General features: G+C 57.0%; 34 protein-coding genes. 16 read left to right on the top strand and 18 right to left on the bottom strand.

What is annotated here, in order from left to right; genetic code table 11:
• The 8 genes from IE156_RS16330 to IE156_RS16365 form a co-directional block, all read right to left on the bottom strand.
• A partial coding sequence (locus tag IE156_RS16330) for a TonB-dependent siderophore receptor (protein WP_189393705.1) occupies positions 1-2,487 on the bottom strand: 2,487 nt, incomplete at its 3' end.
• Between the two features lie 221 nt (positions 2,488-2,708).
• Positions 2,709-3,713, bottom strand: coding sequence for a FecR domain-containing protein (locus IE156_RS16335; protein WP_189393706.1), 1,005 nt, complete (start codon positions 3,711-3,713; stop codon positions 2,709-2,711).
• A gap of 23 nt (positions 3,714-3,736) precedes the next feature.
• Positions 3,737-4,300 carry a sigma-70 family RNA polymerase sigma factor gene (locus IE156_RS16340; protein WP_189393707.1) on the bottom strand — a complete coding sequence of 188 codons (564 nt, stop codon included), beginning with the start codon at positions 4,298-4,300 and terminating at the stop codon, positions 3,737-3,739.
• Positions 4,301-4,441: 141 nt separating this feature from the next.
• Entirely contained in the window at positions 4,442-5,446 is a 1,005-nt protein-coding gene (locus IE156_RS16345; RefSeq protein ID WP_189393708.1) for an ABC transporter ATP-binding protein, read from the bottom strand.
• A complete protein-coding gene (locus IE156_RS16350) occupies positions 5,443-6,417 on the bottom strand; it encodes an ABC transporter ATP-binding protein (protein ID WP_189393709.1) in 975 nt (324 codons plus the stop codon). The genes IE156_RS16345 and IE156_RS16350 overlap by 4 nt, the downstream gene beginning before the upstream one ends.
• A 3-nt stretch (positions 6,418-6,420) precedes the next feature.
• Entirely contained in the window at positions 6,421-7,335 is a 915-nt protein-coding gene (locus tag IE156_RS16355) for an ABC transporter permease (RefSeq protein ID WP_189393710.1), read from the bottom strand.
• Position 7,336: 1 nt separating this feature from the next.
• Entirely contained in the window at positions 7,337-8,323 is a 987-nt protein-coding gene (locus IE156_RS16360) for an ABC transporter permease (RefSeq protein ID WP_189393711.1), read from the bottom strand.
• 153 nt (positions 8,324-8,476) lie between these two features.
• A complete protein-coding gene (locus IE156_RS16365; RefSeq protein WP_189393712.1) occupies positions 8,477-10,048 on the bottom strand; it encodes an ABC transporter substrate-binding protein in 1,572 nt (523 codons plus the stop codon).
• A 177-nt stretch (positions 10,049-10,225) separates the two neighbouring features.
• Between IE156_RS16365 and dinB the strand changes: the two genes are divergently transcribed.
• The 12 genes from dinB (at position 10,226) to IE156_RS16425 (ending at position 24,093) form a co-directional block, all read left to right on the top strand.
• The gene (gene dinB / locus IE156_RS16370) at positions 10,226-11,431 is read left to right on the top strand and encodes a DNA polymerase IV (RefSeq protein ID WP_189393713.1); all 1,206 of its coding nucleotides are present in this window, start codon (positions 10,226-10,228) and stop codon (positions 11,429-11,431) included.
• Positions 11,432-11,710: 279 nt separating this feature from the next.
• Entirely contained in the window at positions 11,711-12,901 is a 1,191-nt protein-coding gene (locus IE156_RS16375; RefSeq protein ID WP_189393714.1) for an acetylornithine transaminase, read from the top strand.
• Positions 12,902-13,215: 314 nt separating this feature from the next.
• Positions 13,216-14,043: a MetQ/NlpA family ABC transporter substrate-binding protein gene (locus IE156_RS16380; protein ID WP_189393715.1), complete on the top strand. Its 828-nt coding sequence runs from the start codon at positions 13,216-13,218 to the stop codon at positions 14,041-14,043.
• Positions 14,043-14,885 carry a MetQ/NlpA family ABC transporter substrate-binding protein gene (locus IE156_RS16385; protein ID WP_189393716.1) on the top strand — a complete coding sequence of 281 codons (843 nt, stop codon included), beginning with the start codon at positions 14,043-14,045 and terminating at the stop codon, positions 14,883-14,885. Before IE156_RS16380 ends, IE156_RS16385 begins: the two co-directional genes overlap by 1 nt.
• Before the next feature lies 1 nt (position 14,886).
• Positions 14,887-16,092 carry a methionine ABC transporter ATP-binding protein gene (locus tag IE156_RS16390; RefSeq protein WP_189393717.1) on the top strand — a complete coding sequence of 402 codons (1,206 nt, stop codon included), beginning with the start codon at positions 14,887-14,889 and terminating at the stop codon, positions 16,090-16,092.
• Positions 16,064-16,726: a methionine ABC transporter permease gene (locus IE156_RS16395; RefSeq protein ID WP_189393718.1), complete on the top strand. Its 663-nt coding sequence runs from the start codon at positions 16,064-16,066 to the stop codon at positions 16,724-16,726. Before IE156_RS16390 ends, IE156_RS16395 begins: the two co-directional genes overlap by 29 nt.
• Positions 16,727-16,793: 67 nt before the next feature.
• On the top strand, positions 16,794-18,059 hold the full coding sequence (locus IE156_RS16400) for an SfnB family sulfur acquisition oxidoreductase (protein WP_189393719.1): 1,266 nt from the start codon (positions 16,794-16,796) through the stop codon (positions 18,057-18,059).
• A 4-nt stretch (positions 18,060-18,063) separates the two neighbouring features.
• Complete coding sequence (locus tag IE156_RS16405; RefSeq protein ID WP_189393720.1) at positions 18,064-19,263, top strand: SfnB family sulfur acquisition oxidoreductase; 1,200 nt, start codon at positions 18,064-18,066, stop codon at positions 19,261-19,263.
• Positions 19,264-19,398: 135 nt separating this feature from the next.
• Positions 19,399-20,223 (top strand): MetQ/NlpA family ABC transporter substrate-binding protein, encoded by an 825-nt coding sequence (locus tag IE156_RS16410; protein WP_189393721.1) that lies wholly within the window; start codon positions 19,399-19,401, stop codon positions 20,221-20,223.
• Positions 20,224-20,238: 15 nt separating this feature from the next.
• The gene (locus IE156_RS16415) at positions 20,239-21,672 is read left to right on the top strand and encodes an LLM class flavin-dependent oxidoreductase (protein ID WP_189393722.1); all 1,434 of its coding nucleotides are present in this window, start codon (positions 20,239-20,241) and stop codon (positions 21,670-21,672) included.
• Between the two features lie 73 nt (positions 21,673-21,745).
• Positions 21,746-22,591 (top strand): MetQ/NlpA family ABC transporter substrate-binding protein, encoded by an 846-nt coding sequence (locus tag IE156_RS16420; protein WP_189393723.1) that lies wholly within the window; start codon positions 21,746-21,748, stop codon positions 22,589-22,591.
• A 164-nt stretch (positions 22,592-22,755) separates the two neighbouring features.
• Positions 22,756-24,093: an acyl-CoA dehydrogenase family protein gene (locus IE156_RS16425; RefSeq protein WP_189393724.1), complete on the top strand. Its 1,338-nt coding sequence runs from the start codon at positions 22,756-22,758 to the stop codon at positions 24,091-24,093.
• A 266-nt stretch (positions 24,094-24,359) separates the two neighbouring features.
• Here IE156_RS16425 and IE156_RS16430 read toward each other — a convergent pair whose 3' ends face one another.
• Genes IE156_RS16430 through msuE form a run of 3 tightly spaced genes read right to left on the bottom strand, consistent with a single transcriptional unit; the run spans position 24,360 to position 26,958 of the window.
• On the bottom strand, positions 24,360-25,217 hold the full coding sequence (locus tag IE156_RS16430) for an amidohydrolase family protein (RefSeq protein ID WP_189393725.1): 858 nt from the start codon (positions 25,215-25,217) through the stop codon (positions 24,360-24,362).
• The gene (ssuD, locus tag IE156_RS16435) at positions 25,214-26,374 is read right to left on the bottom strand and encodes an FMNH2-dependent alkanesulfonate monooxygenase (RefSeq protein WP_189393726.1); all 1,161 of its coding nucleotides are present in this window, start codon (positions 26,372-26,374) and stop codon (positions 25,214-25,216) included. The genes IE156_RS16430 and ssuD overlap by 4 nt, the downstream gene beginning before the upstream one ends.
• The gene (gene msuE / locus IE156_RS16440; protein WP_189393727.1) at positions 26,371-26,958 is read right to left on the bottom strand and encodes an FMN reductase; all 588 of its coding nucleotides are present in this window, start codon (positions 26,956-26,958) and stop codon (positions 26,371-26,373) included. The genes ssuD and msuE overlap by 4 nt, the downstream gene beginning before the upstream one ends.
• A 409-nt stretch (positions 26,959-27,367) precedes the next feature.
• Between msuE and IE156_RS16445 the strand changes: the two genes are divergently transcribed.
• Entirely contained in the window at positions 27,368-27,880 is a 513-nt protein-coding gene (locus IE156_RS16445) for a 2,4'-dihydroxyacetophenone dioxygenase family protein (protein ID WP_189393728.1), read from the top strand.
• On the opposite strand, the gene IE156_RS16450 is transcribed toward IE156_RS16445, so the two are convergent.
• Both IE156_RS16450 and IE156_RS16455 read right to left on the bottom strand, forming a co-directional pair.
• Positions 27,877-28,884, bottom strand: a complete 1,008-nt coding sequence (locus IE156_RS16450; protein WP_189393729.1) for an AraC family transcriptional regulator — start codon at positions 28,882-28,884, stop codon at positions 27,877-27,879. The two genes, IE156_RS16445 and IE156_RS16450, sit on opposite strands and share 4 nt — an antisense overlap.
• A 303-nt stretch (positions 28,885-29,187) precedes the next feature.
• Complete coding sequence (locus IE156_RS16455; protein WP_189393730.1) at positions 29,188-29,934, bottom strand: sulfite exporter TauE/SafE family protein; 747 nt, start codon at positions 29,932-29,934, stop codon at positions 29,188-29,190.
• Between the two features lie 89 nt (positions 29,935-30,023).
• Here IE156_RS16455 and IE156_RS16460 point away from each other — a divergent pair, with 89 nt between their 5' ends.
• Positions 30,024-30,917: a LysR family transcriptional regulator gene (locus IE156_RS16460; RefSeq protein ID WP_189393731.1), complete on the top strand. Its 894-nt coding sequence runs from the start codon at positions 30,024-30,026 to the stop codon at positions 30,915-30,917.
• 130 nt (positions 30,918-31,047) lie between these two features.
• Here IE156_RS16460 and modD read toward each other — a convergent pair whose 3' ends face one another.
• The 5 genes from modD to IE156_RS16485 all read right to left on the bottom strand — a co-directional run bounded on the left by modD (position 31,048) and on the right by IE156_RS16485 (position 36,890).
• Complete coding sequence (modD, locus tag IE156_RS16465; RefSeq protein ID WP_189393732.1) at positions 31,048-31,950, bottom strand: ModD protein; 903 nt, start codon at positions 31,948-31,950, stop codon at positions 31,048-31,050.
• Entirely contained in the window at positions 31,947-32,600 is a 654-nt protein-coding gene (locus tag IE156_RS16470) for a molybdate ABC transporter permease subunit (protein WP_229841434.1), read from the bottom strand. Before IE156_RS16470 ends, modD begins: the two co-directional genes overlap by 4 nt.
• Before the next feature lie 11 nt (positions 32,601-32,611).
• A complete protein-coding gene (gene modA, locus IE156_RS16475) occupies positions 32,612-33,322 on the bottom strand; it encodes a molybdate ABC transporter substrate-binding protein (RefSeq protein WP_189393734.1) in 711 nt (236 codons plus the stop codon).
• 292 nt (positions 33,323-33,614) lie between these two features.
• Positions 33,615-34,535, bottom strand: coding sequence for a polysaccharide deacetylase family protein (locus IE156_RS16480; protein ID WP_189393735.1), 921 nt, complete (start codon positions 34,533-34,535; stop codon positions 33,615-33,617).
• Positions 34,536-34,724: 189 nt separating this feature from the next.
• Positions 34,725-36,890: a malate synthase G gene (locus tag IE156_RS16485; protein ID WP_189393736.1), complete on the bottom strand. Its 2,166-nt coding sequence runs from the start codon at positions 36,888-36,890 to the stop codon at positions 34,725-34,727.
• A gap of 1,105 nt (positions 36,891-37,995) precedes the next feature.
• On the opposite strand from IE156_RS16485, the gene IE156_RS16490 reads away from it, so the two are divergent.
• Together IE156_RS16490 and IE156_RS16495 are read left to right on the top strand one after the other, a co-directional pair.
• Entirely contained in the window at positions 37,996-39,498 is a 1,503-nt protein-coding gene (locus IE156_RS16490; RefSeq protein WP_189393737.1) for an AMP nucleosidase, read from the top strand.
• A 260-nt stretch (positions 39,499-39,758) separates the two neighbouring features.
• The gene (locus IE156_RS16495; protein ID WP_189393738.1) at positions 39,759-40,217 is read left to right on the top strand and encodes a PaaI family thioesterase; all 459 of its coding nucleotides are present in this window, start codon (positions 39,759-39,761) and stop codon (positions 40,215-40,217) included.
• The last annotated feature ends 160 nt before the right edge of the window (positions 40,218-40,377 follow it).

The raw sequence follows: 40,377 nt of genomic DNA on the forward strand, positions 1-40,377 counted from the left end.
GCCCGACCAGGAGGCTCCCAGAGCGGTCCGATAGTGCCGGTCAAACAGGTTATCCACGTTCAGCACCAGATTCATCTTGGAGTTCACTTGGTAGCCCGCCATCAGGCCCACTACGGCGTAGGTGCCTTGATAGGCATGGAATACGCCTTCATCAATTTCGATGGGGCTTTGCATATAGACCGAGGCACCCACATTCCAGCGATGCCATTGTCCGCCAGGCCGGTAGTTGGTGAACATCTTGAACAAATGGCGGGGAACTTCGTTGTTCAGGCGTTGGCCAATGCGGGCGGCATTGCTGTCCTTGGTGTAGCGCGCCAGATTGAAGGTGTAGCCACCCCCGACTTGCCAGCGCGGGGTCAGCGCACCGCTGATTTCCACATCAATCCCTTTGCTTTCAATCTCGCCAGCGGCACGCGAGCATGACAGCGGGCCACCAGCCGGGCAGTTTTCCTCGTCGGAGACGGCGCGGTTACGTTGCTTGATCTGGTAGAGAGCCAGATTGCTATTCAGGGCGCCGTCAAAGTATTCCCCCTTGATACCCACTTCCAGATTGGTGCCTGTCATAGGATCCAGCTGTTTGCCGTTATAGTCCACGGCCCCTTGTGGCTGGAAAATCTGCGCGTAACTGGCATAGACAGAGTGCTGCTCGTCCAGATCCTGCACAATGCCCGCAAAAGGTGTGAACTCGGCATTTTGGCGTACCGCTTTACGCCAGTTGCGCTGACCAAAATACCAGCCTGTGCCCTGTTGCTCGTACCAGCCCAGTCGGCCACCCAGAATCAGCTTGGTGGAGTCGGCCAGATTCAAGCGCACGGTGCTGAAGACGCCCGTGTTTTCAGAACGGTTGGCCCAAAGCATGGGGTTCGTTGTAGGCGTCATCCCGGAGTCGGGGCTTTGATTGGGGTTGAAGTTATGAGGGTCAAGAATGTATGTCCCGCCGCCTTCCCAGGGGTTGCCTGCTTTAGAAAACTCCTTGCGGTAGCTGGCCCCAACGACCAGTTCATGGTCGCGCCCCAACAAGGGAAAAGTGCCGCTTAAGGTGCCTTCCAGATTGGTTTGGCGCGTATCGTAGTCCCACCCTGTGCGGTCGAATTTGAAGCGGTTCGGGTCGTTGGCAATGCGCTGAATGTTGGGGTAGACCGAATCGGTCTCGCCGGTGGTGTGCATGGCGGCCAACTTGGCTTTCCAGCCATTGTCGAATTCGTGGTTCAGGTCCAGGAAATACGTGGCGGTTTCGCGATACTGGTGTGACCAGGCCTGCCCCCAGAATGCACTGCGTGGCATGTCCACGGGCGAGCCGTCCAAATACGACGGTTTGCCGCTGTAAATGCCGTTGGCGCGATAGCGCTGGTAGGAGGCACCCAGGCCTAGCGTAGTGCGCTCTGCCAGATCGACTTCGACAACGCCGTATAAGCTGCGATTATTGCTTTTGGAGACGTCTACAAAGCCAAGTTCTTTCTGATAGCTGCCGACCAGACGACCCCGTACCCGCTCAGTAGGGCCTATGGCTCCGCCGCCGTCAAAGGTGGCCGAGTAACGATCATGAGTTCCTACCCCCACAGATAGATTTAACAGTGGGTCCACCGTAGGGCGTTTGCGTACCAGATTCACGGCTGCCGATGGCGCGCCCACCCCATAGAGCAAGCCCGCCGCACCGCGCAGAACTTCCACCCTGTCGTACATATTCATGTCGGCAGAAATGGTGCGCATATTGAAGTTGGTGCGATCGGTGGCCTGCCCGTCAATCATCAGGTTATCCACCCCGAAGCCGCGTGCCTGGAAGGCGTATTCGTCGGCGACCCCTTCGGATTCGACCACGTACATGCCTGGCGTGTAGCGCATCACATCGCGCAGCGTATTGACGTTGTAGTCATCCAGCTGCTGACGCGTGATGACGCTGACGGATTGCGGTGTTTCGCGCGAGGACAGGTTCAGCCGGGTCGCGGTGCTCATGGACCGGGTGGTGTAGCTGCCTGTGCCTTCAGTTAGCGAGTTGGCTGCTTGTGCCCGCACAGTGACTGCACCCAGCTGTGTGACGCCAGTGGACGGTCCGCTTACTTGGGGCATCTGACGCAGCCTATAGGTGCCGTCGGTATCCGCCACAGCCGTCAGGTCCGTGCCAGCCAGCAGAGCATCCAGGGCGGCCCGTGGGGACAGGGTGCCGGAAACGCCAGGGCTGGTTTTGCCCTTCGCCAGTTCGCCGGCTCCCGCCACTAACACGCCGGAGGCACTGGCAAATCGGGCCAGCGCGGTGCTTAACGGTCCGGCAGGAATGTTGTAGCGCTGGGTGATTTGTGGGGCTGCTTGTGCCATGCGCAAGGGTTCGGCCTGGGCCTGATTGTGCCAAATGCCCAGGCTCAGTGCGCTGCTGGCTAAGGCCAGTTGAATCAGGCAGGCCAGAGGGCTTAGGCGAAAGCGAGGCTGGAATACGCGCGGGGCCTGTGAAGGGATCGCCTCACGGGCGATAGGCGGGGAATAGCCGGACATAATGAATGCTGCTCCTTGGAAGCGGGGTAAACGGCGAGAGCAGACCGGTCTGCATATGCCCTAGTCAGCCTCTGGCACAGCGACACGGGACATGATGAAACGGAGCCCTCTTTAGCTATATCGAATAAGCCAAGGAAAAGCGGAACTCGAGTTGGAGAAAATATCGGTTTTTGGCAGCACGCCGCCCAGAGGGCGGCCCTGCCTGTCCAAGGCACGCAGAATTAGCGGCCCGTTTGGGCCAGTTCAATGCTGATCCACCAAGGCAGGGTTCGTTTGATGCGGATGGGCAGCACGCCTTCCAACATACTCAGCGCCCGATCCGGTTCGGTGGCGGGATAACTGCCGATAACGGGTAGTTGCGCAGCCTCGGGCGATACGCTGAGATAGCCGCCGCGATAACGCTGCAATTCGCGCACCACATCCAGCAAGGGCGTGTTATCGGTGACGATCATGCCTTTTACCCAGTTTTGCCGTTCGGGGGCGACAGCGGCCGTATCTGCAATATGCGAACGGCTCAGGCGAGTTTGTTGGCCTGCATGCACAATACGGCTGGTCTGGCTGGAGACGGTATCGATTTGAACGGCCCCTTGATAGACGGCCAATAAGGTTTCCTGGCCATCCAGCCGTACCGTAAAACGAGTCCCCAGCGCACGTAGCTGCCCTTGGCGGGTGTTGACCAGGAAGGGGCGGTTGGCGTCGGCAGCGGTCTCGATCAATATTTCACCGGCCACCAGAGACAGCAGGCGCTGATCGGAGCGGAAATCGTGGTTCAGTGCTGTTTCAGAACTGAGCCAGACCGTTGACCCATCCGGTAGCAAGAGCTTGCGTACCTCTCCCTGCGCGGTGCGATGCTCGGCAGACCAGGCCAGTACCGTATTGGATAGCGAGGTATGTTGCCAGGCAAGCCAGCCACCCAAGCCCCCGCCAGCCAGGGCACCCAGGCCAAGCAGTAGTTGACGGCGACGCCCCAGGCGCTGGTTGGCCAGGCAGTAGCTTTGCACCGCCGTCTGTCGGCTGCTGCTGTTCTGTATGGGCTCAAAACGGCCGCTGATGCGCTCTACATACTGCCAGGCGTGACGATGCTCGGCGTGGGCTGCCAGCCAGCCCTGCCAGTTGTTCTGATCTACGGGCGAGGCCTCGCCCGAGCGCAGCAAGGCAAACCATTCCGCTGCCTGCTCCAGTGCCTTAAAGGAGGGTTCGTCAGGATGAAGTTCAGAGGAGCTCATGGGATAAAGGTTAGCTGCGGTGATCAGCGTGGTGGCTGGGACAAGCAAGGCCTTGGGTAGACCGGCGTTTCTGCTAGGGTCTGGCGGGCCTCTAGTTGTAGGCAGCACAGCATGGCCTGACTGATGTATTTGTGCACCATGCGGGTGGAGACACCCAGTGCATCTGCGATTTCCCGGTTGCTCATGCCATCGGCCATGGCCATGAAAAACGCATTGCCCACCTTGGCGGGTAACGTGCGCAACATGCTGTCTATCTCGTGCAGCGCCTCCAGCACCAGGGCCTGATGCTCGGCTGAAGGTGCCAGCGCTGCCGGACGGTTAGCCAGTTCTTCCAGCCAGGCCTGTTCAATTTGACGACGCCGCCACAGGTCTACGCACATGCCATTGGCCATCAGCCGTAAATAGACCCGTGCTTCGGGTTCGCTGCCGAAATGGCGGGGTTTTTGCAGTAGTCGCACAAAAACGTCTTGTGCCAGGTCGGCAGCGTCTAAGGAATTACCTAACCGTCGTCGCAGCCAACCGTGCAGCCAGCCATGGTAGTTCCGGTACAGCGATTCCGTGTCTGGCGAGAAGGAGGCGTTGTGCATGATGCGGTCCAGTGGTGCCTGCTCGACCAGTAAAACGGTAGAGGTTCGGGCATTGATAACTGAGAATAATTCTCAATTATCAGAAAAAACCGCCCATTCGGCAAGCTGCCGTGGGCGGTTTCACTGTTGCATCATCAGCGATCAGGGCTGATCGCGCCCTTCTTCTACCGCGTGGCAAGCTACTTCATGCTCGTTTATTTTCAGCAAGGCAGGCGCCTCGCGGCGGCAGCGATCATTGGCCAGCGGGCAGCGTGGATGGAAGGTGCAGCCCGATGGAGGGTTCAGCGGGTTGGGCACTTCACCGGCTACTGGGATGCGACTTTTGCCCGCTCCGCTCATGTCGGGAATGGCTCCCAGCAGCATGCGCGTATAGGGATGGCGAGGCTGCGCGAATAAATCGTCGCGTGGCGCAATTTCCACAATCCGGCCCAGATACATCACCCCGACCCGGTCGGCCACGTGGTGCACCACCGCCAGATTGTGGGAAATGAACAGATAGGTCAGGCCCAATTCGCGCTGCAAATCCTTCATCAGGTTCAGCACCTGCGCCTGTACCGACACGTCCAATGCCGAGGTTGGTTCGTCGCAGACGATGAATTCCGGTTGCAGGGCCAGGGCGCGGGCAATGGAAATACGCTGGCGCTGGCCGCCGGAAAACTGATGCGGGTAGCGCTGTGCATCGTTGGCGTTCAGGCCCACTTGCGTCAGCAGTTCGGCCACTTTGGCGTCTTGCTGGGCGCTGCTCATATTGGTGTGGGTGACCAGCGGCTCGGCAATGATGCGGCCTACGCGCCAGCGTGGATTCAGGCTGGCATAGGGGTCCTGGAAAATCATCTGACGGCGCTTGCGCATGGCTTGTTTGCTGGCTTTATCCATGGACTGCATGGATTGGCCGTCAAACAGAATTTCGCCGCGCGTCAGCGAATACAGACCCGTTAGCAAACGGGCCACCGTGGATTTACCACAGCCCGATTCGCCTACCAATGCCAGGGTTTCACCTTTGTTCAAGGTGAAGCTGACGCCATCGACGGCGCGCAGATTCACTTTAGGTTTACGGTAGACCAGACGTTCCAGCAGAGGCGGGGAAACATCAAACCAACAGGCGGCGTCCTTGACCTGGACCAGGGCTTGTTTAGGGGCGCTCATGCGGACTCCTGTGCATGCAGCCAACAGGCCGCCTGTGTCTGGGGGGGAACGGGCATCAGCTCGGGGCGTTCGGCCAGACAGCGATCAAAACGGCGGTCACAACGCGGATTGAAAGCACAGCCAGCGGGAATCGCGTTCAGGCGCGGCATGCTGCCGGGGATTTGCTCCAGCCGTTCCAGCCCGGCGTGCAGGCTGGGAATGGAGCGCATCAAACCACGGGTATAGGGGTGGCTGGGCTTCTGGATGACATCTTGTACCGGACCAATCTCGATAACGCGACCGGCGTACATGACGGCCACACGGTCTGCCGTTTCAGCAATGACTCCCATATCGTGGGTAATCAGCATGACCGAGGTGCCTTGCGAGCGACAGAGCTTTTTCAGCAGATCGATAATCTGCGCTTGAATGGACACGTCCAGCGCAGTGGTGGGCTCGTCGGCCACGATCAGCTTGGGCTCGGCCGCCAGGGCTAGGGCAATGACCACACGCTGGCGCATACCGCCGGAGAACTGATGCGGGTAATGGTTGATCCGTTCGCGGGCAGCCGGGATGCCGGTGGCCTCCAGCAGTTCGATGGCACGCTCCTGGGCCTGTTTCCAGGACAGGGGCAGGTGCGTCACGATGGTTTCAGCCAATTGATGACCCACGGTGTACAGCGGGTTCAGCGAGGTGAGCGGGTCCTGGAAGATCGCACCGATCTGGCGGCCGCGAATCTTGCGCATCTGATCCTGGTTCAGATTGTCGATGCGTTGGCCCTCCAGCAGAATTTGCCCGCCGCTGATGCGGCCGGGGGCATCCAGCAAACCAATAATGGCGGAACCTGTCAGGGATTTACCTGCGCCCGATTCCCCCACCACACCCAGTACTTCACCGGGGGCAATGGAAAAGGACACCTGGTCCAGGGCCTGGAGCACGCCACGCCGGGTCGGAAATTCGACACAGAGGTCTTGAACAGTTAAGAGTGCAGTCATGGCTCAGCTCAGTTTGGGGTTCAAGGCGTCACGCAACCAGTCGCCCAATAAGTTGACCGACAGCACCAGCAGCACCAGCATCAGGCCGGGGAAAATCGTGATCCACCACTCGCCCGAAAACAGGAAGTCGTTGCCGACCCGGATCAGCGTACCCAAAGAAGGCGAGGTCGCCGGCACGCCCACACCCAGAAAGGACAGCGTGGCTTCGGTAATGATGGCGGTGGCCAGATGCACGGTGGCCAGCACCAGTACCGGCCCCATCACGTTGGGCAGCACATGGCTGAACATGATGCGGGACGAGGACACGCCAATGACGCGGGCGGCCTGTACGTATTCACGGTTTTTCTCGACCAGGGTAGAGCCGCGCACGGTACGGGCATATTGCGGCCAACCGGCCAGGGCAATAGCCCCGATCAGCACCGGGAAGGCGACCACATCATGCATGTTCAAAGGGAACACGGCACGGGCGACACCGTCGATCAAGAGCGCAATCAGAATGGCAGGAAAGGACAGCTGTACATCGGCCACACGCATGATGAAGGCATCCACGCGGCCACCGGAGTATCCAGCCACAAGGCCCAGCACAATGCCCACGATCATGGACAAGGCGACGGAGGCCAGACCAATCAGCAAGGAGGTACGGGTGCCGTACAGCAGGGCCGAGTATAGGTCGCGGCCCTGGCTGTCTGTGCCCAGCCAATATTGGGACGAGCCGTTTTCGGACCAGGCGGGCGCCAGCAAGGCGTCCATCAAGTCAATCGAGGTCAGGTCAAAGGGATCAAAGGGGGCGACCCAGCGTGCACCCAGTGCGCCGATAAACAGCAGCAAGGCCATTATGGTGGCCACAATGGCGACGGGGGAGTGACGCCAGGACCAGATCAGATCGCTATCCCAGGTGGTTTTTAATTTAGCGAACATATTAGTGCCCCTTGGCGCCCGACAACTGGGTGCGCAGACGTGGATCGACCAGGAAGTACAGCAGGTCTACCAGCAGGTTGATCACAACAAATACCAGGGCAATCAGACAGAGGTATGCGGCCATGACGGGGATGTCGGCAAATTGCACGGCCTGTATAAACAGCAGACCCATGCCAGGCCATTGGAAAACGGTTTCCGTCACGATGGCAAAAGCGATGATGCCGCCCAGCTGCAAACCCGTAATGGTGATAACTGGCACCATGGTGTTTTTCAGGGCATGGCCAAAGTGGATGGCGCGTTGCGACAGGCCGCGGGCGCGGGCGAACTTGATGTAATCGGCGCGCAGTACTTCCAGCATCTCGGAGCGCACCAGACGCAGGATCAGCGTGAGCTGGAACAAACAGAGCGTAATAGAGGGCAGAATCAGGTGTTTGATGCCGTCCCAACTAAGCAGACCGGTGCTCCACCAACCCAGTTTCATGACCTCGCCCCGGCCATAGCTGGGCAGCCAGCCTAGCTGAACCGAGAAGATCAGGATCAGCAAGATACCGATCAGGAAAGTGGGCAGTGAAATCCCCAGCAGGGAAAAGGCCAGAATGCTTTGTGCCATGAAGCCATTGCGTTTCAAGGCGGTGTACACGCCTAGTGGCAAACCAATCAGCAAGGCTAGTATGGCGGCCACCACAGACAGTTCAACGGTGGCGGGCAGGCGGTCTTTGAGCAGGGTGGAGACAGGCTGGGCTTGCCGTAACGACAGGCCAAACTCACCTTGGGCGGCTTGGGAAACAAAGCGCCCGAATTGAACCGGAGCGGGTTGATCCAGGCCAAGGCTGGCGCGCAGTTCCACGCGATCTTGTTCAGTGGCGTCCTGTCCCAGCATGATGGTGACCGGGTCGCCAATATAGCGAAACAGCACAAAGGCCAGCAGGCTAACCGTCAGCATCACCAGAACAGCCTGGATCAGACGGCGAATAATAAATACCAACATAGGCGGTCTCCTGGTGCAGCGCGAGGATCACTCGCGACCAGTGTCGTCCTTAATGTGTAGAAATGGCCCGGCAAGGGGGCTGGTGTAGAAGTAATGACTACAAGGTGATTGGAACCCGCCCCGCGTGTAGGCGGGGACGGGTTCTAAGAAGGCTTACTGAATGGTAGTCCACTGAGCCAGCATGCGGTTGTCCGCACGGTGAATCACGTTAACTTTCTTGGCCATGGCCCAAGGAATGATCTGGTCATGTAGCGGGATATGGCCCACTTCCTTGGCGTGAATCTCCAGAACCTTGTGAATCGCGGCATCGCGCTTGGCGGTGTCGGTCTCGGTTTTGATCTGGTCGATCAGGGCGTCCACTTCGGCGTTTTCGTAGCCACCAAAGTTAAAGGAGCCGTCAGCGCCCTCGCCCTTGCTGTGCATCAGGCTTTGCAGGGTGTACAGCGCATCAAAAGTAGGCACGCCCCAGCCAAACATATAGGCGCTGGAGTCATAGCTTTGGACTTTGGGGAAGTAGGTGGCGCGTGGCATGGCGTTCAGATTGGCCTTAACGCCGACCTTGGCCCACATGCCCACAATGGCTTGGCAAACGGCTTCATCGTTGATGTAGCGATCGTTCGGGCAGTCCAGTGTGAAGGTCAGGGAGTTGTCGTAACCGGCTTCTTTCAGCAGTTCCTTGGCACGGTCCTGGCTGTAAGGAAGGCGTTGTGCCAGTTCCTTGGTGTAGCCGTGAACCTGAGGGGCCACCATGGTGCCGGTGGGGGCGGACGAACCGCGCATTACGGCTTTCTTGATGGCTTCGATGTCGATAGCGACGTACAGGGCCTCGCGCACACGCTGGTCAGCAAAAGGGTTCTTACCCTTGATGCTGCTGTATTTCAGCTCGGGGTTCTTTTGGTCCAGACCCAGGTAAATGGTGCGGTATTCGTTACCTTCCACAATCTTGGTTTGTTGGCGCAGACGCTGCAAATCTTGTGCAGGGGGGTCCAGAACCAGATCCACTTCGCCGGACAGCAAGGCGGCGGTACGGGTTGCGTTTTGCTTGATCGGAACGTAGATCACTTCCGTTACGTTGCCGACTTTATTGCCCTTGTTCCACCACTCTTCGTTTTCCACAAAGACGGTGCGCACGTCCACTTCACGCGATTTCAGCTTGTAAGGGCCAGTGCCGTTAGTATTGCGGGCCGAGAAGGTTTCTTCATTCTTGTTGAAGTCCTGCGGCTGGGTCACATTGTTCTTTTCCGACCAGGCCTTGTTCATCATGAACACGCTGGTCAACTGACGCAGCAAGACAGGGTTGGGGGCGGAGGTAATGATGTCGACGGTCTTGTCGTCAATTTTCTCTGCTTTGACGACACCGTTGACGTAGGCTTTGAAATTGGAGGTGGGAGCCATAGCGCGCTGGACGGAGAACACCACGTCATCAGCCGTAAAGGGGGCGCCATCATGGAATTTCACCCCTTCGCGCAAGGTAAAGCGCCAGACGGTGGGCTCACGCTGCTCCCAGGAAGTGGCCAGGCCCGGCACAATCTGGAAGTCCTTGTCGTAATCGACCAGCGCTTCATAGATATACATGCTGCCGGTAATCGTCAGGTTTTCGTTTTGTGCGTGCGGGTCCAGGGTCATGAAGTCGCCCTGGCTGGACCAGGTAAGCGTCTTGCTGTGGCCCACCATGGGCAGAGTGACCAAGGCTGCCAGCGCAGCAGCCATTACTGTTTTTTTCATGAAAACCTCCTGATGGGGTAATTGAGGTCGCTGATAGTGAGGCTGCATAGTAACCGGGCGATTGGCACCGATTCAATACGTAGTTTCAGCCTGCTGTCAGCTTAATGATGTTTTGTGATTTATATCATCCTGCCGCTTATTCAGCGGCCCTCAGTAGATAGCCGACTTGTCGCTATAATGGTGTATGCATATACAGTTATCGGGCTAATTAACGTCGTGGCGCAAGAAGAAAAACCGTTGGAGCGGCGTATCGCTCACGTGGATATGGATGCGTTTTACGCATCGGTGGAGCTGCTGCGCTACCCACATTTGCGTGGCAGCCCGGTGGTCATAGGCGGGCGCAGCGCCGATGCCCCGCGTCAGTTGCCCGATGGGAGCTGGCAGCACTCACGTCTGGCGGATTATGTGGGGCGCGGCGTTGCCACCACGTCTACGTACGAAGCCCGCCAGTTGGGGGTGTTCTCCGCCATGGGTTTAATGAAGGCCGCTCAGCTGGCCCCCGAAGCCATCTTATTGCCTGCTGATTTTCAAGCTTATCGTCATTATTCCCGATTGTTTAAACAGGCTGTAGCGACTATCTCGGACTATATCGAAGATCGCGGCATTGACGAGATCTACGTAGACCTGAGCCGTAGAAGTGAAGACAGCCACGATTTGGCCGAGCAGATTCGTCAGGCGGTGAACCAGGCCACGGGGCTGACCTGTTCGGTGGGCATCACGCCCAATAAGCTGCTGTCCAAGATCGCCTCGGAACTGAACAAGCCCAATGGCGCCTGTGTGCTGACCATGGAGGATGTCCCTACCCGCATCTGGCCGCTGGCCGTGGGTAAGATCAACGGCATTGGCCCCAAATCGGTGCTGAAGCTGACAGAAATGGGCATACAACATATTGGGGAACTGGCTGCCACCCCCGCTGAAAAACTGCAGGACCACTTTGGCCTGCGTTACGCACAGTGGTTGATGGCCGTTGCCCAAGGCCAGGACGAGCGGCCCTTGTCTACGGATCGCACGCCCAAGTCCATCAGCCGAGAAACGACGTTTGAGCGCGATTTGCATGTACGCATGGATCGGGCGCGTTTGTCGGCCGTGCTGGAATCCCTGTGCGAGAAGCTGGAGGAGGATTTACGCAAATCCGCCATGTGTGCACAAACCATAGGTATCAAGCTGAAATTTGAGGATTTCAAAACCGTGACGCGGGACTTGTCCCTGACCGCCCCGGTGCTGGCTTCCGACGCCATCCTGGCTGCTGCCCGTCAGAACCTGAAACGCGCCGTGCTCGATCGACGCTTGCGCCTGCTGGGCGTCAAAGCCAGCGCGCTGTTGCCGATCAGCGAAATGCCACAGGAACAGCCCCGACAACTGGATCTGGATGGCTTGTTCTGATTAGTCGCTGCCACTCCACGCACGGATAGCAGGCTTGGTAATCAAGCGGTTGCTTACGTTAATACCAGCCTTCAGGCCTCAAGCAAAACAGCGCGGCTCCCTTCGATAAACCAGGAGCCGCGCTGTTTTGGCATCAACTTGTACCAGAAAAGGGACAATCCATAGTCAGATCGTCATTGTCCCAGGCATAAGCGTCCTGCAGGGGGTGTGCTGCGTTAGAATTAATTGTCCAGCCGCCGGGCTGGTTTCTTTTTTCTTTTTTCATCAAGGTTTGCCGTTATGGAATTCGATCGGGCCGGTGTACGTGCATTAATGGAAATTACCCAGCGTCCGGAGTTGGTCTTTGTGCGAGGAGAAGGTTCCTGGCTGCAAGATCACAACGGCAAGCGATACCTGGACACTGTCCAGGGCTGGGCCGTGAACGCGCTGGGCCATAGCCCTGCCAATGTCATCAAGGCCATCACCGAACAAGCGTCCAAGCTGATCAACCCCTCGCCTGCGTTCTACAACGAACCGTCGATTGAGTTGGCCAAGCGCATTGTGGAACACTCCTGCTTTGATCGCGTGTTCTTTGCCAATAGCGGTGGCGAGGCCAACGAAGGCGCCATCAAGCTGGCTCGCAAATGGGGTCAGATCAACAAGAACAACGCGTTCAAGATCATCTCCTTTGAGCACTCTTTCCACGGCCGTACCCTGGCAACCATGTCCTTGTCCGGCAAACCGGGCTGGGATCGCATGTTCGCCCCTCAGGTCGACGGTTTTCCGAAAGCCAAGTTGAATGATCTGGAATCCGTACGTGCTTTGATCGACGATCAAACCGTGGGCATCATGCTTGAACCTATCCAGGGCGAAGCGGGTGTTATTCCTGCGACGGTGGAATTCATGCAAGGTCTGCGTGCCTTGGCGGACGAGCACAAATTGCTCTTGATCGTGGACGAAGTGCAAACCGGCATGGGCCGCACCGGTACCCTGTTTGGTTACGAGCACTCGGGCATCCGTCCTGACATCATGACCTTGGGTAAAGGCATTGGTGGTGGCGTGCCGCTGGCCGCCCTGTGCGCTCGCGAAGAAGTGTCGTGCTTCCAACCGGGTGATCAAGGCGGTACCTACAACGGTAACCCCCTGATGACTGCCGCTGGCGTGGCTGTATTCGACGAACTGATGGCTCCTGGCTTCATGGAGTCGGTCAATGCGCGTGCCAAGCAGTTGTCCGAAGGCTTGCTGGTGATCAGCGCCAAATGGGGTATGAATGGCGAGCGTGGTGAAGGCCTGCTGCGTGCTTTGATGCTGGACCAGGATGATGGTCCAGAAATCGTGGCTGCCGCTCGTGACCGTGCGCCTGAAGGCATGTTGCTGAATTCACCACGTCCTAACCTGCTGCGCTTCATGCCTGCCCTGAACATCACGGCCGACGAAGTCGACCTGATCCTGGCATGGCTGGACGAGATCCTGGTTAAGGTTCGCGGTTAAACGACTAGCCTGTCTTAAAGAAATCCGCCTTCGGGCGGATTTTTTTGGTCGTCAGATGCTGCAGGGATGGGTAGCTCAAGCCCGTTCTGCTAACTCAAACGCGCATGAAATATCACAGAATCCATCTTTTGGAGTACTAAGTTTATTTTTAAAAATTATATAAATATCAATAACTTGGGGTAATTTAAATGAGTAATTAGCCCGCATAAGTAAATGATTGTTCTGTTGTGGTGCGGGGGGCATGGAGTCGATGTAATAGAAGCTTCTAAGATTTGCCTGTCTCAGCAGGCCAACTATGTGAGGCACTGTTTACCATGCTCCAGCATCTGTCCAAATTCATCGTAGCGAGTGCCCTTGTACTGGCTGTTTCCCCTGCCTCTGCCGCTGACTCTTTACGCATTGGTGTCGTGCCCGGTGCTTATGCCGACTCCATCAATGCCGCCGCTAAAGACGCCAAGGCGCAAGGCATTAATGTCGAGGTGATCGAGTTCACCGATTGGACCACCCCTAATGTGGCGGTGGATAACGGCGACATTGATATCAATTACTTTCAGCACCAGCCTTTCCTGAATAACGCCATCGAGAAAAACGGCTACAAGCTGGCCAGCGCCGGGACGGGAATCTTGGCGAACGTGGGTGTGTATTCGCTTAAACACCAAGCGGTGGATCAAGTGCCTCAAGGTGGCAAGGTTGGCATTGCCAATGATCCGGTCAACCAAGGCCGTGGCTTGTTGCTGCTGCAAAAAGTGGGGCTGATCAAGCTCAAGCCCGAAGTGGGCTATTTGGGCAGTCTGGATGATATTGTCGAGAACCCCAAGAAGCTCAGCTTTGTCGAGGTTGAAGGCCCGCAGCTGGTGCGGATTACGGGCGATGTGGATATTGCCCAGGGATACCCGCATTTTATTGTGGCGGCCAAGGCCTTTGATCCCTCCAGTGGCTTGGCGTATTCCGGTATTGAAGATGCGCAGTTTGCGATCCAGTTTGTCGTGAAAGCCGACCGCGCTCAGGACCCTGTCATTCAAAAGTTCATTTCCATCTATCAAAACTCCCAGTCTGTGCGTGATGTGTCGCGTGCGGCCTTTAATAATGACGATCGCCTCTACACCCTGGCCTGGCTGAATGCGCAAGGGGGGGCGAAGTAATGGCTGCCACTTTCTCACGCCGCTTGCAGCGCTGGGCGCTGGGCTTTCTGGTCGCGGCGGCCGTACCTCTCAGCAGCTCTGCCGCTGTCATCAAAGTGGGCTCCATACCGGGCGCAACCTCGGATGCGGTGCAGGCCTTGATCCCGGAAGGCAAGAAGCACGGTCTTGACATTCAGCTGGTGGAATTCACGGATTGGACGCTGCCTAATGAAGCCCTCAATAACCGCGATATTGATGTGAATTTCTTCCAGCACGAAGCGTTTTTGCAGAATGCCATTAAAGAGCGTGGCTATAGCCTGGAGCTGATTGGGCTGGGCTTGCTGCAGAACATTGGCTTGTACTCGAACAAATACCAGTCCTTGGACCAGGTGCCCAAGGGTGCCACGGTTTCTTTACCTAATGATCCCGTCAATCAGGGACGCGGCCTGTTGCTGCTGCAAAAAGCAGGCTTGATCACGCTACGCCATGGTCTGGATACGGGTGCCACGGTCAATGATGTGGTGGACAACCCCAAGCAGATCAAGCTGGTGGAAATTGAGGGCCCGCAGCTGATTCACTCCCTGCCGGATGTGGATTTGGCGGTGGTCTGGCCCAGTTATTTTGTCAGCGCAGGCCGTAAGGCAGACGCGGGCAAGGCACTGGCGTATTCCGGAATTGCAGACACCTTTTATGCGATGGGTTTTGTGACGCGCAAAGATCGCATCAATGACCCGGCCCTGAAGCAGTTCGTGGAACTGTTCCAGCAGTCGCAGGCGGTGCGCAACACCATTGCCGATCGCTTTGATCACAACCCCCATCTGTACACCTTGCCCTGGCAAGGCAGCCGCGCAGCGAGTCAGTGATATGGCATATACATCAGCACTACGGCGTAACGTAGACGATTTGCGGGATACCGCCGAAGAGGCAGCCGGTCACCGCGAGGTTCAAAAGGCTAGCGCGTCCGTCAAAACCGGGCAGGCTGTGCCGTCCACGGCCGCAAAAGCAGGCAGCGTGGCCTTTCGCAATCTCTCCAAAACCTATCAGTCCTCAGCAGGTGCAGTACCTGCTTTGCAGGACATTGATCTGGACATTGAACCGGGTAGCATCTTCGGCATTATTGGCCGTAGCGGCGCGGGTAAATCCAGCTTGCTGCGTACCATTAACCGGCTGGAGCGCCCCACTGGCGGTCAGGTGCTGGTTGATGGCGTGGATATTGCTCAGCTGAGTGAATCCGAACTGGTGCAGCTGCGTCGCCGCATTGGCATGATCTTTCAGCACTTCAATTTGCTGTCCGCCAAAACGGTCTACGAGAACGTGGCCCTGCCGTTGAAAGTGGCTGGTGTGTCCGCGCAGAACATTGCCCAGCGTGTTCAGGAGTTACTGCAATTGGTGGGCTTGCAGGACAAGGCGGACACCTACCCCAGCCGCTTGTCGGGCGGGCAAAAGCAACGCGTCGGTATTGCGCGTGCCCTGGCAACCGGCCCGGAGATTTTGCTCTGCGATGAGGCCACTTCCGCCTTAGACCCCGAGACAACGCAATCCATTTTGAGTCTGCTTAAAGACATCAATCGTCGCTTAGGCATCACCGTTGTGTTGATTACGCATGAGATGAGCGTCATCCGTGAAATTGCGGATCGGGTATTGGTGCTGGAACAAGGCCGCATTGCCGAGCTGGGCGAAGTCTGGCGGGTATTTGGGAAACCGCAGCATGACGCGACCAAGGCCCTGTTGGCCCCCCTGCAACACAATCTGCCCGAAGACTTGAAGGCACGCTTGGTGCAACAGGCCCCCAAGAACGGCGTATATAGCCGCATCCTGCAATTGAGCTATAGCGGTGAAGGTGGCTGGGAGCCCGATTTACTGCGTATTGCCCGCAGCCTGCCAGGCCAGCCGCAATTGGTACACGGCGGAGTGGACCGTATTCAGGGCCATGCGCACGGCCGCTTGCTGGTGGCTATTGAAGGGCACGTCACCTTGCCTGATTTGAAATCCCTGACGCAAGGCCCGGCGGCTATCGCGCATCACATTGAGGACATTGGCTATGTTGTGGAATCTGAGTATCCCCGCTGAACGTTATTGGCAGGCTTTTCTGGATACCTTCATGATGGTGGGCGTGTCCGGTGTGGTGGCGTTCTTAGCAGGTATTCCGCTGGCGGTGCTGTTGATCGTGACGGCGCCCAATGGTTTCTGGGAGTCGCCCAGAATCAACCGCGTGGTGGGTGGAGTGGTTAACGGTTTTCGAGCCACTCCTTTCATCGTTTTGCTGGTCGCGCTGATTCCGTTTACGCGGCTATTAGCTGGCACCACTATTGGCGTCTGGGCGGCGATTGTGCCCTTGGCGATCAGCGCTACGCCCTTTTTTGCCCGCATTGCCGAGGTCAGTCTGCGCGAGGTCGATGGTGGCCTGATCGAAGCAGCCCAAGCCATGGGCTGCAAGAAGTGGGACATCGTGCGCCACGTTTACTTGCCCGAAGCCCTGCCCGGCATTATCGGCGGCTTTACGATTACCTTGGTGGCCCTGATCAGTTCTTCGGCCATGGCCGGGGCAGTCGGTGCCGGTGGTCTGGGTGATTTGGCTATCCGCTATGGCTACCAGCGCTTTGATACGCAAGTCATGGTGATTGTCATAGCCGTGCTGATTGCCTTAGTCACCGTGGTGCAGTTTGCGGGCGACCGTTACGTGCACTGGTTGCGCGCTCGATAAAGCCCAGGTGCAGGCTCCTTACGCTGCACTTACCTCTACCGTTTTTAGTCATTGAAAAGAGTACCGTATGAACGATCGGAATACTCAGGGCGGAGCTTTGCCTGACGCTCTTGCAGGACAGCGCTTGCCGCTGCCGCCCCAAGCACCTTATGTGATCGCCAGCGAGGCTGAAGCCCTTGTCATTGCGCAGCAATTGGCTGATGAATTTGCCCAGACTGCCGCCGAGCGTGACCGCCTGCGCCAGTTGCCGTGGGATGAGATAGAACGTTATACCGCCAGCGGCCTGGGTGCCATCACCATTCCCAAAGCCTACGGTGGTTTGGAAGCCTCTAACGAAACCCTGGTACAGGTCTTTGCCATCCTCAGCGCTGCAGATCCTTCGCTGGGCCAGATTCCGCAAAACCACTTTGCCTTGATCCAGAACCTGAAAGATACCGGCACCGACGCACAAAAGCAGCGTTGGTTCACGGCTGTGCTCAACGGGGCGCGCTTAGGGAATGCGGGGCCCGAGAAAAAGGGCAAGGCGGCGGTGATTACTGACATCACAGCGCATCTGCGTCGGGTAGCCGATGGCAGTTTGCGTGTCAGTGGCACACGCTTCTACTCCACCGGCGCTTTGTTTGCTCATTGGATTCCCTTTCGTGCGGCGGATGAGCAAGGTCGTGGCGTGCAAGTCTGGGTGCAGCGGGATGCGCCAGGAGTGCAGGTCGTTGATGACTGGAGCTCCTTTGGTCAGCGCACGACAGCCAGCGGTAGCGTGCTGTTCGAGCAGGTTCCGGTAGAGGAAGGCGATGTTGTCGAAAGCTGGCGTTTTGTCGATGTGCCTTCGCTTTCCGGTCCTATTTCGCAACTCATCCAGGCCAGCATTGATGCGGGTATCGCGCAAGGGGCTTTGCAGGATGCGCTGGATTTTCTGCGAAACCGGGCGCGCCCCTGGATCGACTCGGGCGTAGACAGTGCCACGCAGGACCCGCACATCATCCAGGAAGTGGGCGCGCTGCAAATTGAGGTGGATGCCGCCCAGGCCGTCTTGTTGGAGACGGCTCGTTTGCTGGATGCGTTTGCCGCTCAGCCTATTGATGCGGCCATCAGTGCCCGTGCGTCTGTAGCAGTGGCCGAGGCCAAGATTCTGACGACTGAAGCGGCGCTGAACGCCAGCGAGCAGTTATTCGCGCTGGCAGGCTCGTCGTCCACGCGTGCCGCCCATAACCTGGATCGCCATTGGCGCAATGCCCGCGTGCATACCTTGCATGACCCCGTGCGCTGGAAATATCACCTGCTGGGCAATTACCTGCTCAATGGCGCATCGCCGCGTTACCACCAATGGAATTGAGGCCATGACGACACAGATCTCCCCATCCGTACACATCATCCAGTCCGAGGCCCAGGCGCTGCAAGCTGCTGAACAATTCGCACAACTGATTGCCCAGAATGCCTTGGAGCGCGACCGTGACCGCATTTTGCCGTATCAAGAGGTCGAGCAGTTCAGCCAAAGCGGTTTGTGGGGTATTACGGTCCCCAAAGAATATGGCGGCGCAGGCGTTTCTACCGAGGTGCTGACCCGTGCGGTGCTGCGCATCGCACAGGCCGATGGCAACTTCGGCCATATTCCGCAGAACCACTACTACTCATTGGAAGTCTTGCGGGTGGGTGGCACGCATGAGCAAAAAGCCTTTTTCTACGATCAAGTGCTGCACGGAAAACGCTTTGGCAATGCCCTGGCTGAGATCGGCAAGAAGGACTTTGTACGCCGCACGCAATTGCTTAAAGAATCGGATGGCTGGTTTGTGGATGGCCAAAAATTCTATTGCACCGGTTCCCTGTTCGCGCATTGGATTCCCACCCTGACAACCTCGCCGGACGATGGCCGTCTGTATCTGGTTTTTGTACCGCGTGGGGCGGCTGGCGTGTCGCTGACGGACGATTGGGATGGCTTTGGTCAGCGCCTTACCGGCAGTGGCTCGGTGGAGTTCAAACGCGTCAGAGTTGAGCCGCAATGGGTGGTGCCGTTTACCGATTCCTTTGAACGTCCAACCACCATTGGCCCCTATGCCCAGATTATTCATGCGGCCCTGGATTTAGGCATTGGTCGTGGTGCTTTCGAGGCCACCTTGCCCTTTATCCGCGAGCATAGCCGTCCCTGGATAGCAGCGGGCGTGGATACGGCGGCACAAGACCCCTTGCTCTTGCAGGAGCTGGGCAATGTTCATGTACGTTTGCGTGCGGCTGAAGCCTTGCTGGCGCGCGCCGCCCGCTTTGTGGATGCCGCCCAGCGATCCCCGGATGAGGACAGCGTGGCGCAGGCGTCAATTGCCGTCGCCCAAGCCAAAGCCTTGGCGACCAGTGCCAGTGTGCTGGCTGGCAGCAAGCTGTTTGAACTGAGCGGCACCAGTGCCACGCAAGTCCAACATGGACTGGACCGCTATTGGCGCAACGCTCGCGTACATACCTTGCATGACCCGGTGCGTTGGAAGTACCACGCCATTGGCAATTACGCGTTGAACGGTGTGCGCCCGCCACGCCATGGAGCGTTGTGATGCTGATCAAAAGGGTCGTGTGCTTAGACACGGCATCCGCCCTAGCCCCTCATAACTAATTAAGCACAAGCAGGCCAGTTTTTCCCATGACGGGTCTGCCTTTCGCCTTCCTCTTTTTTGACTGGATTTTGATTTATGAATGTCTCGCAATTTCTGAAAAAACTGACTGTTCTAAGCGCCGTCGTAACGGCTGCTTTATTGACGGGTACGGTAGCGGCCGCCCCTTTGAAAATTGGTGTAGTCCCCGGTATTTTTGCGGATTCGGTTGAAGTCGCAGCCCAGGAGGCCAAGAAACAGGGTCTGGACGTTGAGGTGATCGAATTCACCGATTGGGCCACGCCCAATGTGGCACTAGATGCGGGCGATATTGATCTGAATTACTACCAGAACAGCAATTACCTGGCTAATGCCGTGCGGGACAAGGGCTTCAAGCTGGTCAGCGTACAGCCGGGGATTTTGTCCTACCTGGGGCTGTATTCGTTGAAGCATTCCTCGCTGGCTGATCTCCCCGAGGGGGCCAAGGTGGCGATTGCCAGCGATGCCGTCAATGTGGGGCGTGGGCTGCGTTTGCTGGAGCATGCCGGCCTGATCAAGTTGCGCCCAGATACGGGCTTGCTGGGAACGCCGGCCGATATCGTCGCCAACCCCAAGAATCTGAAGTTTGTGGAAGTGGAAGGCCCGCAACTGGCCCGTGCCACACAGGATGTGGATCTGGCCCAGGGTTTTCCGTATTTCATTCTGGCCTCCAAGGCTTTTGATGCCACCAAGGCCCTGTCGCTGACCAGTTACGAGGATGATTCCTGGGCGATTCAGTTCGTGGCCCATAGCGACAAGGCGGCCGACCCACGCATTGCCCAGTTTTTGCAGGTCTATAAAACCTCGCCTGCCGTGCGCGCAGCTATCGACCAGTTCTACCAGGGCGAACCCAAGCTGTATCGCCTGACCTGGTTGAAAAATTAAGCAAGGAGATGACCCATGACGCAGCCCAAGAAACACATCCATATCAACGCCTTCAATATGAATTGCGTGGGCCATATCCATCATGGTTTGTGGACGCACCCGCGTGATCGCTCGACCCAGTATCACACCCTGAAGTATTGGACAGATCTGGCACAGACCTTGGAAAAAGGCCTGTTTGACGGCATTTTTCTGGCCGATGTAGTTGGTTATTACGACGTGTACCAGCAAGGTGTGGATCTGACGCTGCGTGAAGGCATTCAGTTGCCGGTAAATAATCCCTGGCTGCTGGTGTCGGCCATGGCAGCGGTGACTGAACATCTGGGGTTTGGGCTGACGGCTACCGTAGCTGCACATAATCCCTACACCTTTGCGCGTGATGTCAGCACGCTCGATCAGCTGACGAATGGCCGCATCGGTTGGAATATTGTCACCGGTTATGTGGATAGCGGAGCGCGGGGTTTGGGTCAGGATGGCCTGGACGCGCACGACAGCCGCTACGACCGTGCCGAAGACTTTCTGCAATTGGCCTACAAGTTGTGGGAAGGCAGTTGGGAGGACGCTGCGGTCATTGCGGATAAAGAGCGCCGCATCCATACCCTGCCCGAGAAAGTACATACGGTGCATCATGAAGGGCCGTTTTACCGCAGCAATGCCATTCACATGAGCGCGCCTTCTCCACAGCGCACGCCCTTGTTATTCCAGGCGGGAACCTCGGCGCGTGGTTTGCAGTTTGCGGGGCACCATGCCGAAGGTGTTTTTATTGGTGCTGGTAATCCGGAGGCAGCCAGAGAGTCGTCCCGCAAGTTGCGTCAGGCGGCCGTGGACGCAGGGCGGCAGGCGCAGGATCTGAAGATTTACGCCGGTGTGGCGGTCGTCACGGGGACGACCGAGGCCGAGGCGAAAGAGAAATACGCCGACTATCTGGCCCATGCCAGTTCCGAAGGCGGCTTGGCGCATTTTGCCGCCAGTACGGGCGTGGATTTTGCCCAGTACGACCTGGATGAGCCCATCAGTTTCGGGCCCAGCAATGCCATTCAATCGGCAGCGACAGCCGCACAAAAGCAAGGCTGGACCACGCGCCGCAAACTGCTGGAGCAATTCACCTTGGGCAGTCGCTACAAGACCATTGTGGGCGACCCCCAGCAGGTGGCCGATGCACTGACGACCTGGATTGATGAGGGCGAGATTGACGGTTTTAACCTGACCCGCATTGTCGTACCCGAAACCTGGGAGGACTTTGCCAGCCATATCGTTCCTGAACTGCAAAACCGTGGCCGCTACCGAACCGCTTATGAAGGTGGAAGCTTGCGTCATCAGCTGTTTGGCCAGGGCGATCGCTTGTCGGCGCAGCATCCGGCGGCGCAGTGGCGGCATCCCGTGGCGGGCTCGTCCCATGACTCGGGATCGGTATCAGAAGAAGCTGTTTCTTCTGCATTGCAGGCGACCTGATAAAGCCAGAACAGAGAGTACATAGCGTGCTTCAAGCACGCCCGTTTACGAGCATTTTTATAAGGTCCAGACCATGTTGTTTGCCCGTCTTTCCTTTCGTCTTTTGTCCGCTGTGGCTGCTTTGGGTTTGGCGGGCAGCTTGTCTGCCGCGCCATTGAAAATTGGCGTCACACCCGGCTCTTTGGCTGACTCCGTAGCTGTTGCCGCCGAAGAGGCTAAGCAAGTGGGCCTGGAGGTGCAGGTGATCGAGTTCACCGACTGGACCACTCCTAATACGGCCTTGGCATCGGGTGATCTGGATTTGAATTACTTTCAGCACCAGGCCTTTTTGGACCATGCCGTAACGGAGCGGGGCTACACCATAGCAAGTGTGGCTTATGGTCTGCTGCCCAATATCGGTCTGTACTCCAAGAAATACGCATCGCTGGATGCTGTGCCTGATGGCGCTTCTGTCGGTGTGGCGAATGATCCCGTGAATCAGGCGCGTGGCCTGCTGTTGTTGCAAGCGGCTGGCCTGATTCAACTGAAAGATGGGGTGGGTGCGCAGGCCTCGATCAATGATGTGACGGGGAATCCCAAGAAATTGCAGATCGTGGAAGTGGAGGGGCCGCAGTTAGTGCGTGCCGCTGACGACTTGGCACTGGTGCAAGGCTACCCGGCGCACTTCGTCAATGCGGGTCAGGCGGAGTTGGCCAGCAACGCTTTGCAGTACTCCACGGTGGATGATCTGTACTACGCAATCCGCTTTGTGTCGCGCAGTAGCCATAGAGATGATTCACGCATCCGCCAGTTTGTCGATATCTATCAGAACTCCCCCGCGGTGGCAGCGCAGATCGACAAGTCTTTTGCGGGGGATGCAAAGCTGTATTCCCTGCCGTGGAGAAGTGCGAAATATGCCTCCATCACACAGGCCCCTTGACGCTTTGCACCTAGGCGCCTTGTCGTTTTACCGCCTAAGGTCCAGCCGCCCTCCATCTTTGTTTTGATTTGCGTCGAGCCGATACAAGGCCATCCAATTTGACCCAAGCTGATCCAGTCGCGGTCGACAGCTGTATGGGGATTCCCACCAGGAGCCAGACCATCATGATTAGTGACACCGCCTTTCTTGCCCATGACCATGCTCCGGCTTCGACCCCGCTAAAACGGGGTGAGGCTGCGGCATCTGCACCTACCCCTGGGGCCGTAGCTGCATCAGTAAACGCCCCAGCCCCTGAACTAGGTATCTTGCGCGAACGTTTCAGCGCCCTCTTTCAGCGTATTGCGGATACCGCGGCTGAACGCGAGCACACACGCACCTTGGCCTACGCCCCTATTTTGTGGCTGAAAGACAGTGGTTTCACGGCCTTGCGCGTACCGCCTCAATGGGGGGGCAGTGGTGTGTCCATCCCGGTGTTCTTTGAGCTTTTTCAGGATCTGGCGGCGGCGGATTCCAACGTCGCACAGATTTTGCGGCCACATTTTGGTTTTATCGACCGGCTTTTGATTGACCGTGATGCGGCCACGCAAGCGCATTGGTTACCTCTGGCAGGCCAAGGCGCGGTGTTTGGAAACGCCACGACCGAGACAGGTGTGGGGGCCGTAGGCCACTTGCAAACTACCTTGGAGCCGGATGCCGAGCACACGGGCCAATGGCGCTTGAATGGACGCAAGTTCTACAGCACGGGCACTCTGTATGCAGATTGGGTCATTGTGGTGGCCCGCAGCACTACGCCGGGGCAAGCCGATGACGTTGTGAATGCGATAGTGCCAACGGAGCTGGCCGGCGTGGAGCGTCTGGATGACTGGCATGGGTTTGGCCAGCGCCTGACCGGATCGGGCAGCACGGTGTTTACCGATGTGCTGGTACCCGAGAGCAGTATTATTCGTTTCCCACGCCAGGAGCCCACGCCTTTGGTCGCGTATTTTCAGCTGGTGCATTTAGCCACTTTGGCTGGCATCGCCCGCGCCGTGCAGCGTGATGCCGTCACTTACGTGCAGGCCCGTAAACGGGTTTTCAGCCACGGCAGTGCGGCTCTGCCCAAGGAGGACCCTCTGGTGCAACATATTGTGGGCGAGCTGGCCAGCACGGCTTACATCGCCCACTTGGCGGTGAACGATGTGGCAACACATCTGCAAGCCATCGCCGAGCAGCGACGGGCGGGCGTGGAGGTTTCACGGGCCACACTGGATGCGCTGGAACTGCGTACCGCACAGGCACAGGTTGCCGTGGTGGAGCCAGTCTTGCGTGCAGCAACGCGTTTGTTTGATGTGGGCGGCTCTACCGCTTTGGAAGAATCGCGTCGTCTGGATAGGCACTGGCGCAATGCGCGGGCCTTGGCCTCGCACAATCCAGTTATCTACAAAGCCCGTTCGGTGGGGGATATCTTGTTGAACGAGGCCGAGCCTGTGTATTACTGGCATGTGGGGACAAAAGCCAATTAAGCCGATGACGCTGAGCCACTGCGTTAACACGCTAAAGGGCACGAATACAGCGTGCTCTTTAGCGTGGGAGTTTTGAGCGTGTAGATGTCGTACAACTTGACTGCTTTGGCCGTCGTGGCTTTAGGTGTGAAGCTGGATTGCAGTTATCAAAGCCACCCGCGTGGATGGTTTGTGGAGTGAACCAAGCCGATTCTCTCGGCTTGTTTATCTATAGGTTTAGTCCACAGGGATCGGCTGCATTGAGATCAGAGTTTGTCAGGTCCAAACTACGAGGGCAGTTGAAAGAGCCTGGCCGCATTGCCATAGAACAGTTTGTCCAGAATCGCATCCTTGAACCCCAGCTGCTGAAAGTCCTCAATACTTTGACTAATCGGACGGAAGGTATAGGACGAGCCAAACAGCAACTGCTCGGACAGGAAGCTATTGGTTGCTTGCACATACCCCTCGTTTCCAGGCTGGAAAATGTACATATCCGGCACCAGATGCACGTTCTCGTGCAGAAAGGCCAGGCCTATGGCCTGCTGCACATTGGGCCAATAGCCGTGGTAGACCACCAAAGGCAGGTCTGGAAAGGCTTTAGCCACTTTGGCCAAGCCAGCTGGGTCGTTAAAGCGAGGGTCTGGCGTGGTGGGGCCACTCATCAGAAAGACGGGCACGTTCAAGTGGCGGGCCAGTTCGTAGATGGGCCAGTAAATCGGGTCATCCGGGTGACGTGCCGGAACACCAAAACCGGGCTCGATATCGATGCCAGACAGGCCCAGTTCCTTGATGGCGCGTTCGGCCTCCGCCAAGGCTTGCTGTTCGCCCTGCAGAGCCGGATCAATACCGGCAATGCCCAGCAATTCCTTATGCCCATGGACGATCTGGTGGATGGTGTCGTTGGGCAAATGCTGCGATGGCGTGTGGCGGCCTACCACGACGGCTTTGCTTAAACCCGCCTGCCGTACTTCGTCTAAAAACCCCTCTTGAGTCAGCGATTTTTCAAAATGGGTATCGCTGCCTAGGGTGCCCACGCGGCGGTTTAGCCAACGTGCTGTTGCGTGTTCAGGCGAACCGGGCTCTGCCCCAAAGAATTTGTGCAGGAAAGCGGGTCTGCAACGCAGGTCTATGATTTTCTGGCTCATGATGCGGAAGAAAGTTGCTGGTTTTGAACACCGCGTGCGTCAAACGCACCACCGGTCTGGGCGCGATCACTGACGGTCACAGCCCGTTTACCCAGAAGCGGGAAGACCAGTTCGGCAAAGCGTATGGACTCTTCCAGGTGCGGGTAACCCGAGAGCACAAAGGAGTCGGCCCCCAGGTCTATGTACTCCTGCAAGCGCTGGGCCACGGTTTTGGCGTCGCCTACCAGGGCCGTGCCTGCCCCACCCCGTACCAGGCCTACACCTGCCCACAAGTTGGGCGACACTTCCAGTTGATCGCGACGGCCACCGTGCAGGGCAGCCATGCGTTTCTGGCCCACCGAATCCATCGTGGCGTAATTGGCTTGTGCCTTGGCAATGTCCTCGTCAGTCAGTTTGCTGATCAGGCGGTTAGCCTCGGCCCAGGCTTCTTCATTGGTTTCCCGCACGATGACGTGCAGGCGCACGCCCAGTTTCAATGTGCGGCCCCGCGCGGCAGCACGGCGACGGATATCCTCAAATTTTTTGCCTATTGCAGCAGGGGGTTCACCCCACGTCAGATAGGCGTCCACATGCTCCGCAGCCAGATCGTGGGCGGCGTCCGAGGAACCGCCGAAATACAGTGGGGGATAGGGCTTTTGCACGGGAGGAAAGATGTTGCGGCCGTTCTCTACCTTGAAGTGTTTACCCTGGAAATTGACGGTCTCGCCGGATAGCAGTTGACGCCAAATGCTCAGGTATTCATTGGCGTATTCGTAGCGGGTGTCGTGATCCAGAAAAATCCCTTCGGCAGCCAGCTCGGTGGCATCGCCGCCAGGCACCACATTCAGCAGCAAGCGACCATGCAAAGCCTGGTCCAGCGAGGCGGCCTGCCGTGCGCTGGCAACGGGCGAACCCAAGGAGGTACGCAGTGCCACCAGCAGCTTGATGCGTTGGGTAACCGGTACCAGACTGGCTGCCACCACCCAAGGGTCCAGGCAGGAGGCACCGGTGGGAATCAGCAGGCCGTCATAGCCCAGGTTTTCGCTGGTGACGGCAATGCTGCGCAGGTACTCGTTGGTCGGTGCACGGCCAAAGTCGGATTTGCCCAGATAGCGGGTATCGCCCGAGGTGGGCAGGAACCAGAAAATATCAGGTGTGGTGGAGGTGATTTGGCTCATGCTGCCTGGGCCTCCAGAAGGGTGGCGCGTTGTGGCAGGCGCGCCTGTACGCCTTGCAAGATGGGTATGGCCAGATCCACGCTGCGCTGTAGGTGTTGCTGTAGGGCTGTGCTGCTGATTTCGCCGTCCTGTATGTCTTCGGGCGTGGCGTATACCCCGATTGGCAAGGTTAGTGCCTGGAAGAAACTGAACAGGGGCCGCAATTGGTGCTCAATCACCAGAGCGTGGCGTTGGCTGCCCCCGGTAGCGGCCAGCAGCACGGGCGTGCCGTTTAAGGCGTTCATATCGACCAGATCGAACAGGTGCTTGAGCAAGCCCGGAATGCCTGCACGGAAGATGGGGGAGCCCACAATCAGAAAGTCTGCCTGTTCAATAGCGCGGATGGCTTGGTGAGCATGGGCTGGCAAGGCGTCCGTGGACAGGGCTGCGCCCAGTTCGGGCAGCAGGCTGACCAGTTCGATGTTTTGTACGTCCAGTGCCAGTTGATCGTTCAGTGTGTCGCGCAAGGCATCCAGCAATACTTGTGTGCGGGATGGACGGTGCAGGCTTCCATTCACAATGACGGTTTTCAGGGGGCGGCTCATGGCAATTCCTTGCAGTGAAATCAGGGCGAGGTGCCGCCAGGAAACGGGGGCACCCGTGCGAGTCAATGTCTTGTATTACATGCCTGTTCACCGCTGCCGCGAAAGACAATTAGCTCATGTGTTTATGGGGGTAGCGGGCCCTTACGCTTTTGATTTGCATATGAAAAGTAGTTTTATTGAATGTGAAAAAATGAGCCCCCGAATAGCAGAGGCTCAAAGCATTGCGATAGGCAAATAAGGTTCAAAAAAGAGTGCCATGCCAAAACTGGATAGTCCGCGCTGCTGTTGTGCCAGAGCTGGATAGTTTGGTGCCAAATGGATTCATAGAATGAAAGCAAGCCAATCCGGGGGATTGGCATCCGACTGTGTCGCAAGCACGGCGGTTTTATTTCTATGAGAGAGACAAGTCATGACTCAAAACAGCACCCCACCCTACATCGAGATCGAAAAACGCATCGACAAGGTACGCGACGAATACGCTCTGGTTGAGGGCCATTTCGATACATCGGAAGAAACCTCTCCCTGGATTCCTTTCGGCCCCAATATCTGGCTGCGCCACCTGAGCTTTGATATCCGCAATAACACCTCGGTGCATATCATGCGTGCGGACAAGGGCGGCTCCTTGGGGCGTCACCGCCATCGCGCTGTGGTGACGGGCTATATCCTGTCTGGCAGCCTGCGTTACGAGGAATACGACTGGGTCGCCCGCGCAGGTCACTACATCCATGAAAGCCCCGGCCGCACTCACACTCTGGTGTCCGACGAAGGTATGGAAACTCTGTTCCATCTGGGCACGCCCATCGAGTTCCTGGACGAGAACGACAACATCCTTGAAATCATTGATGTGTTCTGGATGATCGACCACTACACCAGCTACTGTAAGCAGCACAATCTGCCCATCAACCAGTCCATGTTCATCTAGGACTGTTTGAGGCTTGTGTGCCGTGTCTGCCCCGTTTGATGGGGCAGTTCCTTGAAGCGTTGCTGGTAGTAAGCAGAGAAGCGCCCCAGATGTCCAAAGCCATGCGCCAGTGCCACCTCGGTGACGTTGGGGCGGGGGTGGCTTTGCAGTACCTGATGCGCGGCGTCCAGACGCAGATTGCGTACCCAGGTCATGGGGGACTGCTTGTAGTGACGGCGGCACAGCAGATGCAGGAAGCGGGGGCTCACACCCGCTGCCTGAGCCAGATCATCCAGTGAGAGGCTGGCGTGCAGATGCGCCAGCACATAATTCTTGGCCTGGAGCAGACGCATTTGCCCTGCTCGGGCAGCGGCTCCCATGGATTCATCCATCAGCGCTTGCACGGCCTGTTCATCGGCTGGATGACACAGCAAAAACAAGGCCAGACTGCTTTCAATATGCTGCGTCCAGCTTGTCGGGCGATCGCTGTTTTGCGCTGGTAGTAGAAGCAGATGCTGGATGAGATTGGCCCATTGCGGGCTCATACAGGGGGCCAGCTTGTAGACGCAGCCTCGGGTCATACCCTCTTGTCCCAGAGTCTGATGGCCCACGCCATCAAATAGGCTGTAAGGGATTTTCACGATCAGCTGTTCGCAACCGGCTTGCCATAAGGTGCGTACGTTATGGCGGGGCGAGACCACGGCAATATCACCGGGATAGGCCGTTAATTTGTGGTGACCATCGCTGATGAATTCCGCGGTGCCCTGCAGGGGCATTTGCACTAGACAGAAATCCCCGAAAGCGTCGGCCTGAATTTCTACCTCGGCACCGTAACCCAGCCGCATCAGGCTGATCTGATCAATATCGCGGCGGTACAGGCTGGTATTGATGCGCCCTCGACCCCAATGCAAAGCATGCCGGGAAATAGCCCGGCTTAGCGGCTGATGAGACAGCTCGGCGCTGTGAGATTGGAAGATTGGATGACGGTACAACACCGACAGATCCAAGCCATTTTCTGCCGACATTGGGAACCCCCGTTCCAGAGCATAACGATGCGCGTGATCAGCTCGTAGTGTAGGAGTTGTGCGGCTTGGCGTGCATGGGGGCTATCCCTGATCGTGGCTTTGATCTGGATAAATATCCTTTTTTTACAATAGGATAGACGATTTATTTGTTTGCTTGAGGTTTAAAAGAAGCAGCCTGAGTTCAGGTTCTGTCCTTAAGACATGAGCACATGACGAATTCTGAACTTTTAGCGCCCTGCTGCATGGTCTCCATTGAGCGTCATGATGGCACTTTCAACCGTGCTGACCATGCCGTTCTCTGTCTTAGATAAAGGGCCGGATAATCAGCTGCAAGCCCAGTACAGCCAGAAACAGCAGCAAGCATTGTTTGAAACGGCGCGGGCTGATGTGCACGCGGATTTTCTGCCCCAGCCACATGCCTAGCAAAGACGGCAAAATCACCAAAGTGGACATGCCTAGCTGATTAAGCCGGAACACATCGTGCATGAACAAGCCGCCTGCCAATGCCAGGGTGGAAACAGTAAAGGACAGCCCCAAGGCTTGCACCAGTTCATCCTTGTCCAGATTCAGGGCTTGCAGATACGGCACGGCGGGCATCACAAAGACACCGGTAATGCCTGTGACGATACCGGTCACCAGACCAATCAGGGGGGATAGCCACGGCTCCAGGCGAGGCGGAATGGTCAAGGCGGGAGCCAGTAGTGCATAGCCTGCGTAGATCAAGAGGGCAATACCCAAAGCCATGCCCGACAGTTGCGGGGCGGTATTGGCCAGCAAGGATGATCCCCATAAGGTGCCCACCACAATGGTCACAATCAAAGGCCAGAGTCGACGCAGCAAAGAGCCTATTGCTGGTCCTGAAAAGCATTGCCAGACATTGGTGACAAAAGAGGGAATCACCAATAAGGCAGCGGCAGAGGCGGGAGACATCAGCATGCCCAGTAAGCTCATGGCCACAGTGGGCAGACCCATGCCCGTAATGCCTTTGACCATGCCAGCGACCAGAAAGATGAGGCTGATCAGGGAGAGAAGAAAGAGAGATTCGTGCATGCCCGTATTGAAGCGTGGCGGTTAGCTGGGCACAATGTGGATTTTAGGGCATATCCTTCGGTTTATCCGAAGGGTTTAAGGGTGGTGGCATGCGATTGGGTTTAGCGGATCTTCATTTGTTCTTGAGCATTGTTGATGCTGGCAGCATCACGCAGGGAGCGGTACGCGCCAATCTGGCACTGGCTTCAGCCAGCGAGCGTTTACGGCGTATTGAAGAGGATGCAGGCGTGCCTTTGCTGGAGCGTTTGCCGCGCGGTGTGGTCACGACGGAAGCGGGCGAGGCGCTGGCCCACCATGCACGCCTGATGATGCGTCAGCATGATTTGTTGAAGGGAGAGTTGCAGGATTTTGCGACCGGGGCGCGGGGGACTTTGCATTTTTACGCCAATACGGCGGCCTTGACGGAGTTTCTGCCGTCTCGATTGGCTCCTTGGTTGGCGCAGCGGCCGAATCTTCACATTGAACTGAAAGAGCGCACCAGCGCGGATATTGTGCGCACAGTTGTCGCTGGTTTGGCCGAGGCCGGTGTGGTGTCGGATGCGGTACAGGCTGCAGGGCTGGTGTTGGAACCGGTTGCTAAGGACTATCTGGTGCTGATTATGGCGGCGGCTCATCCTTTGGCGGCGCACAGCAAATTGAGCCTGCCTGATGTTCTGCATGAGCCCTTCGTGGGTTTGATGCCCGGCAACGCTTTGCAAGACCATATCGACGAACATGCGCGCGCTGCCGGTCATGCTCTGGCCCATCGTATCCGCATGAAAACCTTCGAGGGGCTCTGCCAGATGGTGGCCCACGGTGTGGGTCTGGGGATTGTTCCGCAAGGCGTGGCTGGCCGCTACAAGCGCCGCCACGGCTTTGTAGCGCGGCCTTTAAGCGACATCTGGGCCAAGCGCTCCTTGTGCCTGTGTTATCAGGAGTGGGACGCCCTATCCAAACCCATGAAGAGCTTGCTGCAACATTTGGGGGCTAAAGCTGAGGCCTGAACTCCAAGCCTTTTGACTGGAAATCATTTCCTGCCCGCTCGTGTTGCAAGCAGCCAGTGGGGGAATGATAGGCGTACGTCGCGTGCTGGTTTCCGCATTTTCTGTCGGATTAAGCGGCTCGCCGGTATCGTTATTCCAGCCCTTCCATCTTGGTCGCCACAAGTGGTTCTTGCGATGCTGCGGGCTCAGTCAGGCTAACCTTTACCCCAATATCAGCCGGTTTCGCGTAGTGCAGGCTGCTGGTTACCAAGGCATTGACGCCCGTTGCAGCATACGCGGCGGCATTGCCTGCATGAATCCCGCCCGCCGCCAAAATTGTGATGTTGGGATGTGCCTTGCGTAGAGCAGGCACGATGTGTGCCAGCGTTTCAGGTGGTACTTTGTCGAACTGCACCACATCCGCGCCAGCTTGGGCCGCACTATAGGCTTCGTCCAGATCTGCCGCTTCGATCACGATTTTCTTCTCGCACAAAGCGTATTTATGGCGGGCAATGGCACGGGCCACCTCTTCCCAACCGCCCATCAGGGCGCGGTGCTGAGGGAAGATCAAAATGGTTTCACCCAGGCCCAAGCGGTGCGGCATGGCTCCGCCCGATAGCGTGGCTTTTAAAGCCAGCTTGCGTACACCGGGGGCATGTTTGCGGGTGGTTAAGACAGCAACGGATGCATTCACGGTTTGCACGGCCTGCACGACTTGATGTGTCAGGGTGGCAATGCCGCAGGTAAATTCCAGCAGGTTTTGCCCTACTTTCCAGGCCCGCAGCAAGGTGTTTGCCGGGCCTTGTGCCTGCAAAATAGTTTGGCCGGGCATGGCCGCCACACCGCTGGGTGTGTAATGCTGGGTTTGCCCGCCACAAGAGCGCACAATTTCTGCCACTTCTTCTGTGCCGGCGATGCGGATAGGATCACGCGCCACATAACGTAGGGTGGTGTTCTGGCTGTGCAGGCCCAGCATATGGCTGGTCAGGTCCAGATAAGAGGCGTCTTCGCCAATCCACTGATCGAATTGGCTTTGTTCAAAAAAGACCGTCATTTTTGACTCCCGTAGCGCCGCAGCGCCCAAAAACAGGTCAGTGCTGTCAGTCCCAATAGCCAGGACAGAGCATTGGCACAGCCTGTGTCGCCATCCAGGACGGCGTTGTAGATCGATAAAGACAGGGTTTCGGTACGGCCCGCGATATTGCCACCCAACATCAGCGAAATGCCGACTTCGCCCATGGCTCGGCCACCAGACAGAATCAGGCCAGTTGCCAAGGCAGGCCGTAACAAAGGCAGCTCTACCCGGAAGAAGTAAGACCACCTGCCGTGGCCCAGCGTGGCAGCGGCTTCACGCAGCCGTGGCGACAAGCTGTTCATGCTGTTCTGCACGGGTTTGACCATTAAGGGCAAGCCCGCAATAAATGCCGCAATCAATAAGGCCACAGGCTGGAAAACAATATTGGGCGACCAGCCGGTGGCATTGGCCAGCCAGCCTTGCCGCCCCAATGCAAGCAACAGCAAGTAGCCAATCACAATGGGTGGAAAGACCAACGGCAGGCTTACCAGCGAATCGAGCAACCCATGGCCTGGGAAGCGGGTTCTGGACAAGATCCAGGCCAAGGCCACACCCAGAACCAGTTGAGCGACCAAAGTGGCGGCCAGCACAGTCACACTCAGGCCCAGCGAGCTGCTGGTGCAGCTCATCCAGGCAGGCATTACAGGCCGTGGCGCTCAAGAATGGACTTGGCCTGCCCGGAGCCCAGGAACTGTGTCCAGGATTGCAAGGCGGGGCTGTCAGGCCGATCCTTGAGTACCGCCAGGCTGAGATCAATCGGGTCATGGCATTGAGCGGGCATGGGCAACATAGTGCCTAGCTTGTCCTTGTGGGCCAGTGCTTCGCTGCGGTTGATGAAACCCGCATCTACCTCGCCGTTCAGCAAGTAAGCAGACACTTGCGGCAGCATGGCGACCTCGAGCGTGCGGCCATTAGCCTGGATTTTTTCACGCTCCATGCAGGTGGTGGCAGCTCGGCCATAGACCGTTTTTTTTGCATCGCCAATCGCAATTCGGGCATAACCGGGCTGCTGCAAATCCTGGATGGAATCAATGGTCTTGCCCTTGGGCACGGCCAGCATCAGGGCACCCTGACTGATGTTTACAAACTGCTGGGCAATGCCCATGGGCTCCAGGAAAAAGCGGTCACCGATGATGGCGGCAATCTCGGGGTTTTGTTCACTCTGGGCACGCACTTGTTGCATATTGCCAAAGCTGCTTTCCACGGTCAGGCCGGTTTCTTTCTTGAAGGCATCCATCAACTCAGTGACGGGTTTACGGTAGCCGGCGCCAGTGGCAATCAAGAGGTCGGAAGCATGGGCCGTGGTGGCAGCCGCCAGCAGGCAGGCGGCGGAAAACAGCAGAGATTTCATGGGGGTTCCTGACGATCAAATTCGTTATAAGCTTAAGTTTATAACGAGAAAGAACAGACAGGGACTTACTGAATGTTTTTAGAGTGTGGGCTTGGAAATCTGTGTCAGGTGCTGCGGTCCGATAAGGCGTGTGAGGGCTTCCGGGAGGACGGTAAACAGCGGTCAATTAGACGGGGTTCCGGAGCATGGAATAACGGTATAGCTGTCGTGTGAAACTGATGTTCCCATCGCTTGGCTTACGGCTTACGGCTTACGGCTTACGGCTTACGGTTCAAGGTCCAGAGCTCAGGACTTAGGGTAACAATCCCGCGTCTTTCAGCGAAGGCTCTTCATACACAGAATCTTCCGCTGGATAGCGTAGGTTCGGCATGTTTTGAGCCTTGGCTAATGCCCAGATGATGCTTTCCCCGGCAGGCAAGGTATCGGGTAATTGTGCGTAGAGCGGGTCTTGAAATGCCGCCTCTGTAGAGGTGATAGTCCAGCCTTCTGCGGTGAATGCCGCGATTACATCCGACAGCGCAGCCGCATTGAGTTGGTTGGTGTGCAAGAGGATCACATGCGCTGGGCTACGCCCCAAAACCTCCTTGGCCAGTTGTTCGTAATAGCGGGCGCGTTCAAGCAGGTGGCGGATGTAGTGTTGTTTGACACGTTCGGCCTTCGCGCTATCGCCTGCCTCTACATGTGCGGCAAAGATCCGGCTGTAATACCAGTCGCTGGCATCAATAGACACGGGCGCGCTCTTGTAGCCATGCGCCGCCATCCATAGACGGAAACCGTCCCGTTTGGCGGCGGTATCGCCTTCCTTCAAGTAGGGAAAACGCAGCATGGGGGTGAAGGTGGGGAGGTCTTTGAATGCGGTATCCGCCAGCTCCACATCAGCAATGAACTCTTCCAGGGTGAAGGCTGGATCGGCCAGACTTTTATGGCTGGCGGTATGGTTGCCGACCCAATGTCCTTGTGCTGACCAGGAAGCGACCAGTTCAAGCCCATCCGTGCCGCCCAGGCGGGCCAGCGAAGGGAACAGCGTGGCCTTGATCTTGTGTTGCTGCAAGCTCTCCAAGAGCTGTGCGTTCCATTGAGCCGCTTGCGGTTGCGTGGTGGGGTTGAAACCGTCGTCAAAGCTAAAGGCCAGGGTCTGGGCATAGGCCCAGGAGGTAGAGGCAGTCAGGACGGCAACAGCCAGCAAGCGCAGGGGAAGGAAACGGAAAGCCATGTAGAGAAGTGGACTGCGTAAAAGTGGTGGCAGAAAACGAGCGGTAGACGGCCTTGTTCAGGTGTCTACACGCATGGTGGTGGCGGAATGCCTAACCTTAAACGAAAAAACCCCCATCCTGAACCAGCAAGATGGGGGTTTTTCGGGCACTTGCCACCCGAAGCTAGGCTCCGGGCGACAGTGTGTGCTTTAGGCTTGGGCGGCTTTGAACGCCAGACGCCACTGATGCAGCAAAGGCTCGGTGTAGCCGTTGGGCTGTACCAGACCTTTCAGAACCAGATCCTGCGCAGCACGGAAGGCAAAGGAACCTTCAAAGTTGCCGGCCATCTTGGTGTAGACGGGGTCGCCAGCGTTTTGCTGGTCCACCACCGCCGCCATGCGCTGCAGCGTTTCAACCACTTGTTCGTGGGTGACGATGCCGTGCAGCAGCCAGTTGGCGATGTGCTGGCTGGAGATACGCAAGGTAGCGCGGTCTTCCATCAGGCCAACGTCGTGGATGTCCGGTACTTTGGAGCAGCCTACGCCCTGGTCAATCCAGCGCACCACGTAACCCAGGATGCCCTGAGCGTTGTTGTCCAGTTCTTCCTGAATTTCTTTGGCGGACCAGCTAGTGTCGGTCGCGACAGGAATAGTCAGGATGCTGTCCAGGTAGTCGTTGGTGTCGCCTTCCAGACCTTTCTGGACGTCGACCACATTTACTTGGTGGTAGTGCAAGGCGTGCAGCGTGGCAGCGGTAGGCGATGGCACCCAGGCGGTGTTGCCACCGGCCTTCACGTGACCAATCTTTTGCTCCAGCATTTCAGCCATCAGGTCAGGCATGGCCCACATGCCTTTACCGATTTGGGCACGACCACGCAGACCGCATTGCAGGCCAACCTGAACGTTGTTGCGTTCGTAGGCAGGCTGCCAGTCAGCTTGTTTCATGTCCGCTTTACGCACCACGGCGCCAGCTTGCATGCAAGTGTGAATTTCGTCGCCAGTACGGTCCAGGAAGCCGGTGTTGATGAACACCACGCGCTCGGTGGCTTGGGCAATGGCGGCCTTCAAGTTCACGCTGGTACGGCGCTCTTCGTCCATGATGCCCAACTTGACGGTGTTGGGAGCCAGGCCCAGCAGGTTCTCAACACGGTCAAAGATTTCGCTGGCAAAAGCCACTTCGTCAGGACCGTGCATTTTGGGTTTGACGATGTACAACGAGCCGCTGCGCGAGTTTTTCTTCAGTTCCAGGTCACGCATGCCGATCAGGGTAGTGATTACGGCGTCCAAGATGCCTTCAGGAATTTCGTGGCCCTCGCCGTCCACAATGGCGGGGTTGCTCATCAGGTGGCCGACGTTACGCACGAACATCAAGGAGCGGCCAGCCAGAGTCTGGGTAGCGCCCTGTAGGTCGGTGTACTGGCGGTCTTCAGCCAGACGGCGGGTAAATACTTTGCCGTCTTTCTTGATTTCTTCGGTCAGCGAACCGGTGACCAGACCCAACCAGTTGCGGTAGGCCAGGGTCTTGTCGTCGGCGTCCACAGCAGCCACGGAGTCTTCGCAGTCCATGATGGTGGTCAGGGCCGATTCCAGGGCAATGTCTTTTACGCCAGCCGGGTCGGTCTTGCCGATCGGACTAGTGGCATCGATCTGCAGTTCAAAGTGCAGGCCGTTATGCAGGAACACAATGGCTTCAGGCGCATCAGGCTGACCACGGTAACCCAGCAGGGTTGATGGATCTTTCAGGCCAGTGGTACCACCGTTTTCCAGGGTAACGCGCACAGCGCCGTCAGCGATGGTGTAGGAAGTAGCCTGGTCGTGGCTGCCTTGAGCCAGAGGAATGGTGTCGTTCAGGAACTGACGGCCAAAGGCGATAACCTTGGCACCGCGCACGGCGTTGTAGCCACCGCCACGCTGGGCACCGTCGGTGTCAGGAATGGCGTTCGTGCCGTACAGAGCGTCGTACAGGCTACCCCAACGCGCGTTCACGGCGTTCAGAGCGTAGCGTGCGTTCATGATAGGCACGACCAACTGAGGGCCACCTTGTTCGGTGATTTCTGTATCGACGTTGGCGGTGTTGACCTTAACGGCGGCAGGCGCCTCTTTCAGATAGCCGATGGAGCTCAGGAAGCTCTTGTAGGCGGTCATATCGCTGATGGGGCCTGGGTTGGCACCGTGCCATTTATCCAGCTCAACTTGCAGGCGGTCACGTTCAGCCAGCAAGGCGCGGTTTTTAGGTGCCAGGTCATGGACCAGCTTATCGAAACCAGCCCAGAAGGCTTCGGATGAGATACCTGTGCCGGGCAGGGCTTCTTGTTCGATGAACTGATGAAGCACCTCGGCGACTTGCAATCGCTGGCAGGAGATTCGAGTGGTCATGTGTACCCTTGCTGATAGTTAAAAGTGATTCGGTACAGCGACGGCCAATAGGGCCGGGTCGTTGCAATAACCTGGTCAAGAGCACATTCAGATCTTGCTGAATCGCGGGCATAAAGGCCCACGTGGCGCCAGGACACAAATGACATCAGAGGGCAAGCAGCTTACTTGAAGCGAAAATCACTAAAAAACGCTAACCCATTGTAAATTAGCCTAATTACAAGCTAATTTGCGCGATGACGAGCTATGTCTCACACGCATGCCGAGCACACTGCCAGGTTGGATAACTTAAATTATGAAGGACTGACGCAAGCTGAATTTAATACTAAAAGTATTAAGACTACATACTTAATGTATTTACTGGTTTTGGGCAAGTCTTATATATGAGGTAGAAGACGTGCCCGGCTTCAGATTGCCCTCATAAGCCACCGCATCAGGCGCCTGACGAAATATCGAACAGGCCCGCCAAGCCGCTTGTATAGCGCCATTAGTATAAAAACAAGGCTGTGGAGCAGTCACTTGGAAATGGACTGCAGGCAGTCGAGGTGTCACAAATGGAATTTGCCCAAAACGGGGATAAAGCCGTTTGTTCAGATGACGTCTGTGAGTGAATTCAGTCTCAAAACCACAGATAGTCGTGTCCATTGTGTGGACAGCGGGGCTTGTAGTTCAGTCAAAAACCAGTAACGACATTTGCACAAACGGGTTGGCCGTCATCCGCTTCTTGGGCAAGGGCTGGAAGGTGATGGCGTTGGAGTGACGAACGTTGTCAGTGCGCTGTTTTCAGGTCTTGAATCCAGATGGATTGCAGGTGTGGAGACAAAGACTAGGCCGCTGTTCAGTTAAAAGGCCGTGCGAAGGCAGAGAGATTCCAAAGGTATAGGGACGATGACATTAGGTGCAAGTGCCCAGGGGCGTCTTGCCTGTCCGTTCAGGTGGGGTAATTCGCGCAAAGAGGGGTGGGCCAAGGTTTGTGCTGCCTGTGTGGGATTGGCCGGTCTGCAAGCTGCGGCTGAATTTGTCATAGAGCCGTGTAGGAGCGAGAACAATAAACAGCTTATGATGCTTGCAGATCTGCTTGTCTTTGTTTCCCCTTGGAATACTTGTTATGTCTGATCCCAGCGGTTTTTCCCGTATCACGTCCACGCCTGAATTAATGCCCTTCACGGGCTATCTGGATGCCGCCCAGGCTTTGGAACAGTTGCGCGTCATTTATGACCGAAACACCGCCTTTTTGCGCGACTCCTTTGCCCAGTGTCTGGAAACCGGATTTCCTCGCGGACAGCGCTTTAGAGCCTGCTATCCGGCTGTGCGTTTGCGAGTCGATACATATCAGGAAGTTGATAGCCGTCTGTCGTATGGGCACGTCGTGGAACCCGGTGTGTATATGACCACCCTCACCGCGCCCGGCCTGTATCACGATTATCTGCTGGAGCAGTTGGAACTGCTGCTGCGTAATCACGGTGTGCAAGTGGAAGTGGGCGAGTCCGCCGTGCCGATCCCGCTGCACTTCGCCTTGAATAATGGGGTGCAAACGACGGTTACCACCGTGCCCGAATCGCCCGGTGATACCTTGCGTGATCACTTCGATGTGCCCGATCTGGCCTATATGGACGATGCCATCGTCAACGGTACATGGGAGCGCGTGCATAACGAACCCTTGCCGCTGGCCCCCTTTACCGCGCCGCGTATCGACTATTCCTTGCATCGTTTGCAGCACTACAGCGCCACCCGGCCCGAGTATTTCCAGAACTTTGTACTGTTCACCAATTACCAGTTCTATGTGGACGAGTTCTGCCAGTGGGCGCGTGAAGTGCTTCAGGCGGACGATCAGGGCTATATCGATCTGGTGGAGCCGGGAAACATCATCACCCCGGCAGGAGCCAATGCCGCCACGACAGGCTCGCCCCTTGCTCGTGCGCCGCAAATGCCCTCCTACCACCTGCGCCGTGCCGATCATTCCGGTATTACCTTGATCAATATTGGTGTGGGGCCGTCCAATGCCAAGACCATTACCGACCACGTGGCGGTGTTGCGTCCGGCGGCTTGGTTGATGCTGGGTCATTGCGCTGGTTTGCGTACCACTCAGCGTTTGGGAGACTACGTGCTGGCTCATGGCTATGTGCGTCAGGATCATGTTCTGGATGAAGACCTGCCAACTTGGGTGCCTATCCCTCCTTTAGCCGAGATTCAGGTGGCTTTGGAGCAAGCCGTGGCCGAGGTGGCCGGCCTGTCTGGCTGGGAGCTGAAACGAATCATGCGTACCGGCACCGTGGCGTCCATTGATAATCGGAACTGGGAGCTGCGTGACCACCACGAGCCTGTCCGGCGTCTGTCCCAGTCTCGGGCAATTGCGCTGGATATGGAGTCCGCCACGATTGCGGCCAATGGCTTTCGTTTCCGGGTGCCTTACGGAACCTTGTTGTGCGTGTCGGACAAGCCCTTGCATGGCGAGCTGAAACTACCGGGCATGGCCAGCGAGTTCTATGCGCGTCAGGTGGGCCAGCATTTGCATATTGGGATTCGGGCCCTGGAGTTGCTGCGCGATATGCCTAAAGAACGATTGCATTCACGCAAGCTGCGCAGTTTCCTGGAAACGGCGTTTCAATAGGCGCGAAGGCATCGTTGCTGCTGGCTGCATGTGTCAGCGTGAGCCTATTCCGCTTTTTAGAGGGCAAGGCTCAAACGCCCTTGGTACTTACTGTGATCTGGCGGTCGCTTAAAGCCACGGCCTGAATGTTGAATGCTCTTATCTAGCCTTGTATTGGTTTTGATATAGACATTTTGTCGGGGACAGGAATAAGAGTTTTTGAGGCCGTGCTTCCAGACGATGCACGGCCTCCTGATTTCTTTGGGGAAGCAGACACGGATATGGATAAAGCATTTCAAGATTTTTATGCCGACAACTTCAGCCATTGCTACGGTTGCGGCAAACATAACCCCGATGGCCATCAGCTAAAGAGCTATTGGGATGGCGACAATACCGTGGCTCGCTACACACCTAAACCTATTTACAGTGGTGGTGTGCCCAAGCATGTGTATGGTGGCTTGATTGCTTCGCTGCTGGACTGCCACGGCACTGCCTCTGCGGCTGCGTTCATCTACCGGGATTTGAATTGCGAGATGGGCACTATTGAGGAGCCGATTCGTTGCGTGACGGTTTCATTGAAAGTGGAGTTTCGTCGTCCCACGCCGATGGGAACGGAGCTGACGGTTCAGGGCACGCTGCGTGAGCTGGACGGGCGCAAGGTCTGGGTGGATCTGTCGTTAAGTGCGAATGGCGAAGTCTGTGCAACAGGTGAAATGCTGGCGATTCGTTTTAAGGAATAGCAGGCTCCTTGCCGAGCTCGCCTCGCTGGTTGCAAGTTCCGTTTTGGTGGATTCAAGGCTTAGTGTTAGGCCGTGGTGTTGCTCTGTCCACAGGCGTCTCGTTTTCTACTTGAAACCGCTGGCCCAAATAAAAACGCCGAGCCAGAAATGGCTCGGCGTT

It is taken from the genome of Alcaligenes pakistanensis, assembly GCF_014652815.1.
GTDB classification, from domain to species: Bacteria; Pseudomonadota; Gammaproteobacteria; order Burkholderiales; family Burkholderiaceae_B; genus Alcaligenes; species Alcaligenes pakistanensis.

What these genes read in the sequence shown, in the direction of transcription:
- IE156_RS16335 (WP_189393706.1), bottom strand. Translation starts at nt 3,713, where the DNA reads ATGAGCTCCTCTGAACTTCATCCTGACGAACCCTCCTTTAAGGCACTG.
- IE156_RS16340 (WP_189393707.1), bottom strand. Translation starts at nt 4,300, where the DNA reads ATGCACAACGCCTCCTTCTCGCCAGACACGGAATCGCTGTACCGGAAC.
- IE156_RS16345 (WP_189393708.1), bottom strand. Translation starts at nt 5,446, where the DNA reads ATGAGCGCCCCTAAACAAGCCCTGGTCCAGGTCAAGGACGCCGCCTGT.
- IE156_RS16350 (WP_189393709.1), bottom strand. Translation starts at nt 6,417, where the DNA reads ATGACTGCACTCTTAACTGTTCAAGACCTCTGTGTCGAATTTCCGACC.
- IE156_RS16355 (WP_189393710.1), bottom strand. Translation starts at nt 7,335, where the DNA reads ATGTTCGCTAAATTAAAAACCACCTGGGATAGCGATCTGATCTGGTCC.
- IE156_RS16360 (WP_189393711.1), bottom strand. Translation starts at nt 8,323, where the DNA reads ATGTTGGTATTTATTATTCGCCGTCTGATCCAGGCTGTTCTGGTGATG.
- IE156_RS16365 (WP_189393712.1), bottom strand. Translation starts at nt 10,048, where the DNA reads ATGAAAAAAACAGTAATGGCTGCTGCGCTGGCAGCCTTGGTCACTCTG.
- dinB (WP_189393713.1), top strand. Translation starts at nt 10,226, where the DNA reads ATGGTGTATGCATATACAGTTATCGGGCTAATTAACGTCGTGGCGCAA.
- IE156_RS16375 (WP_189393714.1), top strand. Translation starts at nt 11,711, where the DNA reads ATGGAATTCGATCGGGCCGGTGTACGTGCATTAATGGAAATTACCCAG.
- IE156_RS16380 (WP_189393715.1), top strand. Translation starts at nt 13,216, where the DNA reads ATGCTCCAGCATCTGTCCAAATTCATCGTAGCGAGTGCCCTTGTACTG.
- IE156_RS16385 (WP_189393716.1), top strand. Translation starts at nt 14,043, where the DNA reads ATGGCTGCCACTTTCTCACGCCGCTTGCAGCGCTGGGCGCTGGGCTTT.
- IE156_RS16390 (WP_189393717.1), top strand. Translation starts at nt 14,887, where the DNA reads ATGGCATATACATCAGCACTACGGCGTAACGTAGACGATTTGCGGGAT.
- IE156_RS16395 (WP_189393718.1), top strand. Translation starts at nt 16,064, where the DNA reads ATGTTGTGGAATCTGAGTATCCCCGCTGAACGTTATTGGCAGGCTTTT.
- IE156_RS16400 (WP_189393719.1), top strand. Translation starts at nt 16,794, where the DNA reads ATGAACGATCGGAATACTCAGGGCGGAGCTTTGCCTGACGCTCTTGCA.
- IE156_RS16405 (WP_189393720.1), top strand. Translation starts at nt 18,064, where the DNA reads ATGACGACACAGATCTCCCCATCCGTACACATCATCCAGTCCGAGGCC.
- IE156_RS16410 (WP_189393721.1), top strand. Translation starts at nt 19,399, where the DNA reads ATGAATGTCTCGCAATTTCTGAAAAAACTGACTGTTCTAAGCGCCGTC.
- IE156_RS16415 (WP_189393722.1), top strand. Translation starts at nt 20,239, where the DNA reads ATGACGCAGCCCAAGAAACACATCCATATCAACGCCTTCAATATGAAT.
- IE156_RS16420 (WP_189393723.1), top strand. Translation starts at nt 21,746, where the DNA reads ATGTTGTTTGCCCGTCTTTCCTTTCGTCTTTTGTCCGCTGTGGCTGCT.
- IE156_RS16425 (WP_189393724.1), top strand. Translation starts at nt 22,756, where the DNA reads ATGATTAGTGACACCGCCTTTCTTGCCCATGACCATGCTCCGGCTTCG.
- IE156_RS16430 (WP_189393725.1), bottom strand. Translation starts at nt 25,217, where the DNA reads ATGAGCCAGAAAATCATAGACCTGCGTTGCAGACCCGCTTTCCTGCAC.
- ssuD (WP_189393726.1), bottom strand. Translation starts at nt 26,374, where the DNA reads ATGAGCCAAATCACCTCCACCACACCTGATATTTTCTGGTTCCTGCCC.
- msuE (WP_189393727.1), bottom strand. Translation starts at nt 26,958, where the DNA reads ATGAGCCGCCCCCTGAAAACCGTCATTGTGAATGGAAGCCTGCACCGT.
- IE156_RS16445 (WP_189393728.1), top strand. Translation starts at nt 27,368, where the DNA reads ATGACTCAAAACAGCACCCCACCCTACATCGAGATCGAAAAACGCATC.
- IE156_RS16450 (WP_189393729.1), bottom strand. Translation starts at nt 28,884, where the DNA reads ATGTCGGCAGAAAATGGCTTGGATCTGTCGGTGTTGTACCGTCATCCA.
- IE156_RS16455 (WP_189393730.1), bottom strand. Translation starts at nt 29,934, where the DNA reads ATGCACGAATCTCTCTTTCTTCTCTCCCTGATCAGCCTCATCTTTCTG.
- IE156_RS16460 (WP_189393731.1), top strand. Translation starts at nt 30,024, where the DNA reads ATGCGATTGGGTTTAGCGGATCTTCATTTGTTCTTGAGCATTGTTGAT.
- modD (WP_189393732.1), bottom strand. Translation starts at nt 31,950, where the DNA reads ATGACGGTCTTTTTTGAACAAAGCCAATTCGATCAGTGGATTGGCGAA.
- IE156_RS16470 (WP_229841434.1), bottom strand. Translation starts at nt 32,600, where the DNA reads ATGAGCTGCACCAGCAGCTCGCTGGGCCTGAGTGTGACTGTGCTGGCC.
- modA (WP_189393734.1), bottom strand. Translation starts at nt 33,322, where the DNA reads ATGAAATCTCTGCTGTTTTCCGCCGCCTGCCTGCTGGCGGCTGCCACC.
- IE156_RS16480 (WP_189393735.1), bottom strand. Translation starts at nt 34,535, where the DNA reads ATGGCTTTCCGTTTCCTTCCCCTGCGCTTGCTGGCTGTTGCCGTCCTG.
- IE156_RS16485 (WP_189393736.1), bottom strand. Translation starts at nt 36,890, where the DNA reads ATGACCACTCGAATCTCCTGCCAGCGATTGCAAGTCGCCGAGGTGCTT.
- IE156_RS16490 (WP_189393737.1), top strand. Translation starts at nt 37,996, where the DNA reads ATGTCTGATCCCAGCGGTTTTTCCCGTATCACGTCCACGCCTGAATTA.
- IE156_RS16495 (WP_189393738.1), top strand. Translation starts at nt 39,759, where the DNA reads ATGGATAAAGCATTTCAAGATTTTTATGCCGACAACTTCAGCCATTGC.